The organism is Rhodococcus oxybenzonivorans, from assembly GCF_003130705.1.
In the GTDB taxonomy this organism is placed as follows: Bacteria; Actinomycetota; Actinomycetes; order Mycobacteriales; family Mycobacteriaceae; genus Rhodococcus_F; species Rhodococcus_F oxybenzonivorans.
Genome location: NZ_CP021354.1, coordinates 5,735,259 through 5,792,929, shown reverse-complemented (window position 1 = coordinate 5,792,929; position 57,671 = coordinate 5,735,259). Strand labels below are relative to the sequence as shown.

The 57,671-nt window shown below is 65.2% G+C and carries 49 protein-coding genes (2 of these 49 cut by a window edge); 40 read left to right on the top strand and 9 right to left on the bottom strand.

Annotation, left to right across the window (positions count from 1 at the left end; translation table 11 throughout):
* Together CBI38_RS26755 and CBI38_RS26750 are read right to left on the bottom strand one after the other, a co-directional pair.
* A protein-coding gene (locus CBI38_RS26755) for an MBL fold metallo-hydrolase (protein WP_109333673.1) crosses the window boundary here: on the bottom strand, positions 1-257 show its 5' portion. Its footprint begins 799 nt before the window's first position; only the first 257 of its 1,056 coding nucleotides appear in the window; it begins with the start codon at positions 255-257; its stop codon lies beyond the left edge, outside the window.
* Entirely contained in the window at positions 254-1,822 is a 1,569-nt protein-coding gene (locus tag CBI38_RS26750) for a long-chain-fatty-acid--CoA ligase (protein ID WP_109333671.1), read from the bottom strand. Before CBI38_RS26750 ends, CBI38_RS26755 begins: the two co-directional genes overlap by 4 nt.
* Before the next feature lie 623 nt (positions 1,823-2,445).
* Between CBI38_RS26750 and CBI38_RS26745 the strand changes: the two genes are divergently transcribed.
* The 14 genes from CBI38_RS26745 (at position 2,446) to CBI38_RS26680 (ending at position 15,673) form a co-directional block, all read left to right on the top strand.
* On the top strand, positions 2,446-3,318 hold the full coding sequence (locus CBI38_RS26745) for an SDR family NAD(P)-dependent oxidoreductase (protein WP_109333669.1): 873 nt from the start codon (positions 2,446-2,448) through the stop codon (positions 3,316-3,318).
* Positions 3,319-3,332: 14 nt separating this feature from the next.
* Positions 3,333-3,566, top strand: a complete 234-nt coding sequence (locus tag CBI38_RS26740; protein ID WP_109335387.1) for a ferredoxin — start codon at positions 3,333-3,335, stop codon at positions 3,564-3,566.
* Between the two features lie 6 nt (positions 3,567-3,572).
* Positions 3,573-4,802: a cytochrome P450 gene (locus CBI38_RS26735; protein ID WP_109333667.1), complete on the top strand. Its 1,230-nt coding sequence runs from the start codon at positions 3,573-3,575 to the stop codon at positions 4,800-4,802.
* Between the two features lie 171 nt (positions 4,803-4,973).
* On the top strand, positions 4,974-5,576 hold the full coding sequence (locus CBI38_RS26730; protein WP_109333665.1) for a TetR/AcrR family transcriptional regulator: 603 nt from the start codon (positions 4,974-4,976) through the stop codon (positions 5,574-5,576).
* Positions 5,577-6,037: 461 nt separating this feature from the next.
* The gene (locus tag CBI38_RS26725; protein WP_109333663.1) at positions 6,038-7,099 is read left to right on the top strand and encodes an ABC transporter ATP-binding protein; all 1,062 of its coding nucleotides are present in this window, start codon (positions 6,038-6,040) and stop codon (positions 7,097-7,099) included.
* Between the two features lie 83 nt (positions 7,100-7,182).
* Positions 7,183-7,989 carry an ABC transporter permease gene (locus CBI38_RS26720; protein WP_109335386.1) on the top strand — a complete coding sequence of 269 codons (807 nt, stop codon included), beginning with the start codon at positions 7,183-7,185 and terminating at the stop codon, positions 7,987-7,989.
* Positions 7,990-8,038: 49 nt separating this feature from the next.
* The gene (locus CBI38_RS26715; protein ID WP_109335385.1) at positions 8,039-8,866 is read left to right on the top strand and encodes an MlaE family ABC transporter permease; all 828 of its coding nucleotides are present in this window, start codon (positions 8,039-8,041) and stop codon (positions 8,864-8,866) included.
* A 4-nt stretch (positions 8,867-8,870) separates the two neighbouring features.
* Entirely contained in the window at positions 8,871-9,959 is a 1,089-nt protein-coding gene (locus CBI38_RS26710) for an MlaD family protein (RefSeq protein WP_109333661.1), read from the top strand.
* Positions 9,956-10,969, top strand: a complete 1,014-nt coding sequence (locus CBI38_RS26705) for an MlaD family protein (RefSeq protein ID WP_109333659.1) — start codon at positions 9,956-9,958, stop codon at positions 10,967-10,969. The genes CBI38_RS26710 and CBI38_RS26705 overlap by 4 nt, the downstream gene beginning before the upstream one ends.
* Entirely contained in the window at positions 10,966-11,982 is a 1,017-nt protein-coding gene (locus tag CBI38_RS26700) for an MlaD family protein (protein ID WP_335743605.1), read from the top strand. The genes CBI38_RS26705 and CBI38_RS26700 overlap by 4 nt, the downstream gene beginning before the upstream one ends.
* 1 nt (position 11,983) lies before the next feature.
* Positions 11,984-13,015 (top strand): MlaD family protein, encoded by a 1,032-nt coding sequence (locus CBI38_RS26695; RefSeq protein ID WP_109333655.1) that lies wholly within the window; start codon positions 11,984-11,986, stop codon positions 13,013-13,015.
* Position 13,016: 1 nt separating this feature from the next.
* Complete coding sequence (locus tag CBI38_RS26690; RefSeq protein WP_109333653.1) at positions 13,017-14,024, top strand: MlaD family protein; 1,008 nt, start codon at positions 13,017-13,019, stop codon at positions 14,022-14,024.
* Positions 14,021-14,980, top strand: coding sequence for an MlaD family protein (locus CBI38_RS26685; protein ID WP_109333651.1), 960 nt, complete (start codon positions 14,021-14,023; stop codon positions 14,978-14,980). The genes CBI38_RS26690 and CBI38_RS26685 overlap by 4 nt, the downstream gene beginning before the upstream one ends.
* Positions 14,981-15,049: 69 nt before the next feature.
* On the top strand, positions 15,050-15,673 hold the full coding sequence (locus CBI38_RS26680; RefSeq protein ID WP_109333649.1) for a hypothetical protein: 624 nt from the start codon (positions 15,050-15,052) through the stop codon (positions 15,671-15,673).
* A gap of 45 nt (positions 15,674-15,718) precedes the next feature.
* On the opposite strand, the gene CBI38_RS26675 is transcribed toward CBI38_RS26680, so the two are convergent.
* Positions 15,719-16,321 (bottom strand): TetR/AcrR family transcriptional regulator, encoded by a 603-nt coding sequence (locus CBI38_RS26675; protein ID WP_109333647.1) that lies wholly within the window; start codon positions 16,319-16,321, stop codon positions 15,719-15,721.
* 71 nt (positions 16,322-16,392) lie between these two features.
* Between CBI38_RS26675 and CBI38_RS26670 the strand changes: the two genes are divergently transcribed.
* The 10 genes from CBI38_RS26670 (at position 16,393) to CBI38_RS26625 (ending at position 31,707) form a co-directional block, all read left to right on the top strand.
* The gene (locus CBI38_RS26670) at positions 16,393-17,574 is read left to right on the top strand and encodes an aromatic ring-hydroxylating oxygenase subunit alpha (protein WP_109333645.1); all 1,182 of its coding nucleotides are present in this window, start codon (positions 16,393-16,395) and stop codon (positions 17,572-17,574) included.
* A complete protein-coding gene (locus tag CBI38_RS26665) occupies positions 17,571-18,332 on the top strand; it encodes an enoyl-CoA hydratase/isomerase family protein (RefSeq protein WP_109333643.1) in 762 nt (253 codons plus the stop codon). Before CBI38_RS26670 ends, CBI38_RS26665 begins: the two co-directional genes overlap by 4 nt.
* A 41-nt stretch (positions 18,333-18,373) precedes the next feature.
* Positions 18,374-19,048 (top strand): PaaI family thioesterase, encoded by a 675-nt coding sequence (locus tag CBI38_RS26660; RefSeq protein WP_109335384.1) that lies wholly within the window; start codon positions 18,374-18,376, stop codon positions 19,046-19,048.
* Positions 19,045-20,280, top strand: coding sequence for a CaiB/BaiF CoA transferase family protein (locus CBI38_RS26655; RefSeq protein ID WP_109333641.1), 1,236 nt, complete (start codon positions 19,045-19,047; stop codon positions 20,278-20,280). The genes CBI38_RS26660 and CBI38_RS26655 overlap by 4 nt, the downstream gene beginning before the upstream one ends.
* 235 nt (positions 20,281-20,515) lie before the next feature.
* Positions 20,516-22,057 carry a class I adenylate-forming enzyme family protein gene (locus tag CBI38_RS26650; RefSeq protein ID WP_109333639.1) on the top strand — a complete coding sequence of 514 codons (1,542 nt, stop codon included), beginning with the start codon at positions 20,516-20,518 and terminating at the stop codon, positions 22,055-22,057.
* A 64-nt stretch (positions 22,058-22,121) separates the two neighbouring features.
* Entirely contained in the window at positions 22,122-23,528 is a 1,407-nt protein-coding gene (locus CBI38_RS26645) for an MFS transporter (RefSeq protein WP_109335383.1), read from the top strand.
* Between the two features lie 4 nt (positions 23,529-23,532).
* A complete protein-coding gene (locus tag CBI38_RS26640) occupies positions 23,533-25,662 on the top strand; it encodes a molybdopterin-containing oxidoreductase family protein (protein ID WP_109333637.1) in 2,130 nt (709 codons plus the stop codon).
* Positions 25,662-27,899 carry a molybdopterin-dependent oxidoreductase gene (locus tag CBI38_RS26635; protein WP_109333635.1) on the top strand — a complete coding sequence of 746 codons (2,238 nt, stop codon included), beginning with the start codon at positions 25,662-25,664 and terminating at the stop codon, positions 27,897-27,899. The genes CBI38_RS26640 and CBI38_RS26635 overlap by 1 nt, the downstream gene beginning before the upstream one ends.
* Positions 27,899-29,527 (top strand): FAD-dependent oxidoreductase, encoded by a 1,629-nt coding sequence (locus CBI38_RS26630; RefSeq protein WP_109333633.1) that lies wholly within the window; start codon positions 27,899-27,901, stop codon positions 29,525-29,527. Before CBI38_RS26635 ends, CBI38_RS26630 begins: the two co-directional genes overlap by 1 nt.
* Positions 29,524-31,707, top strand: a complete 2,184-nt coding sequence (locus tag CBI38_RS26625) for a molybdopterin-containing oxidoreductase family protein (protein ID WP_109333631.1) — start codon at positions 29,524-29,526, stop codon at positions 31,705-31,707. The genes CBI38_RS26630 and CBI38_RS26625 overlap by 4 nt, the downstream gene beginning before the upstream one ends.
* Here CBI38_RS26625 and CBI38_RS26620 read toward each other — a convergent pair.
* The 3 genes from CBI38_RS26620 to CBI38_RS26610 all read right to left on the bottom strand — a co-directional run bounded on the left by CBI38_RS26620 (position 31,683) and on the right by CBI38_RS26610 (position 34,917).
* Positions 31,683-32,339, bottom strand: a complete 657-nt coding sequence (locus CBI38_RS26620; protein ID WP_109333629.1) for an esterase/lipase family protein — start codon at positions 32,337-32,339, stop codon at positions 31,683-31,685. The genes CBI38_RS26625 and CBI38_RS26620 overlap by 25 nt on opposite strands.
* A gap of 203 nt (positions 32,340-32,542) precedes the next feature.
* Positions 32,543-33,694: an acyl-CoA dehydrogenase family protein gene (locus tag CBI38_RS26615; RefSeq protein WP_109333627.1), complete on the bottom strand. Its 1,152-nt coding sequence runs from the start codon at positions 33,692-33,694 to the stop codon at positions 32,543-32,545.
* Positions 33,695-33,747: 53 nt separating this feature from the next.
* Positions 33,748-34,917: an aromatic ring-hydroxylating oxygenase subunit alpha gene (locus CBI38_RS26610; RefSeq protein ID WP_109333625.1), complete on the bottom strand. Its 1,170-nt coding sequence runs from the start codon at positions 34,915-34,917 to the stop codon at positions 33,748-33,750.
* Between the two features lie 269 nt (positions 34,918-35,186).
* Between CBI38_RS26610 and CBI38_RS26605 the strand changes: the two genes are divergently transcribed.
* The 4 genes from CBI38_RS26605 to CBI38_RS26590 all read left to right on the top strand — a co-directional run bounded on the left by CBI38_RS26605 (position 35,187) and on the right by CBI38_RS26590 (position 40,504).
* Positions 35,187-36,473, top strand: coding sequence for a 3-hydroxyacyl-CoA dehydrogenase family protein (locus CBI38_RS26605; protein ID WP_109333623.1), 1,287 nt, complete (start codon positions 35,187-35,189; stop codon positions 36,471-36,473).
* Complete coding sequence (locus CBI38_RS26600) at positions 36,470-38,089, top strand: FAD-dependent oxidoreductase (RefSeq protein ID WP_109333621.1); 1,620 nt, start codon at positions 36,470-36,472, stop codon at positions 38,087-38,089. Before CBI38_RS26605 ends, CBI38_RS26600 begins: the two co-directional genes overlap by 4 nt.
* Before the next feature lie 143 nt (positions 38,090-38,232).
* On the top strand, positions 38,233-39,756 hold the full coding sequence (locus CBI38_RS26595) for a class I adenylate-forming enzyme family protein (protein WP_109333619.1): 1,524 nt from the start codon (positions 38,233-38,235) through the stop codon (positions 39,754-39,756).
* Between the two features lie 7 nt (positions 39,757-39,763).
* Entirely contained in the window at positions 39,764-40,504 is a 741-nt protein-coding gene (locus CBI38_RS26590; RefSeq protein ID WP_109333617.1) for an SDR family oxidoreductase, read from the top strand.
* A 138-nt stretch (positions 40,505-40,642) separates the two neighbouring features.
* On the opposite strand, the gene CBI38_RS26585 is transcribed toward CBI38_RS26590, so the two are convergent.
* Entirely contained in the window at positions 40,643-42,004 is a 1,362-nt protein-coding gene (locus tag CBI38_RS26585; protein ID WP_109333615.1) for an MFS transporter, read from the bottom strand.
* Positions 42,005-42,089: 85 nt separating this feature from the next.
* The gene (locus CBI38_RS26580) at positions 42,090-42,920 is read right to left on the bottom strand and encodes an SDR family oxidoreductase (protein WP_109333613.1); all 831 of its coding nucleotides are present in this window, start codon (positions 42,918-42,920) and stop codon (positions 42,090-42,092) included.
* A 100-nt stretch (positions 42,921-43,020) separates the two neighbouring features.
* Here CBI38_RS26580 and CBI38_RS26575 point away from each other — a divergent pair, with 100 nt between their 5' ends.
* The 8 genes from CBI38_RS26575 to CBI38_RS26540 all read left to right on the top strand — a co-directional run bounded on the left by CBI38_RS26575 (position 43,021) and on the right by CBI38_RS26540 (position 52,421).
* On the top strand, positions 43,021-43,836 hold the full coding sequence (locus tag CBI38_RS26575; protein ID WP_109333611.1) for an enoyl-CoA hydratase/isomerase family protein: 816 nt from the start codon (positions 43,021-43,023) through the stop codon (positions 43,834-43,836).
* 49 nt (positions 43,837-43,885) lie between these two features.
* The gene (locus CBI38_RS26570) at positions 43,886-44,923 is read left to right on the top strand and encodes an LLM class F420-dependent oxidoreductase (protein ID WP_109333609.1); all 1,038 of its coding nucleotides are present in this window, start codon (positions 43,886-43,888) and stop codon (positions 44,921-44,923) included.
* Positions 44,920-46,419: an acetyl-CoA acetyltransferase gene (locus tag CBI38_RS26565; protein ID WP_109333607.1), complete on the top strand. Its 1,500-nt coding sequence runs from the start codon at positions 44,920-44,922 to the stop codon at positions 46,417-46,419. The genes CBI38_RS26570 and CBI38_RS26565 overlap by 4 nt, the downstream gene beginning before the upstream one ends.
* An 85-nt stretch (positions 46,420-46,504) precedes the next feature.
* Positions 46,505-46,822: a hypothetical protein gene (locus CBI38_RS26560; protein ID WP_109333605.1), complete on the top strand. Its 318-nt coding sequence runs from the start codon at positions 46,505-46,507 to the stop codon at positions 46,820-46,822.
* Positions 46,819-47,271 (top strand): Zn-ribbon domain-containing OB-fold protein, encoded by a 453-nt coding sequence (locus tag CBI38_RS26555; RefSeq protein WP_109333603.1) that lies wholly within the window; start codon positions 46,819-46,821, stop codon positions 47,269-47,271. Before CBI38_RS26560 ends, CBI38_RS26555 begins: the two co-directional genes overlap by 4 nt.
* A complete protein-coding gene (locus tag CBI38_RS26550) occupies positions 47,268-48,461 on the top strand; it encodes a thiolase C-terminal domain-containing protein (protein WP_109333601.1) in 1,194 nt (397 codons plus the stop codon). The genes CBI38_RS26555 and CBI38_RS26550 overlap by 4 nt, the downstream gene beginning before the upstream one ends.
* A gap of 23 nt (positions 48,462-48,484) precedes the next feature.
* Positions 48,485-49,957 (top strand): aldehyde dehydrogenase, encoded by a 1,473-nt coding sequence (locus CBI38_RS26545; protein WP_109335382.1) that lies wholly within the window; start codon positions 48,485-48,487, stop codon positions 49,955-49,957.
* 34 nt (positions 49,958-49,991) lie between these two features.
* Positions 49,992-52,421 carry a CaiB/BaiF CoA transferase family protein gene (locus tag CBI38_RS26540; RefSeq protein ID WP_109333599.1) on the top strand — a complete coding sequence of 810 codons (2,430 nt, stop codon included), beginning with the start codon at positions 49,992-49,994 and terminating at the stop codon, positions 52,419-52,421.
* 79 nt (positions 52,422-52,500) lie between these two features.
* Here CBI38_RS26540 and CBI38_RS26535 read toward each other — a convergent pair whose 3' ends face one another.
* Positions 52,501-53,739, bottom strand: coding sequence for a cytochrome P450 (locus CBI38_RS26535; protein WP_109333597.1), 1,239 nt, complete (start codon positions 53,737-53,739; stop codon positions 52,501-52,503).
* Between the two features lie 401 nt (positions 53,740-54,140).
* Between CBI38_RS26535 and CBI38_RS26530 the strand changes: the two genes are divergently transcribed.
* The 4 genes from CBI38_RS26530 to CBI38_RS26515 all read left to right on the top strand — a co-directional run.
* The gene (locus tag CBI38_RS26530) at positions 54,141-55,523 is read left to right on the top strand and encodes an MFS transporter (RefSeq protein WP_204164827.1); all 1,383 of its coding nucleotides are present in this window, start codon (positions 54,141-54,143) and stop codon (positions 55,521-55,523) included.
* 172 nt (positions 55,524-55,695) lie between these two features.
* A complete protein-coding gene (locus CBI38_RS26525) occupies positions 55,696-56,172 on the top strand; it encodes a cupin domain-containing protein (RefSeq protein WP_109333593.1) in 477 nt (158 codons plus the stop codon).
* A 34-nt stretch (positions 56,173-56,206) separates the two neighbouring features.
* Positions 56,207-57,397, top strand: a complete 1,191-nt coding sequence (locus CBI38_RS26520) for an LLM class flavin-dependent oxidoreductase (RefSeq protein WP_230989978.1) — start codon at positions 56,207-56,209, stop codon at positions 57,395-57,397.
* Between the two features lie 50 nt (positions 57,398-57,447).
* Positions 57,448-57,671 carry the start of a mycofactocin-coupled SDR family oxidoreductase gene (locus CBI38_RS26515; RefSeq protein ID WP_109333589.1) on the top strand. It continues 598 nt past the right edge of the window, so the window shows 224 of its 822 coding nt (coding positions 1-224); its start codon is at positions 57,448-57,450; the stop codon falls past the right edge of the window.

The window sequence follows — 57,671 nt, the reverse complement described above, 5'->3', positions numbered from 1 at the left end:
ACGTCGGTGACGTGGTGCCCCGTCTGTGCGATACCGTCGCAGAGAGCCAGCCATGACTCCTCGGAGTCCCAGCCGACGTCGATCAGCGCGAGTCCGTCGGGGAGCGCCAGTGCGTAGATCAGCACGTAGCGCAACGGGTTTCGGGGCATCGGCACCGGAATCGACCACAACCCCGGGCGCACGCTCTCGACCGGTGGCAGCACCCCGCGGGCCCACGCCTCGCGCTGAACGGTGCCGACCTCTTCGGTGACGATCACGACGGCACCCCCTCCGCCGCACTGAGGTTTTCGCGTAACGCGCGCTTGAGGACCTTGCCGCCGGCGTTGCGTGGCAGCGCCGTCACGAATCGAATGTGCCGCGGTTTCTTGTACGACGCGAGCCGCCCGGCGCTGAAGTCGAGAAGTTCGGCGACGGTCGGGTCGGCGCCGTCGGCCACCCGGATCACGGCGGTGACGGCTTCACCCCACGTCCGGTCGGGAACACCGATCACGGCGACCTCCGCCACCGCGGGATGCTCGGCCAGCACCGACTCCACCTCGATCGGATACACGTTCTCACCCCCGGTGATGATCATGTCTTTCACCCGGTCGGTGACGAACAGATATCCGTCGGCGTCGAGATGCCCGATGTCGCCGGTGCGCAAGAAACCGTCGGGAGCGAAGAGTCGCGCTGTCTCGTCCGGTCGGTGCCAATAACCTGCGACGTTGTTGCGCGAGCGGCAGACGATTTCGCCGGACACCCCGGCAGGGAGATCGGCGCCGGTGGCGATGTCCCGGATCGCCAGCTCTACGCCCGGCATCGGCGTGCCGGCGGAGCGCAGCAGGTAGGCACGGTCACCGGCCGGATCGTGGTCCTCGGCGGTGAGTGCCGTGACCGATCCCGTCGTCTCCGTCATCCCGTACCGCTGCACGAAGGCGCAGCCGAACCGGTCGAGGGCGCGGCGCAACAGGGTGGGAGTGATCGGCGCCGAACCATAGGCGATCAGTTGGAGACTGGACAGGTCGCGCTCGCCGAGCCCCGGTAGGTCCAGCAGCATCTGGATCGCCGAGGGAACCAGGAACGCATGGGTGATGCGGTGCCGTTCGACGAGTTCGGCGACGTGGCCCGCGTCGAAGGCGTCGAGGAGAACCACGTGCACTCCCGCGGACAGGCTGGTGCTCAGCCACCCTGCCCCGGCGATGTGGAACAACGGCAGGGCGTCGAGGGCCACCGAGTCGGTGCGCCACCGGTAGATCCGCAGCGCCTCGGGCTCGTTGTGGAGATTGCGGTGCGTCGCGACCACGCCTTTGGGTGCGCCGGTGGTGCCCGACGTATACAGCTGAAGCAACTCCGCGTCCGGATCGTCGCCCAGTCCCGGGTCGGTGTCGCTGCCCGAAGCGGCGAGCCGATCCCACGTCCACACCCCCGGCAGGATTCTCTCCGACACGTCGTCGACGAGTACGACGACCAGACCGGGAAGCGCTTCGCGTACTGCTTCGGCCGTCTTCGCGAACTCGGCCTCGACGATCAGCACCTCGAGCGCCGCGTCGACGGCGATCGCCGCAGCCTCGGCGGCGGGCAGGCGCCAGTTCAGCGGCACGAACACGAGCCCGGACTTGGCGGCGGCGACGAAGCACTCCGCACCCTCGAGGCGCATCCGCAGCAACGCCCCGACACGTGCACCGGAACCGGATGCCAACGACGACAGCGCTGACGCGATACGAGTCGTCCGCCGGTCGAACTCCGCGAACGTGAGGGTGGTGTTTCCCCACGTCACCGCCGGCGCGTCGGGGCGTTCGGCGGCATGGTGCCGGACGCGTTGGGGAAGATGCAGCCCATTCACAAATGCTCTCCTCGAAGACTGGGGGACCCGACGCCCGGTACCACGTCCCGCCAGTCGACCACCCCGCCGAGCCGGTGACAAAGACGCGTGACCGTACGGACACTTAGCGATCGCCTATGGATGCGGAAAGTCCGAGCCGGTGTGAGGCTTGACACATAGCGACGCTGACATCTAACGTAATTTGTATCACTGTTAAACGCAGTGCGCGTTCCACTGATCCGGTCTTCAGGCGATAGGGGCTCACGTTGGTCACCTGAGTAACGCAATTCGGCAACGATGCGAGTCGCGTCTCGGCGCGTGTCCGATCGGCGTGCTGGGGCAGAACCGGCTCGAGGCAGTCGGCCCTGACCCGGAGTGCTCGCCTGTGTAAATGCCTTGGAAACAACAGTTTTCACTGTGTTGGGGCACCGTCCAGACCTTCAACCGCCGAAGAAAAGTGATTGACGTCTCACAGCCTAACGGTATAAGGTTTACGCGGATCGGAGATGCAGCCGCACTCGATCCTCTCGACCGGCGACAGCCCGCCGTCGAGGGTCGGGACAGTCTCGTCTCCCGATGTCGCCGGACGATGTCCCACACTGCGAGTCTCCGGCATCCTGACGAACCATCACAGAGGAGTTCACATGAAGCTTCAGGACAAAGTCGCCGTCATCACCGGAGGAGGATCCGGCCTCGGACGCCAGGGAGCGCAGCTGTTCGCCTCGGAAGGGGCGAAGGTGGCGGTCGTCGACATCGACGGCGACCGGGCTGAGCAGACGGCGAAATTGGTTGAGCAGCAGGGCGGAACCGCGATCGCCATCACCGCGGACGTGAGCGACGAGGCCGCGGTCTATCGCAGTGTCGAGACGACCGTCGATCGCTTCGGCAAGCTCGACATCATGTGGGCCAACGCCGGAGTGATCTCCCGTGGGGGTGTCCCGTCGGTGGCGGGGGGTGAGCACGTCGAGTTTCAGGACCTCACGGATGCCGACTGGCAGCAGGTTCTCGGAGTGAACCTCAGTGGCGTCGTGTACTCCTGCAAGGCCGCGGTGCCGGCCATGCGAGCCAATGGCGGAGGCGCGATCCTGGCAACGTCGTCGGCCGCTTCGTTCGCCGCCTATCACAGTATCGCCATGTATTCGGCGACGAAAGCCGGTGTGAACGGCTTGGTTCGCGGGCTCAGTCTTGATCTCGGACGCTACGGGATTCGTGTCAATGCCCTCGCCCCCACACACGGGATGTCTCCGAACTTCCTCATGGGCCCGGGGGCTCCGGTGATCGGTCAGTCCTACGAAGAGACCGCAGGGCCATGGGATTCCGGCGTCTCGCCGATTCCTCTCAAGCTCCAGCGTCCGCCCTCACTCGTCGACAACGCGAAGGTCGCACTCTTCCTCGTCTCGGACGACTCCGCCTACATTTCGGGTCTGACGCTGCCCGCGACTGACGGCGGAACCCTGTCCCGGGTGGCAATGATGTTCGAAGAGGACGCCCCGAATCCGACTCTCTCCGACGCCTGATGGAGCGTCAGACCATGACCATTCATGCGCAGAAGAGTGCGCCGTCGTTGAAAGTCGACCGATCCGCCTGTGCGGGCCACGGCCTCTGCTACGGAGCGGCGCCCGACTTAGTCGACAGTGACGACCAGGGTTATCCCGTCGTCGTTGCCGAACCGGTTCCACAGGAGCTACGAGACCAACTGGGTGCCCTCGTCGAGATGTGCCCCGAACGCGCGCTGAGCGTCGAATTTCCGACTTCGAAAGGCTGAGAAGCAGTGACCACAACCCATTTACCCGAACAGCTCATCGTGGACTTCGATGTCTACGACCAGTCCTTGGCCATGCCCGAGGATGTGTTCCAGGAACGCGCCGCCGCGCTGAGGGCACTCGGCCCGGTCGTGTACTCGAATGCGCACGGTGGGCACTGGATCGTGACACGTTACGAGGAAATCCACCAGATCCTGCGTGATCCCGAAACCTTCTCGAGCTACCCGAACAACCTGGTGAACGCGGGCCAGGGAAAGTTCATTCCGATCGAGCTCGACCCGCCGGAGCACACGTACTACCGGCAGGCACTGCAACCGCTGTTCAGTCCCAAGCGGATGAAAGAACTCGAGCCACGGATCCGAGACGTCATCAATGAGCTCATCGACGACTTCGCGGCACGCGGGGAGGCCGAGTTCATCTCGGAGTTCGCCCATGAATTACCGACTCGGGTGTTCCTCGCCCTCATGGGCTGGCCGCTCGAAGACGCCGAGATGTTCACCAAGACGACAGACGTTGCCCTGCAGGGCATTCCCGGTGGAACGGAAGCTGAATCCGCGAAGGCCCGCGAGGATGCGGCCAACCAGATCTTCGGATACTTCGGTGCCATCGTGGCCGGCGTGCGTTCGGGTGAGATCACCTCGGACAGCCTGACCGCACAGATCATCAACACCCCGATCGAGATGGAGGACGGGGTACGGCTGCTCACCGACGAAGAGCTGTACCGCATGTTCTTCCTCCTACTCATCGCGGGTCTGCACACTGTCCAGGGGTCACTCGCCTGGGGCATCATCCACCTGGCGAACAATCCGGGCCAGCGTCAGGAAATCGTGGACGATCCCGACACGATCCCGGGCGCGGTCGAAGAGATCCTGAGAATCGAAGCCGCGGTCATCGCCGGCAGGCGGGCAACTCGCGACGTCGAGATCGGCGGAGTCACGATCGCGGAGGGGGACCAGCTCATCGTGCTGCTCTGCTCGGCGAACCGTGACGGCGGCGAGTTCGAGGATCCGGACGAGCTGAGGATCGACCGCTCACCGAATCGGCACCTGTCCTTCGGTGCCGGGCCGCACCGGTGCATCGGCTCGCACCTGGCACGAATCGAGCTCGAGCTGGCCATGGAGGAGATCCATAGGAGGCTGCCCGACTACCGCCTTGTTCCGGAGGACCCGCCGATCCTGCATGCGACCCAGGTTCGCGGTTGCATCCGGCTTCCGATCACCTTCACCCCTTCGTCCTGAGGCGACAGAGGCAGTTGTCCGTGGTCACGAGGGCCTACGGACAACTGCCCACTCCTTTGGTGTAATGAACAGGCGCAGTCGGCACCGGCGATGGAACATCTGACGTGTATTGTCATTTGTATCGCGGCTGATCGGGGTGGCCGGTCGGAAATGACGGTGTCTGGAGCGAGGATGGCAAGAAGGAAGAGCGCCGGGGTGCTGAGTCAGGACGCCGATGTCGCACGATCTCAGATACTCGTAGCCGCCCAGACGATGATTCTTCGTTTCGGGATCTCGAAGACCACGATGGAAGACATCGCCAAGGAGGCGGGGGTATCCCGCCCGACCGTCTACCGGTATTTCCAGGACCGCGAGACACTCACCACCGAGTTGATCAGGTGGCGTTCGCGTCAGACACTCGAGCGTGGCCGGAAATTCCTGATGGAGTGTGCGACGTTCGAGGATCGGCTGATCGAAGGCCTCATCTACCTGGTCTACGACGGCATCAATGATCCGATTGTGCGCATTCTCGTCAGCCCGGAGCACGTCGGCGGTGACTCTTGGCTCGAGACCATCCCGCTCGCCACAAGTCTGACCACGGAACTGTGGGGTCCGATCTTCGACCAGGCCAAAGAGAGCGGCGAGATGAGAGCGGAGATCGACACGGATGAGGCATGCTCATGGATCACTCTCGTGCAGCTGATGCTGGCGCCGAGGCTCGACAATTCGGACCCGAGCGATCCGTCCCACCGGCAGATGATGCGGAGATTCGTCCTTCCCGCCTTCCTGCCGTAATCCCCGGTTCGCGAACCTGGCTTACGCCCGTCCGTGCCGAAGTTGAAGCCGTGTCCCCGAAGGGGGCACGGCTTCGCTGTTCGTGCGGAGACCGTTCTACCTTGTAAATCTAATGTTCATAGCCTCGCTCTGCAATGAGATGCCGGCCCGAGGCAGCTCGAGTGAGTGAGATCGACTGCTCAGGAACGTATTTCACCATTCTCGTTCTTGCTCTTGCCTCGACGGCCAGCGGGCGTATAACGTATGACGCGGAACGTAATTTGTATCACAGCGTGAAGTTGTGAACCCGGCGCGACCGACCGCTGTGCGATGAAAAAGGCTGTCCGCGAACTTATTGATCATGTATCTGCCGATACGCCGTGCGATTCTGGCGTGTGCGAGGCAGGCCCCATGGTCTGGCCGGAAGCAGCATGTGCTCTGCAATATCCGATCCGGTGTTGAGGCCTGAATACACGGAGGTAATGGTGGGTGTCGAGGTATCCGTCGAGGGACTGACCAAGTCGTTCGGCTCGCAGAGGATCTGGCAGGACGTCACGTTGACCCTTCCCTCTGGTGAGGTCAGTGCGCTGCTCGGGCCGTCGGGTACGGGTAAGTCGGTGTTTCTCAAGTCGTTGATCGGTCTGCTCCGCCCAGAGCAGGGCTCGATCGTGATCGACGGCACCAACATTCTCGAGTGCTCGTCCAAGGAGCTCTACGAGATCCGGAAGCTGTTCGGTGTGCTGTTCCAGGACGGTGCCCTGTTCGGGTCGATGAACCTGTTCGACAATGTGGCGTTCCCGCTGCGCGAGCACACGAAGAAGTCCGAGTCCGACATCCGCAAGATCGTGATGGAGAAGATGGAACTCGTCGGCCTGCTCGGGGCCGAGGAGAAGCTGCCCGGTGAGATCTCCGGTGGTATGCGCAAACGTGCCGGCCTGGCCCGCGCCCTGGTACTGGATCCGCAGATCATTCTCGTGGACGAGCCGGACTCGGGTCTGGACCCGGTGCGCACCACCTACATCTCGCAGACGTTGATCGACATCAACGCCGAGATCGACGCGACCATTCTGATCGTCTCGCACAACATCAATCTCGCGCGGACGGTGCCGGACAACATCGGCATGCTGTTCCGTCGGCATTTGGTGATGTTCGGTCCGCGGGAGGTGCTGCTCACCAGTGAGGAGCCGGTGGTCAAGCAGTTCCTGAACGGCACGATGATCGGTCCGATCGGGATGTCGGAGGAGAAGGACGAGGCGCAGATGGCGCAGGAGCAGGCGATGGTCGACGCCGGTCACCATGCCGGTGGTGTCGACGACGTCGAGGGGATCGTCCCGCAGATGAAGGCGACGCCGGGGATGCCGTTCCGGCAGGCCGTGGCCCGTCGGCAGGAACGCGTCCGCCACATCATGCACATGCTGCCCGAGAACGCCCAGATTGCCATCCACCAAAGCCTCGGAGCCTCCCGCCTCGACGAAGGGTATCTGACCGACGTCGACCAACTTACCTATGGAACAGCGATATTCGAGAGAGGAGTTGCACAGTGACGGGCGTAATTCCGCAGAGTTTCGTGGACCCAGCGCCGAAAAGTCCCACTGCATCGGAGAAGCGACGGCGACCGCGTTTGTCTATCCAAGCGGTGGCGACATACCTGAAGGAAACACCGATTCGAAGTCTCGCCACGCTGGGCCGCTCGGCCGAACTCGCCGCGAACATCCTGAGACACACCGTATCCGACACGATCGCGCTGCGCTTGCCCCTCGAGGAGGTGACCACTCAGATGTGGAAGCTCCTCAAGGTCACCGCACTTCCCGCGCTGCTGATGGCGGTGCCGATAGGTGCCGAGGTATCGGTCCAAGTCGGTGGAATCATGAACCAGGTCGGTGCCAATTCGCTGGCAGGCGCCGCCAGTGGACTGGGCGTCGTGGGGCAGGGGGCGCCGATGGCGGCGGGACTCCTGATGAGCGGCGCCGCGGCATCGGCTATCGCCTCCGATCTCGGTGCACGCGCGATCCGCGAAGAAATCGAAGCGATCCGGGTCATGGGAATCGACCCGGTCCAGCGGTTGGTCGTTCCGCGGTTCATCGCGATGATCGCCATCGCACCGATGCTGTGCATCGTGATCGTCGCGGCGGGTGTGTCCGCCGGGCTGGTGATCTCGGCGAATGTCAACGATGTGGTGCCCGGCAGTTTCTGGCAGTCGTTCGGCTCCTTCGCGACACCGACCGATCTGGCCTTCTCCGTGCTCAAGTCGGTAATCTTCGCAGCGCTCGTGGTGTTGATCGCAAGCCTCAGAGGTCTCGAAGCGAAGGGCGGTCCGAAAGGAGTCGCCAACGCGGTCAATGCCTCGGTGGTACTCAGTGTCTTCTGTATCTTCATGACGAATCTCATGATCAGTCAGCTGCAGATGATGTTCTTCCCGGCTCGGTTGGCGTGACGTGAACACACATTCCACGCATCGCGCAGGTTCCGCCGGTGGGGTCCTACTGCAACCGATTCGCTCGCTGGGTCGCGCTGCCACCTCGGGTATCGAGGAGGTCGGGCAGGTCACGGTTTTCGTCGTCAAGACCGTCGCGCTGTTGCCGAAAACAGTGAGGCATTATCGCAAGCAGACCATGATCACCATGAACAACATGGCGTGGGGCAACGGATCTCTCGTTGTCGACGGTGGCGTGGTGAGTCTCATGTTCTTTCTCGGGTTGGCCGTCGGGGCCGTGGTGGCGATTCAGGCATTCATGGCCTTCGATCTCCTGGGTTTCGGAGCATTGACCGGCATCATCGGGTCGTTCGGGAATGTCAGGGTCATCGCCCCGATCATCACGGGAATCGGATTCGCCGCTCAGGCCGGCTGCCGAATGACTGCGGAGATCGGCTCGATGCGCATCTCCGAAGAGATCGACGCCACCGAATCGATGGGTTTGCAGGCTATTCCGTTCGTGGTCGGGACACGGTTGATCGGGAGCATGCTCATCGTGATTCCCGGCTATTTGATGGCACTGGTGGTCAGTTTCATCACCGGAGGGCTGATTATCAAGACTTTTCATCGACAGCCCTCGGGGACCTACGATCACTACTTCAGTCAGTTTCTCAGTGTCCCCGACCTCGTGGCTTCGCTGCTCAAAGCCGTCGTCTTCTGTGCCGTCGTCACCATGATCCACTGCTACTACGGATACTTCGCCGGTGGCGGGCCCGCAGGTGTGGGTGCGGCGTCCGGACGGGCGATTCGAGCAAGCCTCGTTGCGATCGTCGTCCTGAATTTTTTGATGACTGTCGCTATCTGGGGTCTGAGTCCCGAGCTGGTGTTCAAAGGATGAGGAAATGAATAGAGCGAGGAGTCAGGACTTCCTGAGGGGGGTGCCCGGACGCCAGGCCCGAGTGCTGCACGCGGCGGGGCTGGGGGTCGTCGCGACGACCTGCGCAGTGATCATCGCTGCCGTCTGGGTGCATCCGGGCAGCGATGAGCCGGATGGGTTGCCGATCAGCATCGACGTCCCCTACGTGGGACCGGGTGTCGACTCCGGCACGAAGGTGATCTTGCGCGGCGGCGAGGTCGGCGTCGTCACCGGCCTCGAACGCACGGGCGCCGATTCCGTTCGCATGGATCTTCACCTCGACCCGGATCAGATCGGCGGTCTGACCGATGCATTCGACGTCGACTTCCGGCCGCAGAACTACTTCGGTTCTACAGCCGTCAATCTGGTCGCAATGCCCGGCGGATCCGGCCTGGAGGCGCATCGCGAGCTGGACCGCACGCCCACAGGGGATTACACGATGTCGACCATGATCGAGAAGGGTTCATTGACCGTCGACGGCACGCTCACAGAGTCGATAATCGCCGGCATGGACGAGGTCGTCCGATATACCGACGGTCTGACACCCATGTTTGATGCCGGGCTGCTGCTCGCCGACCGCATCGCGCACACTCAGCGGGCGCTGCCCAGCGACCTGCTCGGGCATTTCAACGACATACTCGAGGTGTTTCCGGCGTTCAATCGCCAGGCGATCGATTCGCTCACCCACATCTACAACAGCACCTACAACCGACGGCCGGACGGCTCGGTCGGGGTGGACGACCCGTTCATGGACGAAACCGACGCCGGTCTGACCCTTGCGGCCGGACAGCTCTTCGGGCAGGCGGGACAGCTGCTGAAATCTCACGGTGACGAACTGACACCTGTCACCGGAGTGGTCGCAGAACTCGCCGGGGTGATACCGCACCTTCACGGCGGTGGGATGCGCCCCGAGCGGCTGCGCGAGGCGCTCGGACGCCTGGACTCGGTGTTCGAGGACAGCGGCGACGGACAGCGACTCAACCTGCGAATCGTCCTGGACGACATGCCGGCACTGGCGGCGCCGTTGGCATACCCTGATGCCGCGGCGCTGTCAGGGGACGGAGCCGGCCGATGAGTAGCCGAACCAGATACATGGTCACCGTCGTCAAGCTCGCTGTCGCAGCCGTGGTGTCGGTCCTGCTCTTCATCATCGTCATCAGTGCGATGAAGAGCCCGGTGACAGGCGAGACACGCAGCTATACAGCCCAATTCACCGACGTCTCCGGACTGGGTGCACACGGGGACATCCGGACCAAGGGTGTGAGAATCGGCAAGGTGGAATCGGTCGAGCTGATCCGGGAGGGCGGGCGCAGTCTCGCGGAAGTGCACTTCACGATGGAGGAGCAGTATCAACTCACCTCCGACACGATCCTTGCGGTGAAGTATCAAAACCTCACGGGTGTTCGCTACATCGACGCCCAATTTCCCGACAGTCCAGGAGAAGTAGTCGATCAACTGCCTGCCGACAAGACGCGGCCGTCGTACGACATCACCGAGTTGTTCAACGGACTGCAACCGGTGCTGTCCACCATGAACACAGACGACATCAACAGGTTCACGGAAAACGCGATCTCCCTACTACAAGGAGACGGGAACGGACTGTCACCGATGCTCGAGGACGCGCAGAAGCTCGCCGAACTCGCCCACGACCGCGAACAGGTCATCTCGACCCTCACTGGCAACCTTGCACGAATCTCGGACAGCATGGGAGGCCGCTCGCCCGAAGTCATCGAGTTCCTGCGCTCGGTGAGTTTCCCCATTGCGAAGGCGATGACGGTCATCGAGGAGTTCCCTAAAACGGCTGCATTCGGCCCGGAGTTCCTGACACCCATCAAGCGGTTGATCGATGCCCTCGGTCTGCAACCGGGACTGGACGTCGAGAAATTGCTCTCCGACGCATTTGCGTCGGTACCGGACACAGCGGAAGCGTTGCGACTCCTGCCGGTCACCTTCGCCGGACTACAGGTGCCGCAGGCCGCCGTGGCCGGCCCGGGCGGCCTCCGGTGTACGAACGGAGTGGCCCAGCTTCCCACCGAGGTCGAGGTCCTGCTCAGGGGAAGCGAGGTCGTCGTATGCAACCCATGACGTCACGCCATCCCCGACGCCTGGGGCGGGCGATGAACGCTGCGCGGTCGCTGATCGGCCGGGAGGTCGCATTCGGCGCAGGCGTCGTCCTACTGGTTGTGGTTGCGCTCACCACAACCGCCGTACTTTATGCCCATCCCGCAGGGCAACAATCCTTCTCCTTCCGCACTGACGACGCCTCCTCGATCGACCTGGGCCAGGACGTCCGAGTAGCCGGCATCGGCGTCGGAACTGTCACGGACGTATCGATCGAACCGGAGTCCGTACTGGTGACAGCGGAGATCGACGACGAGGTGCCGGTCGGCTCCGACTCCCGAGTCGAGGTGCGCATGCTCACCCCGGTCGGCGGATACGCGATCACCCTCGTCCCGCTCGGTGATCGACCGCTCGGTGACGCCGCGTTACCCGTCGAGCAAGTCAGCGTTCCGTATTCGATCGGCGATGTGCTCCAGGCTGCGCCGCACACGACCGACAACATTGTGGGCGGCACCGTCGATGCGAACCTCGACGAGGTCGCTCGGGCCCTGCAGGAGAACCCGACATCTCTCGCCTCGATGATCTCGGGACTGACCAGCATCGCCCGCGTGATGGATCACCAACGTGCACAGGTCCGCACGATTGCCGACCTTGCCGCGGAGTATCTCCGGAGCTTCGAGGCCGATCGGGACATGGTGTTCGAATTGATACGCGAGATCGACGTGGTCCTGTCGACGTACAACACCACGCACGCCGGTTTCAACGAGGCATACCGCCTGCTCGGCAACGTTCTGATGACGATTCAGCCCTTCGAGTCGTTCTATCTCGACCACAAGACGGAGGTACTCGCAGCGGTGAACCATGCGAAGGCTGTGATCGACGAGTTCCGGACATCGATGAACCCCGCCCTCGACAATCTTCAGTCGTTGCGCGCTCAGCTCGCCGAATGGCTGACACCCGAAGGACTCGCCGCGATCAAGGGCGGCACACTTCTGACGTCGGACTTCTGTGTGCCCGTTCCCGGACGGACGTGCTGAGATGACCGACAACTTCGGATCGAGGGTCAAGACGCTGGCTGTAATCTGTGCGGCCGCCGTTGTCGGCGGCGTCGGTGTGGCAGTGGCGACGACGGGAGAACCGGCAGACCGGACGACTTTCTGTGCGTTCATGCCGGACGCCGTCGGCCTCTACGCCGGCAACCCTGTCACCCAGATGGGTTACGAGGTCGGCCGTGTCGAAAGTATCGAACCGCAGGGTGACCACGTGCAGGTCACCTTTTCGCTCGCGAGCGGCCGGACCTATCCGCACGATGTCAGAGCGGTCACCCGCTCGAAGTCGTTGCTGGCTGATCGGAGCCTCGAATTGGTCGGCAACTACGCATCCGGCCCGATGCTCGAGCCGGAACAGTGTATTTCGCTCGAGCACAGCCACACTCCGAAGAGCATCTCCGAAATTGCCGGCTCGGCCGCCGATTTCATCGATGCGATCGCACCGGACGACGGGCAGGAGAGCATTCGGGCGACAGTGCTCGGTCTCGACGAAGCGCTCCGCGGACAGGGGGAGAACGCCGCAGACATGATGAGGCATGCGGCCGCGGCCGCGGCCGATCCGGACAAGCTCATCGCCGACATCGGCTCGTCGATCGCGAACATGGCTCCACTGACGGATGAAGCGCTACGTCGGTGGAGTTCGATTCGATCGATCGTGGAGCAGATGCCCGCAGTCGTGGCCGCGGGTATCGATCTGTGGCCCGGAGTCATCGAGGTCTGCGAGGGAATAGGTTGGCTGGTAGCAACTTTGGACGATATTCAGCGAAACTACGGGGCTGACATCTGGCCGTTCGTGCATGGACCGGCGACCGACGCCCTGAAGCTGGCCGCCACGCGATCGAACGACATCGCAGGCCTGATCTCGACGATACCGTCGGTCACCCCGTTCCTCGCACAGCAGACAACGCGCGACGGCGCGCTCACCATTGGCTATCAGCCACCGACCGTGGCACTGACTACCGCCGGAACCGAGGTGCCGATCACTCGGCTACTCGACCAAGTCCTGGCGGGAAGGAACTGAGATGAACCGGTCGAGAAGAGCGCGTCAGCTTCTGGGTGTGGTATCCGTGAGTGCGGTGGTGCTGACAGTGCCGGCATGTTCCCTGGGACCGGACGATCTGCCGTCGGTCCGCGGCGGCGTAGGGGAAACGTACGATCTGTCGCTCGAGTTCACCAGCGTGATGAATCTGCCTGCCGGCGCCGACGTCGTGATGGACGGACTTCGGGTCGGGGAGGTTCGTTCCCTCCAGGTATCCGAATCGACTGTGACGGTGTCGGCGGGAATCAGCAGCGGCACAGACATTCCCGCCGATGCGAGGGCGATCGTCCGTCAAGACACTTTGCTGGGCGACACGTACATCGCCGTCACCGATGACGGAGAGAAGAACTCGACCGGGTATCTGCCCGCCGGTGGCACGATCCCTGTCGAGCGCACCATCTCGCCACCGCAATTGGAGGACACCATCGCCGTGTTGGCGAACTTCGTCAACGGCGGCAGTATCCAGCGGATCGAGGACGTGATGGCCCGGGTGAACTCCGTGGTGCCGCCGCTCCCGGCCGTGCGCGACGTGGCGTCCGTGGCGGCGCTGGACATGGACGACCTCGCTACGCGGACGCAGGAGATCGATCGGATGTTGACGGGGCTCAACGAGACCGCACTGTCATTCGACGACCGCACCGACGCCCTGTCCGCCATGTTCGACAGTTCCAGCGTGCACTACTGGCGGCGACTCGCGATCTCGGTCGTGTCCCACATCGGCCAGATCCTGCCGTCGGTCGGCAGCGTCTACGAAGGCGGACTGTGGATGGTTCCCATGCTGAACTCCCTGGCCGACACGGGAGACGTGGCTCGGGGAGTCTGGGACGAGGCGCCGGATACGACCGTCGTGTTGTCGCGCTTTCTGCGTAACAGACTGGTGCCGTTCGTCCAGAAACCGTCCGTCGAGATCGAAGGTATCGAATCTGCCGGGGGAGACCAGATCGTGGCCGACGCAGAGAACCTGCTGCGCATGCTGGGAGCGGTGAAATGACTGTCAAGACGCCGTTGTCGATCCTCGGCATGGTGGTGATCGCCGTGTTGTCGTTTCTCTACATGGACCGGGCGGGTTTGCATGTAGGCCGGTTCGAGGAGGCACGCACTGCCACGCTGGACGTGCCGGACACCAACGGACTCGTGGTCGGCTCACGTGTCTTGCTTCGGGGGGTGGCGATCGGGCACATCAGCGACATGACGGCCTCTGCAGATCACATCGAAGTCTCATGGAATTATGAGAGTGATCGGTCGATCCCCGCCGACAGCGAGTTCCGTGTCGACAATCTGTCGGCCCTGGGCGAACCGTATCTCGCTGTGCTGCCCTCTTCCGACGCGGGACCGTACCTCCGGGACGGAGACACCGTCCCTGCGACGCAGGTGGTGGTACCGACGACGTTCAAGGAATTGTCGGAGCGCCTGACCAGGCTGCTCGAACAGGTGGAGCCCGCGCGGGTACAGGCGATCTTCGACACGATCGATGTGGCATTGCCCGACGACTTCGCGGTCCTGAACAATCTCACGCGTGCCGGCGAGTTGCTCGCAGCGACGCTCACCCAGCAGTCCGACAATCTCACGACGCTGTTCGACACGCTGCAACCGTTGCTGATGGAGAGCACTACCGTCCCGGAGGGATTGCGGGGTGCGACACCGATCGTCGCCGAATTCGGAAGCGGGTTCCACGACGTGCTCGGCGGAATCCGGTTCGCCACCGAGAAGGGCCCGCTGCGCGACGGGATCGCTTACGGAGCAAGTCCTTTCATCGGGGAGCTGCAGACCTTCCTCGACCACACCGCCCCGGATCTTCAGGTGATCGGAGTAAATCTTCTCCCCTCGGTCCAGGCAGGAGCGGCCGCGATGCGGACCGTCGACGTGGGGCGGTTACTCGACAATGTGATGGCGTCCACCACATCCGGAGATGCTATGACAGTCCATTTCAGCCCGCCCGGACCGTAAACACGACCGGACACGAGACACAACCGATCGTTCACCCTGGCGATCGGGCAGCCCACCGAAAGGCGAACGATGCAGAAAACCCTCGAGCTCACGAAATCCGATACCACTGCCCCCGAGAGCGACCATTCGCGCCGTGAGGGTTCGGCGGACGTGCGTACCGGACCCAGGAACGTCCCCCTACGCTCCGTGGTTATCGGGGGACTGATCACGATTCTCGTAGTCGCACTCGCGCTGCTCGGGTGGCAACTTCGGAACACGACGAACGAGCTCGGACAACTCCACGATGCTGCGGCGAATAGGCATGAGGCAGAACGGATCGCCCTCGACTACGCCACCGGGGCCGCCGAAATGGATTTCCGCGACCTGCCCGCATGGCGAACACGGCTGACGGCAGGTACCGCCCCGGAACTGTCGAATCGCCTTTCCCAGGCGGCGATCTCGATGGAGCAGATCATTGCTCCGCTCCAATGGACGTCGAGCGCACAACCTATCTCGGCGAAGGCCGAACCGGGACCGGACGGAACCTATTCGGTGGATTGCTTCGTCAGCGTCCTGACGAAGAACAGCCAGGCGCCCGACGGGATCCAGTCGACGGCAACCTACAAGATGACCATCGACAGGGAAAACGAGTGGAAGATCACCGAAATCAGTGGAATCGGCACGGCTCTCGACGGTGACGAGGCGCCGCGGTAGCCCGAACATCGGGGCCCACTGCCGGCGGCAGCGTAGATCGCGTACTCAGTCGCCGGCAGGCAGAAGTGAGGGGATCAGGAAGGTGCGGATCTTCTCGCGGAATCGTTCCAGTGAGCCGGTGCCGCCGTTGAGTTGGCTGATACACATGATTTCGAGTTCCGAGATCCATTCGCAGAGCAGTGTCAGGTCGATGTCGGCGCGGATGTCGCCTGCCTCCTGCGCTTCACGCAGTATCGGCTCCCACAGTTCACTCGTCAGTTCGACGGCCTTGCCCGACGTGGTCAGCAGTGAGTTCGCCAGGGTCATTTCGGACGGGGAGACGAGAAGGTGAACCATGGGGTCGCGCAGACCGCTCTCCACGTTCTGACAGATGCCCTCGACGAGTCGCTCCTCGATCGTGGGCCACTTGGCGATGAAGGCGCGAGCAGGCGTCATATTCATGCGCGCACGCCGCGCGACCGACTCGATGATCAGACTTTCTCGGTCCGAAAAATACCGGTAGACGGTCGCGCGGGACATGTCCGCCGCGCGCGCGACGTCCTCCATGGTCGTCTTCGTTATTCCGAAGCGTTCGAAGCACGACTCCGCCGCGGTGAGGATTGTCGTGCGGACGTCGGTCGCGGGGTCGTTTCCAGTCCTTGCAGCCACCAGGGAACAGTACCGCCACAATTCTGGGTGAGACGCTAGACAACGAATGTCTCATGTGCCACCCTCGGTGTATGGAGCGAGAAGACAAGATCACACTCACCGAGCGGCTGATCGCGCATGTCGACAACAACAGCACCGACTACGCGGACGACCTGCTTCGAGTGCCGTTCTCGGTGTTCACCGACCCGGAGCTCGCCGAACGTGAACGCAAGGTGGTCCGGCGCCTGCCGCACATCGTCGCCCACGTCGACGAGCTGAAGAAGGCGGGCGACTTCGTCACCACCGAGCTGATCGGCACACCGTTACTGGTGGTGAAGCAGACGGACGGCAGCGTCAAGGCCTTCTCCAACGTCTGCCGGCATCGTGGTTCGAAGGTGGAGTTCGACGAATCGGGTTGTAAGCGCATCTTCAGCTGCCCGTATCACAACTGGGCGTACGGCCGCGGCGGAGATCTGCGGGGAATGCCGCACGCCGAAGGCTTCGACGGCATGGACCGCTCGCAGTACGGGCTCGTCGAGTTCCCCTGCGAGGTGCGGCACGGCCTGGTCTGGGTGGTTCCGACAGTCGGCGCCGATCTCGACATCGCCGGAATCCTCGGCGCCAAGCACGACGCGGAGGTGACGGCGACCGGAATGGCCGAGTCGTTCCAGGTGCGGAAGGAAACCTGGAAACTCGACATGAACTGGAAGATCGCCGTCGACGGGGTCCAGGACTCGTACCACCTCTGCCAGTTGCACACCAAGACCGTGTGCAATTACCTCGAGGGCAACATCACGGCATACGACCTTGTCGACCGCTCATGGCGAATCGTCGTGGCCCGCAAGTCGATCACCGAGGTTCGGGGTGCAGATCCGGACTCCTTCGACGTCCGCGACTACTCATTGGCGAACTACACGATCTACCCCGGCACGATGCTCGTGACGGAGCCCAACCACTTCGAGATCTGGACGATCGTGCCCGACACCGAAGATCCCAACGTGTCGTACTGCACCATTCGGCTCCTCTCGCCGAAGGAGCCCGAGACCCCGCGCGAGAAGCGGATCCTCGACAAGAACTGGGAGCTCCTCATGGAGACACTGCACGCCGAGGATTGGTTCGTCACGAAGACGATCACGGCCAATGCGGCGCACGGCCAGGTCGACGAGCTGATCTACGGACGGAACGAGCTGCCCGGTCAGGTTTTCCACAAGATGATCACCCGGGATGCCGAGGAGGTCGCTCGCGAGGAAGCGGCGGTCGGCGGTGTGAGGTGACGTCGGGCGACCTGCGTCGTTCGTCGCCGGCTCCCGGCGTGCTGCAGCTCGACCTCGCTCGCCCGGACGTGCACAACGCGATCTCGCTCGGGCTGCAACGCGAACTCGATGCCGCGCTCGCCGAGGCGGCGGGCGACCCGGCGGTTCGGGTCGTGGTGCTGGCGGGAGAGGGTCCGGCGGCGTTCTCCGCCGGATACGACCTGAAGGAACTCCGGGCGATGACTCCCGACGCCGGCACCCTGAGCATGCTCGAACGGGACGAGCTGTTGTGGAGGTACTTCACGTTCCCCAAACCCACCATCGCCGCTGTACACGGAATGTCCTACGGCGGGGGGACCCTGCTGGCGGTGTGTTCGGATCTGCGGGTGGGTGGCCCCGACACCCGCATCACCGTCAGCGCCGCGAAGTACGGCGGCGCCAATCTGACCTGGGTGCTCGACACGCTGATCGGCGCGGGACAAACCCGCGATCTGCTGATGACCTCACGAGCAGTGTCCGGCCAGGAGGCCTTCCGAATGGGGCTCGTATCCCGGTACGCGGCCGACGGCGACGTCCTCGGTACCGCGCTCGAGGCGGCCGAACAGATTGCGGCGCAGCCCCCGGAATCGATGCGCGAGATCAAGTCGCTGCTGCTCGAGGGGCCGGGGCAGGGTCTGCGGAGCCGGTACGACCGGGAGAACGCCGTGTCGCGCATGACGCTGCGACCGCGTCCGGTCGAGGAGATGTTCAGCTCGTACTTCGAAAGTCGGGCCCGATGACCCGCAGTTCGCCATTCCTCTCCACGGGAAGCGAGGTCCGGATGGACGCCACCGTCGCGGCGCACGACGACATCTGGAATCCGACTTGGGCAGACCCATTCGAACCGACCACCGACGGCGACGACGAATTCGCGGAGTTGACCGAGGCCCTGCGAGCCGTGCAGGAGGCTGTCACCCGCAGCCGGCCGAACCCTGATGCGGCGGGTCGCGCTGCGCGGACGCTGCGTGACCTCGCGGCGCGGCTCGCGGAGTTCGAGGTCGATGAAGACGAGCAGATTTCCGGCCGACGCTGGGATCTTCCCGGGCGAGGTCACACGCTCTCGCCTCCCCTCCACATCGACGAGGTGACAGAGACGCGGGCGCGTGGACACGTCACCGTCGGTAGATTCCATTCCGGGCGATATGCGATGAACGGTGGCGTGACGCCGCTGATCTTCGACGAGATTCTCGCGCGCCTCGCCAACAGTTCCGGCAGACCGTGGGCGCGCACGGCGTACCTGCGCGTCGACTACCGAGCTCCCGCCCCGCTCGGCGTCGAATTGCGAGTGGAGGCCGAGTTCGCCGGCCAGCATGGCCGCAAGCGCTTCATGCGCGGTGCGATGTATCACGGAGACGTCCTCGTAGCCGAAGTCGACGGACTCTGGATCGAGCTGAAACCCGATCAGACACACAATGTCTCGCTGACCGCCGGTCGGGGAGCGGAGGAGAGTTCATGAGTGGTTACTCGCTGTTGGACGGCGTTCGGATTCTCGAGGTCGCGCAGCTGGCGCCGGCATCGCTCGGCGGGCATCTCGCCGATCTGGGTGCCGACGTGATCAAGATTGAATCCGGCCCACTCGGGGACCCTGTGCGCGTGGGTGGCAGCCGTGCCGTCGGAGGCGAGGACGGTCCGGCGTTCATGCACTTGCGATGGAATCGCGGAAAGCGAAGCGTCGCGCTCGATCTGCGCACCCCCGAGGGCAAGCAGGCATTCCTCGACCTTGCGCGTTCGTGCGACGCGGTGATCGAGGGCATGCGAGGCGGGTATCTCGACTGGCTCGGTATCGGCTACGAGCAACTGCGACAGATGAATCCGGAGATCGTGCTGTGCACGGTGTCGGGCATGGGCACCGATGGCCCGTACCGCGGTCTCGGCACGGGTGGCCCGGTGTTCGACGCGTACGCCGGGCTCCGCGAGGTTTCCACTCCCGCGCAGCCGCCGACCGAGGGCATGGCGGGATCGACCGCGCCTCCGATCGCGATGTACGCGCTCGGCGCATACGGGGCGATGGGATTGCTCGCCGCATTGCACAAGGCCGGTGCCACCGGCGAGGGATGCCATGTCGAGGTGGCGGGCATCGATGTCGCCGCCGCGTGGATGCCGGACCTCGTGGATGCGGCGTTGAACGAGGATCGCTCGATTCCCCGTCCGACCTGGTTGCCGGACGGGCGACTGCCCGACTGGCCACGGCTCGAGGCCTACCGCACCAGCGACGGTGAGGCGATCCTGTTCGGGTCGCACGTGGAGAAGTTCTGGCACAACTTTCTGGTCGCGGTCGGGCGCGAGGACCTGATCGGGGTCGATCTCACCAGCACGGACGACGGCGCCCCTGCTCGCGCGGATCTGGTGTGGCGGGCGCTGACGGAAATCTTCGCGCAACGCACCCGCGCCGAGTGGGTGCAGCTGTTCCTGGACCACGGCATCGCCGGTGGCCCGGTCAACAGCGTCGCCGACATGCTCGCGGACCCGCACTTCCGGGCGCGGGAGAACACCTACCGGGTCGACTACCCGGGGGTTGGTGAGCTCGAGTTCATTGCCAGCCCGGTCCGCGTCGCAGGGGAGAAATTCGCTCCCGCCCTCCCGCCGGTCGTGGGCGCGGATACCACGGAGGTGCTGCGGGCGGTCGCGCAGTACGACGATCGGCGCATCGCCGCGGCGACGACGGACCCGGCGCGAGCACCCCGCTAGATGGCTTTCGCCGGTTGCATCCGGCGCATACCCCCGAAAACTGCACCCACGCGAAACCTACTGTGTGGGTGTAGTTTTCGTGACCACCACAGGGTCGATGTCGAGCCGCGAGAACCCCCAAATCGGACATTGCGTACCATGCCTACAACTGTTAGGTTTACGACACGCAGTGAGGGTGATCACACCCATCGACGCCGCGGCCGGGACGACCGGCTGACGACAACGAGGAGCACAGATGAATCTCGCGGACCTGACCCGGTTCTGGGGAAAAACGCGTTCGCAGCAGCAGGCGATCGTGTTCGGGGACACGTCGCAGACCTGGGCAGAGGTCGACGCGATCACCGATGCGCTTGCTCGCGGACTGGCGGCCCGCGGCGTCCGCAAGGGCGATCGTGTCGCCGTGATGATGCTCAACCGCCCCGAACTCGCGCATGTCATCCTCGCGACGCTGAAGCTCGGCGCCATCAGCGTCCCGCTCAATTTCCGGCTCACCGCCAAGGAGCTGGCGCCGATGGTGGTCGACTCCGCGCCGCGCGTGGTGATCGTCGAGGACGACTTCGCGTCGCTCCTCGAGGTCGCCGCCGAGGAAGCGGAGTTCGAGACCTACGCGATCGGGGGCACCGGCCACCAGCCGTACGAGCGGCTGATCGACCCCGGGACCGCGCCCGTCGTCGCCATCGACGCCGACGACCCCGGCTTCATCTGTTACACGTCGGGGACCACCGGGGTGCAGAAGGGCGCCCTGATCACCCACCGCAACGCGATGACCCCGGGCATCTCGCAGTCGATCACGTTCGGCTTCTCGTCCCGGGACCGGGTTCTGTGCTCGGCCCCGCTGGTGTACACCGGCTCGATCCTGTCGATCTTCATGCAGCTCGTCGTCGTGCCCGGCGCGACGATGGTCCTGCTCCGCGAGTACGACCCCGAGATCGCCCTCGACACCTTCGAACGCGAGCAGATCACGGCCACCACCACCGTTCCGGTGATCTGGGAACGGATGACGATGCTGCCCGACTTCGGCACCCGCACGCTCGCGAAGTTCACCTTCGCCGGCACGGGCGGTGCGCCGGTCAGCCTGGACCTCCTCGACTTCTACCGCTCGCACGGCATCCCACTCACCCAGTGCTACGGCCTGACCGAGGCGTCCGGCATGGTGTCGACCCTTGCCTACGAGGACGCCGTGTCGCGCCCTGGTTTCGCCGGGCTGCCGCTGGTCGGCACCCACGTCCGGATCGGCGATCCGGGAGTCGACACCCCGGCAGGGGAGGTCGGCGAGATCCTGGTCCGCGGCGAGCACGTGCTGCGGGAGTACTGGAACAAGCCCGAGGCCACCCAGGCGGCCCTCGCAGACGGGTGGCTGCGCACCGGCGACCTCGGCATGCAGGATGAGGGCGGATTCCTGAAGATCGTCGATCGCAGCAAGGACATGCTGATTTCAGGGGGTCTCAACGTCTATCCCGCGGAGATCGAGAAGGCATTGCACGGCATCGAGGGACTGGTCGACCTCGCGGTCATCGGCGTCAAGGACGACCGCTGGGGCGAAGTGCCGATGGTGGTGTTCCACAGTGAGCGTCCCGCCGAGGAGATCGTCGCCGACATCGCCGAGGTCGCCGGCGAGAACCTGGCGAAGTTCAAGCGTCCCAAGCACGCCGTCGCGCTGGGCGAGCCCCTGCCGCGCACCTTCTCCGGCAAGCTCGCCAAGCCCAACCTGCGCCAACGCTTTCCCGAGGTGCCCGGCGACGCACTCGCGGTCGAGGGCACCATCACACCGGTCTGAGGCGTTTCCGCTCAGCTCGAGGCTTCATCCCCCGCGGTTCCCCCTTCCGAGAGGAATGCACGTCGTGGCCCCAACTCGTGAAATAAACATTTCCCAACTCATCGACACCGCACCGGTGTCGGCCCTCCAGAAACGCGCCATCGGGCTGTGCCTGGCGCTCGCGATCCTCGACGGCATGGATGCCCAGTTGATCGGATTCGCGATTCCCGCGCTCTCCGAGGACTGGGGACTGTCCAAGGCGTCGTTCGGACTGCTCCTGGCTCTCAGCAGCGGCGCGATGGTCGTGGGCAGCCTGCTGTTCGGCCCCGTCGCCGACCGGTGGGGCCGGCGCCGGGTAATCCTGCTGTGCACGGTGCTGTTCGCAGTGTTCACGCTCGCGTCCGCATTTGCGCCGTCCATAGGCGTACTGATCGTGCTGCGCATCCTCGCCGGAATCGGACTCGGTGGTGTCACCCCGAACCTGATCGCCCTGACCAGTGAATACAGCCCCGCGCGCAGCCGCTCCACCCTGGTCACCATCGTTGTCGCGGGCATGTCACTCGGCGGCTTCCTCGGCGGACTCGCCGCCGCACAACTGATCCCGGCATACGGCTGGCAGTCGATCTTCGTGGCCGGCGGCGTTCTCCCGCTGATCGTGGCGGCACTGGCGTGGGCCGGACTCCCGGAGTCGGGCAAGTTCCTCGCAGCCCGCGGCGACCACGCCGGCGCCGCGAAGATCCTCTCGGCGATCGCCCCGCAGGCGGGCGTCACCGGATCGGTGACGTTCACCGTGGATACCGCCGTGGCCACCAAATCGCCCATCCGGGAACTCTTCGCCGGAGGCCGGGCGCTCGACACGGTGCTGCTGTGGGTCGTGTTCGTCATCAACTTCCTGGTGATCTACTTCCTGTTCGGATGGATGCCGTCGTTGTTCAGCCAGGCCGGGCAGAGCCCGTCGAACGCGATCCTCGCCGCGGCGCTGTTCAACCTCGGCGGGATGGCCGGAGCGCTGTCCATCGGGTGGATCACCGACCGGGTCGGCACCGCGTGGGCTCGATCCAGAGGGTCGGACGCCGCCTACGCGGTGGTGATGGCCGGATACACGCTCGGGGCCCTGTTCATCGGTGCCGTCGCGATGTTCCTGGCAAACTCCACGCTGTTGCTGATCACGATCTGCATCGTGGGATTCGGGATGTCCGGTAGCTCGGCGGGCATCATCGCGATTGCCGCGTCGATCTATCCGGTAGCGGCACGCTCGACCGGCATCGGCTGGGCCATGGGAATCGGGCGCATCGGGTCCATTGCCGGGCCCACCCTGGGCGCCGCCCTGATCGCGGCCGGAATGGATGCCCGCACGATCTTCCTGCTGATGATCGTGCCGACCGCCGGCGCCGTCCTCACCCTCGGTGCACTGTTCGTGCGGGAACGACTGCGCGGACGCACCGAGGCGGGGGTCGCGGAACCGGCGGCCGCACCGGCCGAGGCGCACTGAACCGATGCCACCCGTCACGTCCCGGCGTACCTCGTTCTGCAGGCTGTGTGCCTCCTCGTGCGGGGTTCTGCTCGACATCGAAGACGGGCGGATCACACGGGTGCTCGGCGACGCCCACCATCCGATCTCCGGTGGATACACCTGCCCGAAAGGGCGTCGCGGTGGTGACCTCGTGCACGGGCCGGATCGGTTGACCACCTCGATGAGGCGTACCGCCACCGGCACCCATGAGCCGGTGCCGGTGGCGCAGGCGACTGCCGACATCGCGGGCCGGCTGCGCGCCATCGTGGACCGGCACGGACCGGATGCGGTCGCGCTGTTCATGGGGACGCAGCAGAACTTCGCTGCACTCACCCCGCCGATGGCCCGCGCCTGGTTCCGGGGCACCGGCTCACACAAGCTGTTCTCGACGATGACCATCGACCAGTCCGCGAAATGGGTTGTCGCGGAACGGATGGGCACATACCTCGGCGGCCGGCAACGCTTCGAAGATGCAGACGTATGGTTGCTGGCAGGCACCAACCCCGTCGTCTCCGGCAACGGCGGCGACGGGGACGGCGCGGTGGTGCAGAACCCCTCGGTCACCCTGCGGGCGGCGCGGGAGCGGGGCCTGAAGCTGATCGTCGTCGACCCGCGGCGCACCGAGACCGCCGCCCTGGCCGACATCCACCTGGCGCCCCGGCCGGGGACGGACGCGGTTCTCTTCGCCGGCCTTCTCCACGTCGTCCTCACCGAACACCTCCACGACGCCGACTTCTGCGGCCGGTACACCGCCGACCTGACCGCGTTACTCGATGCCGTGTCCGACGTGACTCCCACTGTCGTGCAGGGCGTCTGTGGTGTTCCTGCCGATCGGATCCGCGAAGCGGCACGGGTATTCGCGGGCGGGAGCCGTGGGATGGCGACCAGCGGCACCGGGCTGTGCATGGGCCCGCATTCGAACCTCGCTGAGCACCTCGTCGCCGCTCTGAACGTGGTGTGCGGCAGGTACCTGCGCGAGGGGGAGCAGGCAGACGACCGCGCCGTCCTGGCCCGGCACCAGCCGGCGCGGGCAGAGGTCGCACCGCCCACCCGGGCGTACGAGCACGGATTTCGCAGCCGAATCGGTGGGGTGCGGGCGATTCGCGGCGAGCTGCCGTCCGGCATCCTCGCGGACGAGATCCTCGAACCCGGCCCCGACCGGGTTCGGGCGCTGATCGTCTCCGGTGGCAATCCGGCGGCGGCGCTGCCCGACCGCGGGAAAGCGTTGCGCGCATTGCGATCACTGGACCTGCTGGTGTGCGTAGACCCTCGGATGTCGGACACCGCGCGGCTCGCCGACTACGTCATCGCCCCGACTACCATGTACGAGCGCGCCGACCACACCGTGATCATGGAGCCGTTCTTTCCACGCCCATTCGCGCAATACACTCCCGCGATTGTGACAGCGCCGCCCGGCGTCGTCGACGACTGGCGGTTCTTCCTCGACCTTGCCGCCGCCTCCGGGCAGCCGGTCAAGTTCGCCGGCCGCATCCTCGATCCCGCCGCGCCGCCGACCTCCGAACAGTTGCTGGCGATGATGACCGAGCGCGGACGCGTGCCGTTCGCCAACCTGGTCGCCGCTCCGCACGGACATCTCGCCGGGCGCAGCGGTGCCGTCGTCGGTCGGGCCACCGAGGAGGGTGCCGGACACCGCCTGACACTGATGCCCGAGGACGTGCGCGACGAACTACACGCAGCGCTGATGGACAAGGCCGTCACGACGCAGTTCCCGTTTCTTCTGACGGTGCGACGGATCCGCGAGGCCGTCAACTCCACCGGCACTCGTGTCCCGGGGCTCGTTCCCGGCGGCGCCAACCCCGCGAGCCTGCACCCCGCCGACCTCGCCGCCCTGGGTATCGGCGACGGGCAGGCGGTGACCGTGCGATCGGCGTCCGGACGCCTGCGGGCGACCGCACGGGCAGATGTCACCCTGGCCCGGGGCAGCGTGTCGATGACGCACTGTTTCGGCAGCGTCGACCCGCGCGAGGACGTCGGAGTGAACGTGAACGCGCTGACCGGAACCGGTGAGGGTGTCCAGTCGATCAACGCGATGCCCACCATGACCGCGGTTCCCGTCGCGGTCGAGCCCACCGCAATCGAACAGGACGCGTGATGAGCACCGCAGAACCGATCGTCGGGCACCGAATCTGCCCACTGTGCGAGTCGACCTGCGGGCTACTCGTCGAGCTCGACGGCCGCACCATCGTGCGGGTCGCACCGAACCCCGACGACGTACTGAGCGGCGGGCACAGCTGCGCGAAAGGCCTCGGCCTCGGCCGCATCGAGAACGACCCCGACCGGATCCGGACACCGCTGTTGCGCACCTCGGACGGCGGATTCCGCGAGGCCACCTGGGACGAAGCGTTCGGTGAGATCGAGAGGCGACTGCCGGAGTTCGTCACCGGCGATCCGGGCAGCTGCGCGATCTACCACGGTAATCCGGCTGCCCACCACCTGGATTCGACGTTCTACCTCGGTGAGTTGATCGGCGCGGTCGGCACCCGGAACATCTACTCGCCTGCGAGCGTCGACACCTGGCCGAAGAACCTCGCGCACATGCTGCTGTACGGTACCGGCCTCGGCATGAGCCTGCCCGACCTCGACCGCACCGACTACCTGCTGATCCTCGGTTCGAACCCGATGGTGTCCAACGGCAGTACCGTCACCGCGCCCGGCATCCACCACCGCCTGCAGGCGCTGCGCGAGCGGGGCGGCACCCTCGTCGTGGTGGACCCGGTGCGGACCCGCACCGCCGAGGTCGCGGATCTGCACGTGCCGATCCGGCCCGGGACCGACGCCCTGTTTTTGCTCGGGGTGCTGTCCGTGATCGCGTCCGAGGGACTGTCCAGACCCGAGCGGGTGCCGGACGTGGTGGACGGCCTCGACGCCGCCTTCGCGATGGCGGCGGAATTCGAGCCCGATGCCGTTGCCGCGGCGTGCGGGATCGACGCCGATGTGATTCGCTCGGTGGCTCGTGGGTTCGCGGGTGCTCCTGCGGCGGTAGCACATTCGCGGATCGGCACCTGCATGCAGGAGTTCGGCACCCTCGCGAACTGGCTCGTCGAGGTACTCACCATCGTCACCGGCAACCTGGACCGGCCCGGAGGGGCGATGTTCGCCTTGCCGCCCGCGGGTGGACAGAACACCTGGCCGGTGACCAGGCCGCCGAAGCTGATGTTCGACCGGTGGCGTTCGCGGGTGCGGGGACTGCCGGAGGCGATGGGGGAGTTGCCCGCGGTGTGTTTCGCGGAGGAGATCCTCACTCCCGGGCCTGGCCGCACCCGGGCGCTGATCACCCTCGCGGGGAACCCGGCCCGCTCCCTGCCCAACAGCGGGGCGATCGAGGAGGCGCTCGGTGCCCTCGAATTCATGGTGTCGGTGGACTGCTACCTCAACGAGACCACCCGCCACGCCGACGTGATCCTGCCTCCACCACCGGTGACGACCCGGGGCCACCACGATGTCACGCTCGCGCACTTCCAAATCCGGAACGTCGCGCGGTACACCCCACCCCTGCTCGACCTCGCCGACGGCGAGATGGCGGAGTGGCAGATCCTGCTGCGGCTGGCAGCGATCGCCAAGGGAACCCCGCACCGTCCGGTCGGCGAGATCGACGACGAGGTGGCAGCCGTCGCGGCCCGGCGCGCCGCGAAACTCGTCGGCTGCGAAACGAGACGGGCGATGGACGCCGTGGCCGACCGCCGCGGCCCGCAGCGACTGCTGGACTTGCGTTTGCGCAGCGGACCCTACGGTGACCGGTTCGGGCTCGACCCGGACGGGCTGACTCTCACACTGCTGGAGGACAACCCGGACGGCATCGACTACGGGCCGCTGGCGCCGCGTGTCCCGGAGGTGCTGCGCACACCGGACGGGCGGATCGACCTGATGCCGGACATCATCGTCTCCGATCTGCCGCGGCTGCGAGCGAGCGTCACGAGGGCAGCCCCGGATCTGCTGCTGATCAACCGGCGCCAGCGTCGCGGCATGAACTCATGGCTGCACAACGCGTTGCCCCAGCCGGACGCCGGCCAGTGCGCCCTACTGGTCAGCCCACCCGACGCGGCCGAGCGGGGTCTGGTGAACGGCGACCGGGTGTCGGTCACGTCCAAGGTCACCACTGTGACGGCCGAACTGCGGATCGACGACACGCTGCGTCCCGGTGTGGCGAGCATGCCGCACGGGTGGGGCCACGACGGACCGGGCCTGCGGACGTCCCGGTCGGCCTCGGTGCCCGGCAGCAATTACAACGCCCTGGTGGACGACACCACCGACCTCGAGGCGCTCACGGCGTCCCCGATCTTCAACGGCGTCCCGGTCACGGTGACGCGCACGAGCGAGGAGCATCCCTGATGGCGTACGTGGTCACCCAGAACTGCTGCAACGACGCGACCTGTGTCGCGGTCTGCCCGGTCGACTGCATCCACCCGACTCCCGCGGAGCGGGACTACCAGCGCACCGAGATGCTGTACATCGACCCGGGCGCCTGCATCGACTGCGGCGCCTGCTCCGACGTGTGCCCCGTGGACGCGATCGTCCCCGGCGACGCACCCGCCCCCGACATCGACCAGTACCGGGAAATCAATGCCGAGTACTTCCAGCGCAATCCACGCAGCATTGGGCCGGGCGCGCACGTGCAGCCGCTTCCGCTCGCCCTCGCGACCGCCGGCGTCGCCGACCCCCCGGCGCTGCGAGTGGCGATCGTCGGATCCGGACCGTCCGCGTTCTACGCCGCCGAGGAGCTGCTTGCCCGCCGCGACATCGCCGCCGAGGTCACCATGTTCGAACGACTGCCCGTGGCCGGCGGACTCGTGCGGTTCGGCGTCGCGCCCGACCACTGGCACACGAAGACGGTGGAGCGGGTCTTCGACCGCACCGCGCGTCGTGACGGCTTCACGTTCCATCTCGGCGTCGAGGTCGGGAAGGATGTGACGATCGACGAGGTGCTGGCCCATCACCACGCGGTGATCCACGCGTCCGGCGCGGCGGGCGACCGGCGCCTCGGCATCCCCGGCGAGGACCTACCGGGCAGCCATGCCGCCAGGGAGTTCGTCGCCTGGTACAACGGCCATCCCGATCACGCCGACCGCGCTTTCGACCTGACCGCATCCCGCGCCGTCGTGGTCGGCAACGGCAACGTCGCACTCGACGTCGCCCGCATCCTCGTCTCCGACGTGGAGACCCTGCGCCGCACCGATATCGCCGATCACGCCCTGAGCGCACTGGCCGACAGCCGGATCGAGGAGGTGGTGATGCTCGGCCGACGGGGACCCGAGTACGCGGCCTGCACCACTCCGGAACTGCTCGCGCTCGGCTCTCTGCAGGGGATCGACGTCCTCGTCGACGGCCCGGTCACGGCAGGCCCGGATGCGCCGACCAAGCTGCGGATCCTGGCCGACTACTCCCGGCGGGAGCCGACTCCGGGGAACAAGCGCATCGTGCTCCGCTTCGGCACCACCCCGCAGGAGGTGACGGGTGACGGGCGTACCGCGGGACTGATCGTGACCGGCACCGACGCGGGCACCGAGGACCGGATCGAGTGTGGTCTGGTCCTGCGGGCGGTCGGGTACCGCGGACTGCCCATCGCCGGCCTCCCGTTCGACGAGGCCGCCGGAACCGTCGCCCACGTGTCGGGCCGGGTCACACTGCCCGACACGGGGAAGGCTGTGGCCGGCCACTACGTGGCGGGCTGGATCAAGCGCGGCGCGACCGGGGTGATCGGCACCAATCGCTACTGCGCGGCGGAGACCGTCGAGGCCCTCCTCGCCGATCACCGTGCGGGACTGCTTCCCGCACCGTCCGGGGCGTCCGCGGACCTGGCGGCGCTGGTACGCGAACGCCGACCCGACGCGCTCGGCGGTGCGGACTGGAGCGCGATCGACCGCTTCGAGCGCGAGCGCGGCCGCGAGGCAGGCCGGCCCCGCATCAAGATCGTCGACGCCGGGCAGGCGGCTGTCGTTGCGGGAGCGGCAGTCCGATGACCCCGAAGGACACGACCCAGGTGCACACGTTCTGCCGCATCTGCGAGCCGGGATGCGGCCTGCTCGCCGACGTCCGGGACGGCGAGGTGGTCCGGTTGCAGCCGGACCGGGATCATCCTGTACACCAAGGGTTCTCCTGCCACAAGGGGGTGCACTACCTGCAGGTCCACTCCGATCCGGACCGGCTCGACCGGCCGCTGAAGAGGACCAATCCGCGGAGCGAAGAACGCGGCGACTTCGAACCCGTCGACTGGGATGTCGCGGCGCGCGAGATCGCCGGCAGGCTCCGGGAAATACGGCAGAAGTACGGCCGCAACGCCCTCGCCGTCTATCAGGGCAACCCGTCGGCGTTCAACGGCGCCTATTACGCGAACGCCGCCACGCTCGCCCGCGGCTTCGACACCCGGATGCGCTTCAGTGCGGGAACGCAGGACACGTCGGCCAAATATGCGGCGAGCGAGGCGATCTACGGCGCGTCGATGGCGCATCCGATTCCCGACCTGCTGCACACGGACTACTTCCTGTGTCTCGGCAGCAACCCACAGGTTTCGCACATGACGCTGATCCACATCTCGGATCCGATGGCCAAGATCCGCGCCGTGAACAAGCGCGGCGGAACCGTGCTGTTCGTCAATCCGCGCCGCATCGAGTCGTCGTCACCGGAGACCGGTGAGGTGCTGCTGATCAAGCCGGACACCGACTTCTACTTCCTCGCCGGAGTTCTGCACGAGATCGTGTTCCGGATCGGGTACGACCGGGACGTCGTGGAACGTCACGCGCGACGCGTCGACGAACTGCTCGACTTCGTCCGGCAGTATCCCGTCGACCGGATCGCCGCGGTCACCGGTATCGACGCCGACACGATCCGGCAGGTCGCCACCGACTTCTGCGCGGCGCCGAGCGCGAGCATCTACATGGCGACCGGCGTGAACCAGGGCCGGCAGGGCACCCTGGCCTATTGGATGCTCACCATGGTGAGCCTGTTCTCCGGCAACCTCGGCAGACGCGGCGGCAACATCTACTCCCGCGGTGTCGCCGATGTCGTGCAGGGCTCGAAGCGCAAGCGGGAGGATCCCTTCTACGACGGTCCCTTCGGTGAGATGCGCACGGTCAGCGGCGACCTGCCCGCCGCGCTCCTCCCGGAGTTCATCGAGAACCCCGACGACCCGATTCGCGCACTGATCGTAGTGTCGGGCAACCCGCTGCTGTCGGTCGGCGGGGACGGCCGCCTGCGCCGTGCGTTCGAGCAGTTGGACCTGATCGTGACCGTCGATCTGTATCGCACGGTTACCGGCGAGATGGCGGACTATGTACTGCCCGCGACGGACTGGCTGGAACGGGAGGACATCAACTTCCTCAACACGATGGGCGTCGCGATGGAGCCCTATGTGCAGTACACGCCTGCCGTCGTGCCGGCGAAGGGGGAGCGTCGCGACGACTGGTGGATTCTGTCCCGCATCCAGCAGGAGATGGGCGTCCCGACCCTGCTGGACGACCCGGACCCGAATCCGTTCGCCGCGGTCGACGCGATGATGCGAGACTCGGGTCTGAGTATCGACCTTCTCGCGACGATGCCCTGCCAGACCGCGGTGCTGCCGGAGGCCGATCCCGCGCACGTGTTCAGCATCGCAGTCCAGCACGACGACGGACTGATCGACTGCTGCCCCGCACTGTTCCAGCGCTCGTACGAGACCGCCGAACGCATCCTCGCGGAGCTGGCCGCAGAACCCGCCGACCAGCTCAAGCTGATCACCCGGCGCACCCACTACATGGTCAACAGCTGGCTACACAACCTCCCGGTGTTCAAACAGGGTGTCCACCAGAGCAATCCGCTGTGGATGAGCCCGGACGACACGCGGTGCCGCGGCCTCGTAGAGGGCGACGACGTCACTGTGCGCAACCGCCACGGCGAGGTCGAGGCGGTTCTGGTCTGCGACGACACCCTTCGGCCGGGTGTCGTGGCGATGACGCACGGCTGGGGGCAGGGCACGGCCCGAGGGCTGGGCGTGGCGAGGCGCAACCCCGGTGTGAACGTCAACCGGCTCGCGCCCACCGGCACGGACGGTTACGACCCGCTCAGCAACCAGTCACAGCTCACCGGCATCAACGTCGAGGTGATCCGAAGCATGGGACCCCCTCGGGGAAGGACCGACGTTCAGGGCAGTGGCGCAACGGCATGACAGCCGGGCGTGACGGCCGTCGCCGGATCCAGCAGATTCCTGACGATACGCAGCGTGGTGTCGTCATAGACCATGGTCCCGTGATTGGTCAGATTCTCGGCGCAGAAATCTTGGACCACGACGTTGGAGACGTTCGGTCCGGGTGGTAGCTGAGACTCGCTCAGTTGCACGACAAGATCGGACCGGGAACTGACAGTGGCGTATTCGACCTCCGGTCGGGTCATTCCGTCGACGCCGGTTTCTGCGACGAACGCCGAACCTGCGGTGCCGTCGTCGACCGCGGGAATTGCGCGACCGACGAGATCTTTGGCCTGAGGGTGTCCGGCGAGGAGATTGAGCATCCCGTACGCGCTGATGCCGTTGGTGGCGGCGGCGACACCGATCATCGTGCCGACCTTCGACGCTCCACCCAGCCGGTTGATGTAGTACAACGGTACGAGCCCGCCCTGGGAGTGCCCGACGATGTCGACCCTGTCCGCGTCAGTGGCAGCGAGAATTTCGTCGACGTAGTCACCGACCTGTTGCGCGGACACGCGCATGTCCCCGATCTGATGGAACGGTCCGGTGTTCGTGCCACCGTAGTTCAGACCGAAGACGCAGTAGCCGTCCGCCTTCAGCTGTGGAGAGTGCATCGCCCAGTTGGCGTACAGCCAGGAGGCTGCACACTGCCACCCCGCGCGCGATTACACCCATCTCGCACTCCTCTTCCGCGACTGCGGACAATTGGCTTTTACCTATGGAGTCTAGGTTCTTGGCAGCCGTCAAGGGTGAGAACGGCGAAAAGGGCGCGGCCGAGAATCGTCAGCCGCGCCCTTTTCTTCTGCCCTTTATTCGCTCAGGCCTTCATCAGATCGCGATGGATGATTTCCTTCATGATCTCGTTGGTACCGCCGTAGATCCGTTGGATTCGGGCGTCGATGTACGCCTTCGCGACGGGGTACTCCATCATGTAGCCGTAGCCGCCGTGGAATTGGACACCGGCATCGATCACCCGGCCTTGCAGTTCGGTAGCCCAGAGCTTGGCCTTCGCTGCGTCGACGGCGGTGAGGGTGCCGGCGTTGTGTTCACGCACGCACCGGTCGATATACGCACGCGACACCTCGACGGCCGTCTGAAGTTCGGCGAGCGTGAAACCCATGCCCTGAAAATCGCCGATACGCTTGCCGAAGGCGGTGCGTTCCTTGACGTAGTCGAGTGTCCAGCCGAGAACTGCCTCGGCCGAGACCTGCGCGGCGATGCCGATGCCGAGTCGTTCGAGGGGAAGGCTCTGCATCAGATACGCGAAGCCGGAGCCCACCTCACCGAGCAAATTCTCCTTCGGGATACGTACGTCCTCGAAGAACAACTCGGCCGTGTCCTGCGCGTGCAGGCCGAGCTTGTCCAGTTTGCGGCCTCGGCTGAATCCCGGCGTTCCGTCCTCGACGACGAAGAGGCTGAAGCCGCGGGAGCCGGCAGAGGGATCTGTCTTCGCGAAGACGATCACGATGTCGGCGAGGATGCCGCTGGTGATGAAGGTCTTGGACCCGTTGATCACCCAGGTGTTGCCGTCGGCGACGGCGGTGGTCTGGATGGCGCGCAGGTCGCTGCCGGCGGCAGGCTCACTCATGGCGATCGCACCGATGGTCTCACCGGTGACGAATCCCGGCAACCACCGTCGGCGCTGTTCTTCGTCGGCGTGACGGAGAAGGTAGTTCAGGACGATGTCGTCGTTCGTGGAGAACCCGGACTGCAGGGCCGATGCGCCGACGCGGGCGATCTCCTGCTGGATCACGAACCGGAAGCGGTAGTCGAGTTCACCGGGCCCGCCGTACGCCTCGGGGACGGGTAGCCCGAGCAGGCCCTGGCGACCCGCTGCCAGCCAGGTCTCACGATCGATCAGGCGATCCGCATCCCATTTCTCGAGTTGGGGGACCACGTGCTTGTCGACGAATCCACGGACGGATTCGCGGAACAACTCGTGGTCCCGGTCGAAGAGATCGCTCTGCATGTTTTCCTCCTGATGCGGGACGCCCGTCAGGCGACCTGCACATCGTGTGTTTGTCAGTTCGTTGCCAGCAGTTTCTGGGTCTCACGCCGGAACACCTGGTTGGCAACCTCGTTCTGGCCCAGTACCATCCGTCCGGCGTTGGCGCTCGTCATGCCGTGCTGGGAGTCCCGTAGGAGTGGGAAGTCTTCGGCGTGAAGAACTGCGAGCAGAATCTCCCAGTTCTTGTTCCACAGGCGAGTCCACTTCTCCTCGGTCATCTCGGTGTCCGCCACTGGTGGCACGATCAGACGCATCTCCATGCGGCAGCGCTGCGGATCGGTGGGGTGGGGCCGGAAGGTGAGGAGCTGGAAGTGATCCGGCTGCCGCAGCAGGGTGCTGTTGGGAAGCAGGAAATGGGTTTCCGTGATGTCCTTGGCCAGGCTCCGGTCGCCGGGGTCTTCCTCGATCCACCGATCGATCGACTTGCGCGGGGCGATGAAGCGGCAGTGCCTGCCGAAGTCCTCGAACGCCATCACGTTGGTGTGGATGTGCTTGGCTGCAGTGTTGGGGTGGGCGTACTGGATGTGGTATCCGTCGAGGAAAGCGTCCTGCATGATCTTCCAGTTGACCGGCTCGTCGAATCCCTCGGACTGGACGGCGATCTTGGAGTCGAGGCCGTATCCGGACAGAATTGCATCCATCTCTTTCCCGAGCCAACCGGCCACGTCGATCTCGGCGTTCGCCTCGTCGACGACCCAGATGAAGCCGTGGCGCTCCTCGGTCGGCAATTCGACGAGGCCCATGCTCGAGGTGTCGGGCTCCCCGAAGGTGTTGTCACGGGTGATCGTCCGCAGGGTGCCGTCCGTGTCGTACGACCACCGGTGGTACGGACAGGAGAAGAGCCGGCAGCGGCCCTTCTCCTCCTTCTCCAGGAGGGCGCCCCGGTGCCGGCACAGGTTGACGAACGTCTTGACGCCACCGTCGCGCTGGCGGACGACAATGATGTTGTTCCGCGGCATCTGCAGGGTGAAGAAGTCGCCGGAGCGAGGAATCTCGGAGCCATGCGCGACGATCGAGGGAACCCGCCCGAAGATGAGGTCACGCTCTCGCTTGGCTATGGCCGGATCGGTGAATTCCTCCGGCTGAAACCAGGTGATGTGGTCGAACGCGTCCGTCGTGTCGTTGCGCAGGTGATCCAGGGCCCGGCGAATACGTTGCTCGCGGGGTGCTCCGACCTCGGTCATTGCATCTCCTCCAGTCTCGTGGGCGCCCGGCTACCGTGTGGGCACCGGCTTGCGAACTTGTGTACTGCGAATCAACGCCTCTAAATCTAACTGACGTAGTTTTACCTGTAAACCCCGGCGCCGTGGTCGCGGCAGGAGTCGGGTCTTGCGCCGGGAATCTACTGAGATTAGATTATCCCCACTGCGGTCGGTGTGATCGAATTCACTTGGCGACGGGATGTCGACGATGGCCGGGCAGCCGAATGCAATCGAACGGGAGGTACCTGCCGATGCACCCTGACACGTCGGTCAGAACCGTACGAGCACGGACCGAGTGTGCGCCGTCGAGTGAGAAGTCCGACAGCCTGGCGGGCACCACGATCGGCGTCGTCGGAGCCGGGATGATGGGCGCTGCCATCGCCTACACCTGCGCGCGGGCAGGAGCCGACGTCGTACTGTGGGCGCGAACGCTGGAGAATGCGCGCCGAGGCAAGTCGTACGCCGACCGGCGGGAAGCGCATGCGAGAAAAGCGGGGACCTCGAACAGGTCGACGTCGCAGTCCTTGCTCGCGCGCATCACGCCCACCGAGTGCGCCAGAGATCTGTCGGCGTCCGCGCTGGTAATCGAGGCCGTCGCAGAGAACGTCGCCGTCAAACAACAGGTGCTGCAGATGGTCGAGGCAGTCACCGAGGCTCCTACGGTGCTTGCGTCGACGACGTCGACCCTGCCGATCGCCATTCTCTCCGCGAAGCTACAACGCCCGCAGTGCTTCCTCGGGATGCACTTCTTCTCGCCCGCCGACCGGATGTCGTTGGTGGAGACGATCGTCGGATCACGTACCTCGCAGGCCACCGTCGCGGCATCACTGGCGTACGCGCGGATGCTCGGAAAGGTACCGATCGTGGTGGGCGATAGTCGGGGATTCTTCACCAGCCGTGTGATGGAGCGCTATCTCGACGAGGCATTGGTCGCGGTCGGGGAGGGAATCGATCCGGGCCTTGTCGAGCGCGCAGCGACCGCCGCCGGATATCCGGTGCCGCCGCTCCACTTGCTCGACGAGATCACCTTGACGCTCAACCGCGCGGTGCAGTGCGAGAACCGTCTAGCTGTCGAGGCGGACGGCGGGACGTGGCGGGGGAGCGAAGCAGACAGCGTCCGCGACCGGATGATCGACCAATGCGGTCGCGGGGGCAGGTCGGACGGTCAGGGTTTCTACGAGTACGACTCGGATGGCAAGCGCTCGAGATTGTGGCCCGCCCTCCGTGAGGTGTTCGGGCCCGCACGGCATATTCCACTGAACGATATGCGCGACCGGTTGTTGTTCGTCGAGGTTCTCGAGGCGCTGCGCTGTCTCGGCGAAGGTGTCGTGGGATCCGAGTCCGACGCCGACACGGGATCTGTTCTCGGCATCGGGTTCCCAGCGCACACGGGTGGGGTTCTGTCGTTCCGGCGTTCCTATCCGGGTGGCGAGGACGGGTTCACCGCTCGTGCCCGCGAGCTTGCAGGCCGTTACGGCGACCGCTTCCTCCCACCGGAGCAAAGTTCGGAACCATACGATCAACCGGAGTGCCCATGACCTACGTAGTTACCCAAGCCTGCTGCAACGACGCGACGTGTGTCGCGGTGTGTCCGGTGAACTGCATTCACCCGACTCCCGACGAAGCGCAGTACCAGCGCACCGAGATGCTCTACATCGATCCGGCCGCCTGCATCGACTGCGGGGCCTGCGCCGACGTGTGTCCGGTCGACGCGATCGTTCCCGACAGCGACCTCACCCCGGAAGCCGAGATCTACAAGGATCTCAATGCCGCGTACTTCCTGGGCAACCCGACCGTGTCCGGCCCGAGCGAAGTGCCGGCCGAACCTGTCGTCACGGCGCCCCGGCCCGGTCCGCTGAAGGTGGCGATTGTCGGGTCCGGTCCCTCCGCCTTCTATGCGGCCGAAGAGTTGCTGACTCGGCGAGACGTCGACGTCGACGTCTCCATGTTCGAGCGGCTCCCGGTGGCCGGTGGGCTCGTCCGGTTCGGGGTGGCTCCGGATCACCAGACCACGAAGGCCGTCGAGCGGGTCTTTTCCCGTACTGCCGGCCGCAACGGTTTCCGCGCCTTCCTCGGCGTGGAGATCGGTCGGGATATCAGTGTCGACGAGCTGCTCGATCATCACCACGCGGTGATCTACGCGAGCGGTGCGTCCGACGACCGCAAGCTCGGCATCCCGGGCGAAGATCTGCCGGGGAGTTTTGCTGCACGCGAATTCGTCGCCTGGTACAACGGACATCCGGACTCCGCGGGTCGCACCTTCGATCTGTCGGGGCGTCGTGCCGTGGTGATCGGCAACGGCAATGTGGCGCTGGACGTAGCACGGATCCTGGCGTGCGATCCCGACCGGCTCGTCCCGGGTGATATCGCCGAACATGCGTTGGACGCACTTCGGCACAGCACCATCGAAGAAGTCGTGGTTCTCGGACGACGAGGGCCGGAGCACGCAGCGTTCACGACACCCGAGCTCATCGCGCTGGGAGCGTTACACGAGGTCGAGGTGAGCGTTCACGGCGGATTCGACGCTTCCGACGATGCCTCGATCAAGTTGCGGACGCTGGCCGACTACGCACGCCGCTCCCCTCGACCGGGTCGGCGGAAGATCACCCTGAGGTTCCACGGGACGCCCGTCGAGATTCTCGGTGACAGTCACGTCGAAGGTCTACGGATCGCGTCCACCCGGATGGACGGAAGCGAAGAGGATCTCGAGGCAACTTTGGTGCTGCGTTCGGTCGGCTACCGCGGCGCTCCCGTGCCGGGGTTGCCGTTCGACTCCCAACACGGCACGGTCCCCAACGTTGCAGGCCGCGTTGTCGATCCGGTGGACGAGCGTCCGGTGCCGGGGGTGTATGTCGCCGGGTGGATCAAGCGGGGTCCGACCGGGGTGATCGGCACCAATCGATACTGCGCCGCCGAGACCGTCGACGCGCTCGTAGCCGACCATCAACGTGCGCTTCTTCCGCAGCCGAGCCGACCAGGTGACGAGTTGGCGGAGGTCGTGCACTCCCGGTGTCCGGAGTCGTTCGGTTTCGACGGCTGGAAGCGGATCGACCGGTACGAACGTGTCGAAGGGCGACGCCGGGGCCGGGCCCGGCAGAAGCTGGTGGAGGTCGGTGCGATGCTCGCGGTGGCCCGTGGGGCAGAGACCAGCTAGTACTTGCCACAGTAAACAACGACCTTTAGATTTAACAGGCGGATGTGACGTACGGCTCTCTCCGGGAGGCCGAAGACACAGCACGGTGCGCCGTGCTCGCCGCCGAGCACCCCCGCGATCGATGACAACTCTTGGAGGCTTACATGAGCGGCACTGTGGTAGACGCTTTGACCTACTGGTCCCGGTCGAAGCCGGATCTGACCGCGATCGACTTCGACGGCGACGCCGTCACCTACGCAGAGCTGGCCGCATGGGCCGACGGGGTCGCCCACGACCTCGAATCGCGCGGTGTCGTGCCCGGTGATCGGGTGAGCTTCCTCGGTGCCAACAGCCTCGAGTGGGCGGTGGCCTCGCTCGCTGCCATGAAGGTCGGTGCCATCGCGGTCGGTTTCAACCAGCGCATGCTCGCCGGCGAGCTCATCACCCTCGTCGAGGACTGTGAACCCACCGTCGTCTACTGCGAGGAGGCGCTGCTGCCGCGCCTCGAAGAAGTCCAGCAGGCACGCAACACCTTTTCGATCGCAGTGTTCGAGAAGGATGTGCGTCCGCTGCGGGGCAGCGATCATGCGAAATACCGCACTCCGGTGGTCGACCTCGACACTCCCACCGCCATCGTGTTCACCAGCGGCACCACCGGCAAGCCGAAAGGCGTCATTTTCACCCACGCCACCGTCGCCGGCGAAATGCACGAATGGCACTTGATGGAACCGATTCAGCCGAACAACCTGCGCCCGGTGCTGGTGCTGCCCCTGTTCACCGCTGCCGGCATCATCTGGGGTATCTCGCGCGTCGTCCTTCACGGCGGAACCCTGTTCCTGCAGCCGGGATTCGATCCGGCGAAAACGCTGCGCATATTGGCCGAGGACAAGGCCAACACCCTGACGGGGCCGCCGATCCTTTTCGAGCAAATCGCGAAAGCGCCCGGGTTCACCGACGCGGACTTGAGCCACATGGTCACCGCACACGTCGGTGGCGCACGCGTACCCGTCGACCTGCTGCACAAATGGCAAGCCCAGGGAGTGTCGCTGCGACAGATCTACGGTCAGACCGAGATCGGCGGATCCGCGACCGCGATGCCGCGCGAGGAGGCAGCCGAGCATCCCGACAAGTGCGGCTGGGGTGGCATCTTCACCAAGATTCGCGTTGTCGATGCCGAGGGTAATGACCTTCCCCCCAACGAAACCGGGCAGATTCTGTTGCGCGGCCCGGGCATGATGCCGGGATACTGGCGCAACGAGGACGCGACCCGGTCGGCTCTGATCGATGGCTGGCTCCAAACCGGTGACCTCGGCAAGCTCGACGAGAACGGTTATCTCACGTTCGTCGATCGCCTCAAGGACATGATCATCTCCGGTGGTCTGAACATCTCACCCGCCGAGATCGAGGCCGTTATCAATCAGATTCCCGGGGTCGAGGAGGTCGCGGTGATCAGCGTTCCCGACGCCAAGTTCGGGGAGACCCCGGCCGCGCTGGTCCGGACCACCATCGAGATGAAGGAATCCGAAGTGGTCGGTTTCTGCAACGAGCGTCTCGCCGACTACAAGGTGCCGCGGTACATCGTCTTCATGGACGAACCCCTGCCCCGGATGCCCAGCGGGAAGATCGCCAAGCGCCAGCTGCGCGACGCCTTCGCGGACGTGCCCGACAACTACGACAAGGTTCGGTGATCGAGCCGTGGACTCACCCAAGGTCGCTCTGGTCACCGGTGGTGGCCGCGGAATCGGCGCGGCCATCTCGCGCCGACTTGCCGCCGACGGATTCGCTGTTGCGGTGAATTACTCGCGGAGTGCGCGCGATGCCGAGGAAGTGGCCGCAAAGATAGTCGCCGACGGTGGACGTGCTGTGGCGATCCGAGCCGACATTTCACAGGCCGCCGAGGCCGAGCGGCTCATCGCCGACACCACCGTCCAATTGGGCGCCCCTACCGTGGTGGTCAACAACGCGGGCATGAACAAGGCCGGTGCGGCCCGGAAGCAGAGCCCGGAAGATTTCGACGAAGTGATCGCAGTCAACCTCAATGGTGCGTTCTACTGCACCCACTTCGCGTTACCAGCGATGTATGAATCCGGTTGGGGCCGAGTCATCTTCGTCAACAGCCCGTCAGGCGGACGGCGCCCGTCCCCCGGGATGAGCGCCTACTCCGCGGCCAAGGCCGGGCTGGTGGGAATGGCCAAGTCGATGGCACTCGAGGTTGCCCGTCGCGGGATCACGGTCAACTGTGTGATGCCGGGCTTCGTCGCTACCGACATCGTGGCGTCGGGGGGCGAGGCGGGGGTCGAAGCCCTGACCAAGCACTGGCCCTCCATTCCGCCCGAGTCGATCGCCTCCACCATCTCGTTCCTGGTGAGCGACAACGCCGCCGACGTCTCCGGCGAGGAGATCGGTGTGTGGCGAGGTGGCCCCGTCGGGGTGTGACCGTCGAATACAGCTGAGACCGCCCACCGGCAGAGCCAGTCCGGTGGGCGGTTTCCTGCTGTCTGGCCATTCGCTCCCGGAATGCGAAACGGGCTCCGATCCGGTGGATCGGAGCCCGTGCCTCGAGCGGTGCTGTCGCTAGGCAGTGACCGGCGTTCTGTCGTCGTCCCGCTTCACCGCGGACGACGAGCGGGAACGAGACAGGACGGTTGCCCCGAATCCGAGCAGCGAAACCACACAGATCAGGAGGCTTAGCCATACCGTGGTGTCGTCGAATGCCAAGGCTACCGCGATGACCGGAACGAACGCCGCGCCGAGAGCGTTGCCGGCCTCACGGCCGAGACCGAGGCCACTGTAGGCGTGCTGCGTGTGGAACAGCTCGATGACGTAGGCGCCCATCGGACCGAAAATGGCGGCGACTCCGATGCCGTTGCCTGCCGCCATGACCACCCAGTACAGCAGCGGGGGTGTTCCGACGCCCGACAACAGCGAGATGCCGACCCAAGCGAACACGGCGCTGTACAGGAATCCGAACATGATCACCGGTGCTCGGCCGACCCGGTCCGACAGGGAACCGAACATCGGGATCAGAATGGCATTCGCGAGCTGCGCGGCGATCAGGCCGATCAGGACCTCGGTGCCGCCGAAGCCCAGCTGATTCTTGCCGAAGGTGCCCATGAACACAATGTAGAAGTAGCCGATGCCGGTCTGACCGATGGTCATCACGAGCACGGTCAGAAGTGCGCGCGGCTGCTGCCGGATCACATCGAAGATCGGCGTTTTCGAAACCGTGTCGCTTTCCTCGATCGCCCGGAATGCGGGTGTTTCGGGCAGGCTGCGGCGTAACCACAGGCCGTAGGCGAGGATGACGACGCTGCACAGGAACGGGATACGCCAGCCCCAGGCGAGGAAACTTTCCGGGGACATCAGGGATGACACCGTCAGCAGAGACAGCGTGCCGAGCACGCCGCCGAGCGCCGCACCCATGCCGGGCAAGGAGCCCATCAATCCCTTCTTCTTCGCGGGCGAGAATTCGACGGCGACCAGAGCCGCGCCGCCGTACTCACCGCTGGCGCCGATGCCCTGCAGGATTCGGAGGAACACCAACAGAGCCGGTGCGAGCCAGCCGATCTGGGCGTAACTCGGCAGCAGGCCGACGAGCAGCGTAGCGACACCCATCAGGACGAGGGTGAAGACGAGAATTCGTTTTCGGCCGATGCGGTCGCCGAGGCTGCCGAGGATCACCCCGCCCACCGGACGGACCAAGAATCCGACCGCGAAAGTGCCGACCGCCTGCAGCGTCCCCAATAGGGGGCTCGAGCCGGTGAAGAACACGGAGGCGAAGACCACCGACGCGGCCGAGGCGTAGAGGCTGAAGTCGTAATATTCGAGCAGGGTGCCGACGAAGGCGGCGCGACTTGCGCGTCGTGAGTCCGCGCGGGAGGGTCCGGAGTCTGCATCCACGGAGATTTCCGCTGCTGTGGTCGTACGTTCGGTCATGCGAAACCTCGCGTTGTGAGTGCTGGGCGAAGTGCCCGAATCATGAGTGACGCAGGCCACATTAACCTATTAACTTTAGAATTGTCTATTGGAGCAACGTCGACGCAGCCTTCGCCTCTTCCCGGTAGTTGGACGGCCACTTCTTGCCCAGTGTCAACCCACCGTCGACCCCGAGGGACTGTCCGGTGACGAACGTGGAGTCGTCGGAGGCGAGGTAGGCGGCGGCTTGTGCGAGGTCTTCCGGCTCACCGGCGCGGGGAATGGGCTGGAAGTTCGTCAGGCTGCGCCGCACGGCATCGACGCTGCGGTCGAGCGCGTCGTCCTCGAGGCCGGCGCCGTGGCCGACGATGCGGGTGGCGACACCTCCGGGGATCAGTGCGTTGACTCGGATCCGGTATTCGGCCAGCTCCACGGCGGCGGTTCGGGTCAGTTGCAGCACTGCGGCTTTCGCGGCGCTGTACGGGTGCGGTCCGAATCCGGTACGGACGCCTGCCACGCTCGACACATTGATGATGCTGCCCGACCCCTGATCGCGCATCACGCGCGCGGCATGCTTGGTCCCGAGGAACGCACTGCGAGCGAGCATCGCGAACCCGTTCTCCCACTCGTCGAGCGATGTGTCCTCGAGGAAGGTCCACGCGCCCACCCGGCCGGCGTTGTTGACCATGCAGTCGAGCCGGCCGAACCGATCGACGGCCAGTGCGACCGCGGCCTCGACGTCGGCCTCGGTGCGTACATCGGTGTGCAGGTAGGCGCCACGGTCGCCGAGGCCGGCGGCGACGGCCTGGCCCCGCGGGTCGTCGATGTCGGCCACGACGACGCGGGCTCCGCGTTCGGCGAACGTGCGGGCCGTGGCTGCGCCGATTCCGCTCGCGGCTCCTGTCACCACGGCGACCTTGCCGTCGAGGTTCGTCATCGTGGACTCCTTCGGTTGTGTTCCGGGCTCGGTTCCTTGAGCTTTTAATCTAAAACCATTAGTCTGCGTCTGTCGAGTACCTCGTCCCTGGGAGAGCACTATGTCCGACGCGAAACTGATCTTGATCGAGCGGCCGCGGCCGGGCATTCTGCTGATCCGGCTCAATCGCCCGGACGAGCTCAATGCCATGAATGTCGACCTCATCGAGGAGTTGCACGAGGTGCTCGCCCAGGTGCGCGATGATTCGCTCACCCGCGCGATCGTGCTCACCGGTGAAGGCCGTGCCTTCTGTGCCGGTCTCGATCTTCGCGGATACGGCACACCGCCGGGCGCAACCGAGGGTGAGGGCCGGGCCCAACTCGGACTGCGGGTGCAGAAGCACATCGCCGGCCTCGTCGACGCATTCCGCAGCACCCGCGCGCCGATCATCGCGGCCGTCAACGGTGCGGCAGCCGGGGGCGGCATGTCGCTGGCCCTCATGGCGGACATTCGCATCATGTCCGAGTCGGCGGTACTGCACGCCGCGTTCATCCGCCGCGGCCTGTCGAACTGCGACATCGGAATGAGCTGGCTCCTGCCCCGCATGATCGGCTTCTCCCGGGCGGCGCAGATCATGCTCACCGGCCGGTCCATCGACGCCGCCGAGGCCGAACGCATCGGTCTCGCCTCGTCCGTCGAACCCGCAGACACGGTGCTCGAGGTGGCACTGGACACCGCCGAGGCCATCGCGCAGAACAGTCCGTTCGGGGTCTGGATGACCAAGGAAGTCATGTGGTCGAACCTGGAGGTTCCCAGCATGCGCGCCGCCATCGACCTCGAAAACCGCACCCAGATCCTCAGCTCGTTGACGCGCGATCACAGGGAGGCCGTCGTTTCGTTCCTCGAAAAGCGCGCGCCCGAGTTCCAGAACCACTGACCACATTCCGACCGATTCGACGGCACACAGAGAAGCAGTGAGTAAAAGTATGAGAGTGGGAATCGCCGCAGGGTATTGGGGATCGGGCCCGCCGCGCAATGTCGAAAGAATGCTCGCCGAGGCCGAGGCCCTCGGCGTCGACAGCTTCTGGACCGCCGAGACGTACGGCTCCGACGCACTGACACCGCTCGCGTGGTGGGGAGCGCAGACCTCGACGATCAAGCTCGGTACTTCGGTGTGCCAGATGTCGGCGCGCACTCCGACGGCGCTGGCAATGGCCGCGCTGACTCTCGATCATCTCAGCGGTGGTCGCGTGATCATCGGCATCGGTGCGTCCGGACCGCAGGTCGTCGAGGGCTGGTACGGGCAGCCCTACCCGCGGCCTCTCGAACGCACCCGCGAGTACATCGAGATCATGCGGCAGGTGTGGGCGCGCGAGAAGCCGGTGACCTACTCGGGGCGGCACTACCAGCTTCCCGTCCAGGACGGTTCCGGCTTGGGCAAGCCACTGAAGTCGATCGTCCATCCCCTGCGGGAAGATGTCCCTGTCTACATGGGCGCCGAAGGTCCGAAAAATGTGGCGTTGGCCGCCGAGATCGCCGATGGCTGGACGCCGCTGTGGTTCTCGCCCAAGAGCGACGAGTTCTACCGCAAGGCACTGGCCGAAGGCTTCGCACGGGATGGAGCTCGCCGCACCGCCGAGGACTTCGAGATCGCGAACGTGTGCTGGCTCGTCGAGAACGACGACGTGGAAAAAGCCGCCTCCCGGCTCAAGCCGACGGTCGCGTTGTATGCCGGCGGCATGGGCGCCAAGGGCGCCAATTTCCACAACGACGTGTTCGCGCGCATGGGTTGGGGCGAGGTCTGCGCCGAAATCCAGGAGCTGTACCTGAGCGGTCGGCCCGACCTTGCGGCCCAGGCCGTCCCCACCGCGATGGTCGAGGATGTTGCGCTGATCGGTCCCGCGGACAAGATCATCGAAGAGATCGAAACCAAGTGGAAGAACACGTGTCTGACCACTCTCATTCTCGGTGGGTGGCCCAAGCCGGAGAACCGTGAGCGCATCCTCGCGGCGGTGCAGTCGTGACCCTGCAGTCGAAAACAAGTCTGGACCCGAGAACCCCGGTCCTGGTTGGTACCGGCCAGACCAGCGAACGCGAGGGCGGCGTGGAGCCCGTCGATCTGATGGTGCGCGCGGCGCGTGCAGCCGCTGCCGACGCGGGATCGACGCGCCTGCTCGAACTCGTCGATTCCGTCCGGGTGGTCGGGCTGCTGTCGTGGCGTTACCGCGATCCGGGCGCGCTCGTGGGTGCGCGGATCGGCGCGACCGTGCAACACACCGGCTACTCCGGTAACGGCGGAAGCACGCCGCAGGTGCTCGTCAACGGGGCTGCCGAGGACATCGCCGCCGGGCGAGCCGATGTCGTGCTCATCGGCGGCGCCGAATCGTGGCGGACCCGCACCAAGTTGCGGGCACAGAAGCTGCGCCCCGACTGGACGGTGCAGGACGAGTCGGTGCCCGCCGCTGACATCCTGGTCACCGACGTGCCGATGGCGGCAGAGAGTGAACGCCGCATCGGTCTGGATCGGCCCTCGTATGTCTATCCGCTGTTCGAGCAGGCGCTGCGAGTATCGGCGGGACGTTCACTCGAGGAGCATCGGGAGGTCGTCGGTGGGTTGTGGTCGCGGTTCAGCAAGATCGCGGCGACGAATCCGAACGCGTGGGTGCAGCGCGAATACACCGCTGCGGAGATCTCGACGCCGTCGCCCGACAACCGGATGATCTCCACGCCCTATACCAAGCTGCTCAATTCGAACAACATGGTCGATCAGAGCGCGGTGCTGCTGATGTGCTCGGTCGAGACCGCGACACGACTTGGTATCCCGCAGGAGAATTGGGTGTTTCCGCAGTCCGGCACCGAGTCGCACGATACGTACGCGATCGCCGAACGTGAGGCACTCGACGGCTCCCCGGCAATACGCATCGCGGGGGCGAGGGCCCTCGATCTCGCCGGTATCGGACTGGACGAGGTTGCGTACGTCGACGTGTACTCGTGCTTCCCCTCGGCGGTGCAGGTCGCGGCGAAGGAGTTGGGGCTCGCGCTCGATGATCCCGGCCGGCCGCTGACGGTGACCGGTGGGTTGACGTTCGGCGGTGGGCCGTGGAACAACTATGTCAGCCACTCGATTGCGACGATGGCGACGCGGTTGCGCGAATCTCCGGGATCGTACGGTTTGGTGACCGCCAACAGTGGTTACCTCACCAAGCACGCCATGGGCGTGTACCGGACCGAACCTCCCGTCGGCGGGTTCAAGCGTCTGGACGTGCAGGCCGAGGTCGATGCGCAGCGCACGACGAGAGCGCTGTTGTCCTACGCGGGCAGGGCGTCGGCGGAATCGTGGACTGTGGTGTACGGCCGCGACGGCTCCCCGGAGCGCGGTTTCCTCGCGGCCCGCACCGCGACGGGGGAGCGGACCCTCGCGGTCACCACGGACGCCGAGGATCTCGTCACCCTCACCGAGGTCGATATTGCCGGTCAGCACGTCTCGGTCTCGGAAGAGGGGCACTTCCGCTTCGCGTGATCTTGACGCCCTTTTAACTAATGTCATAAGGTTAATGCATTGACGGACACGGCATGCTCGTGTCACGAAATCGAGGAGTTTCCAGATGTCTGTCGAAGACTTTCGCGCACTGTACGAACAGCATGTCGGCCGCGTTGTGGCCGGAAACATGAAGGGCGCTCTCGCCGACATGGTGAAAGAGAACATTCCGCAGGTTTTCGACGGAGTCGACACCCCCCGCGAGGCCGCGCAAGGCTTCGAGATCAAGGATGTGCGCGCCGAGGGCAACCGAATGGTCGGCGAAACCGTCTATGACATGGGTGACCGGTCGATCGGGCTGCGCTCGATCTGGGAATGGCACGACGGACGCTGGCTCGCGGCGGCGCTCGAGAACTTCCCTACCGGCTCGGAGGCACACGCATGACAGCAACAGAGCCCGTCGTGGAACCGTGGGGCCCCACACCCGACGGACTCGATGGACCGTACTGGGACGGGCTGCGCGTCGATGAGCTGCGCCTTCAGCGCTGCAACGAATGCAGCACCTGGATCTGGGGCCCGCAGGCCATCTGCGGTCATTGCCACAGCTTCGACCTCGGATGGGAAACCGTCGAACCGTCCGGCACCGTCTACAGCTGGAACCGCAGCTGGTACCCCTACATGGACGAATACGCCGACCGGCTGCCGTACGTGACGGTGTTGGTGGAACTGCCGCAGGCCGACGGCCGGCGGGTGCTGGGCATACTCGCCGACGACGTCGAAACGAACCCCGAGATCGGCGACCGGGTCGTCGGAGTCTTCGAACACTCCGAGGGCGCCCCCTGGCCGTTGCTGCGCTGGCGTCGCGCCGCGACCGCAGAAGGAGAAAAGGGATGAGCGCCAACATCATGCGCGGCGCGGCGGCAGTCGTCGGCGTCGCCGAACAGCATTACAAGCGCGGTGAAGCCCCGCACAGCGAGAAGCGCATGACTCTCGAAGTCATCCTCCAAGCGTGTGCCGACGCGGGTATCAGCCCCCGCGAGATCGACGGCTTCGTCTCCTACGCGGGTGGCGCCAACGACGGTGCCATCGTCGGCGGCGCATTGCTGATCGACGAACTCCGTTGGTCGAACATGATGTGGGGCGGTGGCGGCGGCAGCGTCGCAGCCGCCATCACGAATGCGGCCACTGCGATCGCCACCGGCCAGGCAGACTGCGTCGTGGTGTATCGCGCGATGTCGCAGGCCGATACAGGCCGGCTCGGATACGCGAAGTACCACTACGGCAGTCACTTTCTCGCCCACGGCATCGGCTCGCCCGCACAGATCTGCGCGATGCGCACTCAACGGATGCTCGAGCACGGCGGAGTGCCGCGCACGGCCATGCGTTCTCTCGTCCTCGCGTCGTATCAGCACGCGCAGAGCAACCCCACCGCTCAGGGCTACGGACGGCCCCTCGACGAGGAGGCCTACGAGAACTCACGGTTGATCGCCGAGCCGTTCCACCTGTTCGACTGCTCCAGGGAAAGCGATGGCGCGGTCGCGCTGGTACTCGTCTCGGCCGAGCGAGCCAAGACCCTGCGTTCCGACCCGGCGTATCTCCTCGCGGGCGCGCAAGGTGCACCGGGCGGATACTCGGAACTGATCGACAACGATCTCGGCGAGCAGTACATGAGCGCGGGATTCGGCCCGGCCAACAACGGCAAGCCCGGTGTCGCCGAAAGGCTCTGGTCGGCAGCGGGTCTCGGTCCGGACGACGTGGACGTGGTTCAGGTGTACGAAAACTTCAGTGGCCCTGCCGTGGCGGCGCTGATCGATCACGGTTTGTGCCCGCCGGGCGAGGCTGCCGGCACATTCATGACCGTCGAGAACCTCACCGCGCCGAACGGCAAGCTTCCCCTCAACACCAGCGGTGGCAACCTCGCCGATTCGTTCATCAACGGCCTGAACCTGGCGGTCGAGGCGGTCAGGCAGATCCGCGGCACCTCGACCAACCCGGTGGACGGCGCGAAGACGTCGCTGTTCATCGGCGGCCCGATGGCACCGCTGGTGAGTTCGGTGCTGTTCGGCCACGAAGAGACCCTGTGACCGCCCTTTCCGAAAGGCATGACATGAACGACCGTGACACGACACGCGGTGACAACGCCACGGACAGGAATGAGCTGTTCATCGGTGGCCGTTGGGTGGCACCGAAGTCTGGAGGCACCGTCGATGTCATCGAGGCAGCCACCGAGAAGGTACTGGGCACCTCCGCGATGGCGTCCGAAGCCGACATCGATGCGGCCGTCGCGGCCGCACGCACCGCACTGAGTGGTCAGTGGAGCGCGCTGACCAACGTCGAGCGGGCCGATCTGCTCGACAAGTTAGCTGCCGCCCTCAAGTCACGTGGTCGGGACACGTCCCGCCTGGTGAGCCGGGAGAACGGTATGCCGATCGCCCTTTCGGGCGCTGTCAACGGTTTCGGCCCCGCAGCCATGATTTCGTACTACGCAGCCCTGATTCGCGATGCGCCCAACGAGGATGTGCGGCCGAGCGCCTTCGGTGGCCGCACCGTCGTGCGTCGCGAGCCGGTGGGTGTGGTCGCGGCCATCACGCCGTGGAACTACCCGCAACCGCTTGCCGCGATGAAACTCGCTCCTGCCCTGGCGGCGGGATGCACGGTGGTGCTCAAGCCCGCCCCCGAGACGGCGCTCGACGCGTTCGTGTTCGCCGAGGCTGCGGTCGAGGCCGGTCTCCCCGACGGCGTGGTCAACGTTGTGCCGGCCGGCCGGGACGCCGGCGCCTATCTGGTTTCCCATCCGGGAGTCGACAAGGTGGCGTTCACCGGATCCACCGCGGCCGGTCGCGCCATCGGTGAAGTGTGTGGCCGGTTGCTGCGTCCGGTCACTCTCGAACTCGGCGGCAAGTCCGCGGCGATCGTCACCGAGCGCGCCGATCTCGACGTGTTCGTTGAGAATTTGCTCGAAGTGTCGCTGGTGAACAACGGTCAGACCTGCCACGCGAGCACCCGGATCCTCGCCTCCCGCTCCCGGTATGGCGAGGTCGTCGACGCCGTCACCGAGACCGTGCGGGCACTGACCGTCGGCGATCCGCTCGACAAGGCCACCGAGATCGGCCCGCTCGTCTCGGCCGCGCAGCGTGACCGCGTCCTCGGCTACATCGAGGCAGGCCGTGCCGAGGGCTATCGCATCAGCACGGGCGGCGGCACACCCGCCGCGCAGCCGCAGGGGTGGTTCGTCGAGCCGACCGTGTTTGCCGGCGTCGACAACTCCGCGCGCATCGCGCAGGAAGAGATCTTTGGCCCGGTGCTGACCATCACCGCGTACGACGGTGAAGATGAGGCCGTCGCCATCGCCAACGACTCCGAATACGGCCTCGGTGGCACGGTCTGGACCACGGACGAACAGCACGGTCTGGATCTGGCGGCTCGAATTCACAGCGGCACTGTGGGAGTGAACTACTACGCCCTCGACCTCGACGCGCCGTTCGGTGGCGTCAAGTCGTCGGGGCTGGGCCGCGAGCTCGGCCCGGAGGGACTGGCACCGTACTTCACCTCGAAGTCGGTGTACTTCGGAACTCGCTGACCATAGTCCGCGACGAGCACACACTTTGGAGCGCATGATGGCACTACCTCTGCAGGGTGTCCGGGTATTGGAGCTGACGGACGGATTCGGGGACACGGCGGGGCGGTTTCTCGCCGACCTCGGCGCCGAGGTCGTCCGCGTCGAACTTCCGGGAGGATCGGCCTCGCGCACGGCCCAGCCGATACGGGACGGTGTGAGCATCCCGTTCGCGCTGCGCAACTCCAACAAGCGCGGCATCGTGCTCGACCTCGACACGGACGACGACCGGGAACGGCTGCGCTTGCTGGCACAGCGCTCGGACATTCTCCTCGAGTCGTTCCCGCCGGGCTTTCTGGCCACCCGTGGGGTGGGCGCCGCAGACCTGTGCCGCGTCAATCCCGCGCTCGTGGCCGTGTCGATCAGCGGTTTCGGTCAGAGCGGTCCGTATCGCGACTGGGCGGCGACCGAGCAGGTCCTCTACGCGCTGAGCGGTGTGCTCTCGCGCTCCGGTGAGCCGGGAGAGGCCCCGCTGCTGCCGCCGAACGGGCTGATCGACGAATCGGTGGGTGTTCATACGGCATGGTCCGCGCTGCTCGCCTACTACGACCGCTTGCATACCGGCCACGGGCAGTTCGTCGATATCTCCGCGTTCGAGGTCATCGCGCACGGTTTCGACCCCGGATTCGGTGTGCAGGGCTCCGCTGCCGCGGGTCGATCCGAGGACTTCCCCCGGGGCCGGCCTGATGCGGCCAACTTCTACCCGGTGTATCGGTGCGGCGACGGGCAGGTGCGAATCTGCCTGCTCGCGAAGCGTCAGTGGCAAGCGATGTACGAATGGTTGGGTCGGCCGGAAGAATTCGCGGATCCGAAGTACGACACCATTCCCGCCCGATTCGCCGCATCCGAGCGGCTCAATCCGCTCATCGAGCAGCTGTTCAGCACGTACACCCGTGACGACCTCGTCGCGGAAGGTGCTGCCCGCGGAATTCCGATCGGCGGCCTCAACACGGTGGCCGAGGTATTGACCACCGAGCACTTCGCTGCGTCCGGTACGTTCGTCGACGCCGAAATCGCTTTCGGTCTCACCGCTCGGGTCCCGTCCGGTTACGCGAAGATCAACGGCGAACGCGCCGGATTGCGCTTCCGTGCACCGCAGCTCGGGGAGCACAACGATCTGGTTCTCCGGTCCGCCGGGGTCGACGCCTGCGTTTCTATACCCGCACCGCAGCGCGAGCCGGGTGCACGTCCGTTCGAGGGGCTTCGGGTCCTCGATATGGGTGTCGTGGTGTTCGGCGCCGAGCTCGGGCGCCAGTTCGCGGACAACGGTGCCGATGTCATCAAGATCGAGAACTCTCAGTTCCCCGACGGGCTGCGCCAATCCAAGCGCGGCGCTGCGCTCGCGGCATCCGTCGCCTGGGGCCATCGCAATCGTCGCAGCCTCGGGATCAACCTGCGCAGCCCCGAAGGTATCCGCATCTTCAAGCGACTGGCCGAGGAAGCGGACATCGTGCTCGCCAATTTCAAGCCCGGCACCCTTGCTTCGATGGGTCTGTCATATGACGAGCTCGCCGCGATCAATCCGCGCATCATCGTGTCGGAGAGCAGCGCCTTCGGCAGTGTCGGCCCGTGGAACAAGCGACTGGGCTACGGGCCGTTGGTTCGGGCAGCCTGCGGCGTCTCGGCGCTCTGGCGATACTCCGATGCTTCCGACGGACTGTGTGACGGCTCGACCGTCTACCCCGACCACATCGCCGGACAGGTCACCGCAACCACCATTCTCGCCACGTTGATCCACCGGCTGCAGACTGGACGCGGTGCCGCCATCGAAGTCGCCCAGGCCGACACCGCGATCGTCCAACTCGGGAACCAGCTCGTCGCCGAACACCTCGCGCCGGGCTCGATCAACGCACCTGGCAATTCCGATCCATACTCGGCGCCCTCCGGGGTGTACCCGTGTGCGGGTGACGACGAGTGGTGTGTCGTCACCGTCCGCGACGACGCCGACTGGGTCGCACTGTGCGGCGTGCTCCGACGCCCCGACCTCGTCGACGATCCGCGGTTCGCCACCCCCGAGTTCAGAATTGCGCACCGGGCCGAGGCCGACGAGGTGCTGGCGCAGTGGCTGCTGCTGCACACGCCGACCGAAGCGATGGAGACGTTGCAGGCCGTCGGGATACCGACCGGCGCGATGATCCGGCTGCCGGACCTGTTGACCGATCCGCACCTGACCGCGCGGGGTGCCTACACCGAGCTCGAACACGAGCTGCTTCCGGCGCCGCTTCCGACGGCGAAGCAGGTGGCGCACTTCGCGGCCTTGCCGGACTGGCCGCTGCGGCAAGCACCCCTGGCAGGTGCGCAGACACGGGCAATCTGCGAGGAAGTGCTCGGACTGAGCACAGTCGAGATCGATTCGCTCGTGCACGACGGTGTGCTGCAACCGCCCGCGGACGATCCAGCGCTGTCACCGGTCTCCTCCACGGTGTGACACAGCAGAAAAGGTCCCCGGATTTCTCCGGGGACCTTCTACCGTTCGGACTGCGTTCCCGCGACCGGGTCGCCGGAGATCAGTGCGGCGACGGCGTGAACGTGATCGGTAGCTTCTCGCATCCGCGAACCTGGGACGAATGGAAGACCGCGGGGTTGTCCGGAACCAGCGCGTAGTCGGGAATCCTCCTGTGGATCTCCTCCATCGCGAGTCGCAGCTCGAGCCGCGCGAGATGGGAGCCGAGGCAGCGGTGCGGCCCGGCGCCGAACCCGATGTGTCGGTTGGGGTGCCGTTCAATCTGTAGCTCTTCAGGGCTGTCGAACTCGTCGTCGTCGCGGTTGGCGGACGTCATGACGACCAACAGTTGATCGCCGGCCTTGATGGAGACACCACCGATCTCGGCATCCCGGGTCGCGCGACGCCCGCTGCTCGTGGCAGTTTCGATCCGCAGGATCTCCTCCACTGCCGACGGAATCAGCGTCGGGTCGTCGATGATCGCCTCGCGCTGCTCGGGATTGTGCGACAGGTGAATCAGCCCCCAGGCGAGAGCACCCTGGACGGTGTGCAGTCCCGCGACGAGCAGCAGGAAGAACATCCGGCTCAGTTCCTCGTCGGTGAGTGGCCGAGGCGTTCCGTCGACGTCGAGCGGGGTGTTGATGATCTGCGCGGTGAGGCTCTCGGAACTGTCTTCACCGGATCGAACTCGCGCGACGACCTTCCCGAAGTACTCGTAAATCTCTCCGGCCGCCTTCGCGCGCGCCTCGGCCGATTCCACCTCGCTCGCCCCGGGGATGCCCTGCAGGGTGATGTCGGTCCACTCCGTGAACTGTGGCGCGTCGCTCAGCGGCCATCCCATGAGCGCAAGGAAGATTCGAGTCGGCAGCTCGTGTGCGAACTCCGAGATGAACTCGCATTCGCCTTTGTGGGCGAATTGGTCGATCAACTCGGTGATTATTTTCCGGATCTCGGGCTCGAGCGCCTTCATCTGCTTGGGGCTGAACAGCGGCTGCAGTGCCTGCCGGTAGTAGCTGTGTTCCGGCGGATCGAGTTCGAGCGGAAGGAACTTGCCCTGCGCGGCATTGAGCAGATTGTTCGGAAAGCTCGAGAACGTCTCCGGATCCTGGAGTACCTGAAGCGCTTCTTTGTACCGCGTGACCACCCAATGGCCCCCGTGATGCGGGGAGTAGAGGACCGGCCCTTGCTTGCGCAGCGCGGCCACGCGCTCCTGGAACACGTCGGAGGGCACGGCCAGGGACGGGTCGTACACATCGAAGTCGGTGATCAGATGTTCGGGAAGATCGAGCTGTGTCGAGGTCATCGGGATCCTTCGCGTAGGGGAGCGGCCCGAAAAGCGCCCGCGGATGGCCATTGCCCGGAAAGGCCGGGACGAGTGCTGTCGCCGCGGGGTGAGGGCTGGGGTGAGTAGGCGAATCGCCTTGCGATGAAGGTAGATCAGCGATTACCCGCGGTCAACCGTGAGTTCCTGAAAAGCCCGATCCGCAATTCCGGAAAAGTGCGCGTTGCTTGACGAGTTAACCGATAGCATTTAGATTAAGCGCATGTGATCCGCAGCACTGCGATCCATGGGTAGTCGTGTATCACGGCTCGGTATCCGTCGGCCTGATCATGTCTCGATGGGCCGAAAGCATTGTGGGAAAACTTTCATGTCGAAGATCCGGAACGGGTCGATCGACCCCATCTCACAGAAGGATCACTGAATTGACTTCATCTGTCAGGATCACGGAGATAATCGACCGTGCTCCCGTGTCTCGATTCCAGTGGCGGGCGATAGTCATCTGCTTGGCACTGGCATTCGCTGACGGTTTCAACGTGCTGTCGATCGGCTATGCCATTCCGAGCCTTGCGGATTCATACGGTGTGTCGCCGGCCGATTTCTCGATTGTGGTGATGGCTGCACTGGTCGGCGAGATTCTCTCGAACTTTCTGATCGCTCCACTGGCGGATCGATACGGGCGCAAGCGGATCATGGGCCTCGGGATCCTCGTCTTCGGCCTCGCTGCCATTCCCTCGTTCTTCGCTACATCGGTCCTGGCGCTCGCAGTGTGTCGTTTCGTTGCAGGGCTCGGGATCGGTGCTGCCGTGCCGAACGGGTTCGCGTTGGGTAACGAATACTCGCCGTCCCGATTGAAGGCGACTACTGTCACCGTGCTGAGTTCCGGCACGGCGGTCGGCGGGCTCGTCGTCGGAGTGATCGCTTCACGGATCGTGCCCGTGCACGGCGGGGAGGCGCTCCTCCTGGTCGCGGGAATCGTTCCTCTCATCATTCTTGTCGGCACATGGCGTTGGCTGCCCGAGTCCGTCGAATTCCTGGCCAAGCTGGGCCGCACCACGAAGGTTGCGACCATTCTGGACAAGATCGACACCCGCACGCCGCACAGTGCCTACACCGAGTATCTCCTGCCCCCTCAGCCGGTCGGCGCGCGTGTTGCCGCGCTCTTTGTGAAGGGCAGGGCGACCCTCACCGTCCTCATCTGGTCGATGATGTTCTTTGCGCTCTTCGGTAGCTATTTCGTCCTCAGCTGGCTGGCCACGATTCTCACCGACAACGGGGTGCAGGATAGTGCTGCACTACTCGCGACATCGTTGGCGACCCTGGGTGGCATCGTCGGCGCACTGGTGTTGGGCGTTGCCATGGACAGAACCCGGATCGGAGTCGCCGCTGCAGTTCTCGGTCCCCTCGCCACCATAGCGTCGGTGTCGCTGCTGGCATGGATCTTGACGGGTGGTGGGTCGACCGCCGCTGTGGGCGCCCTGTGCTTCACCCTCGGCTTCGGCGCGATCGGGCTGGCGGCGGCTCTGACGTCGGTCGCAGCGCAGGCATATCCCACAGCGGTACGTGCGACGGGGATCGGCTGGGCCTTCGGAGTCAGCCGGATGGGTGGCCTGTTCGCGCCGGCGCTGGGTGGGGCTTTGCTCGCCACGAGTATGGCGAGCGCGACAGTTCTCCTGTTGTCTGCGATCCCAGCGGCCATTGCAGGGCTGCTGGTGGTGTGCTTCGCGGTCACTCTGCGTCGCAGGAAGGGGTCTGGGGGACCGGTTGATGCCGAATCCTCCTCCGCGAGCGTCCTGGTATCGGGCTGACTGCAACGAAGGCCTGTCCGGGCTTGTCGATCCAACCGAAAGGCATTAGATTAAAAGGATGTGATCCACGGCACGGGCGATTCAACTTCCGTGGACTTGAACGATGTGAAGTCTTTGCCGGGCGGGAAGGTCGAAAGTTGACCGGTCTCGGTATCATTCCGAAGGGCATTACATGAGCTTTCGCCGCGTTATCGCTGCAGAACAGAACGGTACAGCCGTGCTGGTCGCCGACGAGACGATCGAGAGAATCGACGCCGCAGGCCTCGACCCGATCTGGCGTTCCGATGCCATTCCAGAGGTACCCAACGCGGGCCACGTGCCCGAAACGGTCGGATTTCCCGCTCCCGGTGGCGTCTGGGTGATCGGCTGGGTGCTCGAGCCCGGACGGGTCGGCGACAGTGACAACGGAATCGTCGAAATGGACGACGATGCGCCCGGATTCCACCGCACGGATTCCGTGGACGTGCACGTGCTTCTCGAGGGCTCGCTCGTCCTCGAACTCGACAGCGGAGCGGAAATCGAACTGAACGCCGGCGACACGGTGGTCGTCAACGGCAACAAGCATCGGTGGCACAACCGTGGAGACGAGACGGCACGCGCCATCGTCACCATCTGCGGCGCCGCACGCAACGACCGACAGGAGATATGAAATGGAGCCGAAAGCTGGCAATAACGGGTCGGCCGTGAAGAATGCAACGGCCTCGAGGAAGGCACCCCTGCGGTGTGGAGTGTTCCTTCCGCCGTACCACAACCCTCGGCGTAACCCCACGATGGCGATCGAACAGGACCTCCGCCATGTCGAGGACCTCGATCGGCTCGGATTCCATCAGGTGTGGTTCGGGGAGCATCACAGTGGTGGGTACGAGGTCGGGCCCTCGCCCGAGTTGATGATTGCCGCAGCCGCGCAGCGCACGTCGCGTATCGAGCTGTGCAGTGGCGTCATATCCCTTCCCTACCACCATCCCTTGATGGTGGCCGATCGCATCACCTTCCTGGACCACATGACCCGTGGCCGCATACGTATCGGAGTCGGGCCGGGTGCGCTCGTGGCCGATTCGCAGATGATGGGCATGGACTACAACGTGTTGCGGCCGCGGATGGAAGAATCCCTCGACGCCATCCTGGAATTGCTCAACACACCGGGACCCGTCGACCGGAAGACTGAATGGTTCTCTCTCGAGGACGCGCGAGTCCAACTCGGCCCCTACTCGTACCCGGGGGTACCGATTACTGTGGCGGCCGCGATGTCGCCGTCGGGCCCGAAGCTGGCCGGCAAGTACGGGCTCGGCCTGCTGTCTATCGGGGGGACGAGCGCCAAGTCGGTCGAGTTGCTCTCCCAGACCTGGGATATCACCACCCACGAGGCGAATGTGTACGGGCAGAGCGTCGATCGGAACGATTGGGCGATCGTCGGCAACATCCATATCGCCGACACCTTCGAGCAAGCCGTCGAAGACACCCGGTACGGGCTGCGCGACTTCATGGACTACCGCCACGTCGTCACCCCGATGAAAATGATCGAACCGGGTGAAGAAGTCGCGCACGAGGAACTGGTCCGGCGTGTCAACGAGTCCGGATACGGCTGCATCGGCGATGCGAACGATGCCATCGACTACATCCAGAAGATCATCGACCGCACTGGTGGATTCGGCACCTTCCTCGCGACAGCACACGACTGGGCAGACATCGAGGCAACCTCGCGCATGTACCGCATCCTCATGCGCGACGTCATGCCCCGATTTACAGGCACCTGCGAACCACTGCTGAACTCCTACCACTGGACACAGGCACGCAAGGAAGGCTTCAGCGAGCGCTTCGCGACCGGCATCAGCCAGGCGACACAAGACTACGAACGCGCGAAGAGCGCAGGCTAGTACGTCCGGGCAATTCCTACATCACTACCCACTTCACATCAGGAGAATCGATGACCTCTCTCGACGGACTCGACGGAAAAGTTGCAGTCATCACCGGCGGTGCACGAGGACAGGGCCGCTCACATGCGCTCACACTTGCCGGTGCGGGGGCCAAGATCGTGGTCTGCGACATCGCGGCACCGATCGACGAGGTTCAGTATGCACTCGCGACATCGGATGATCTCGAGGAGACGATCCAGCTCGTCAAGGAAGCCGGTGGCGAAATCGCCGGCAT

Bases quoted from the DNA above. Each gene is read 5' to 3' on its own strand.
- CBI38_RS26745 (WP_109333669.1), top strand. From the start codon at position 2,446: ATGAAGCTTCAGGACAAAGTCGCCGTCATCACCGGAGGAGGATCCGGC.
- CBI38_RS26740 (WP_109335387.1), top strand. From the start codon at position 3,333: ATGACCATTCATGCGCAGAAGAGTGCGCCGTCGTTGAAAGTCGACCGA.
- CBI38_RS26730 (WP_109333665.1), top strand. From the start codon at position 4,974: ATGGCAAGAAGGAAGAGCGCCGGGGTGCTGAGTCAGGACGCCGATGTC.
- CBI38_RS26725 (WP_109333663.1), top strand. From the start codon at position 6,038: ATGGTGGGTGTCGAGGTATCCGTCGAGGGACTGACCAAGTCGTTCGGC.
- CBI38_RS26710 (WP_109333661.1), top strand. From the start codon at position 8,871: ATGAATAGAGCGAGGAGTCAGGACTTCCTGAGGGGGGTGCCCGGACGC.
- CBI38_RS26705 (WP_109333659.1), top strand. From the start codon at position 9,956: ATGAGTAGCCGAACCAGATACATGGTCACCGTCGTCAAGCTCGCTGTC.
- CBI38_RS26700 (WP_335743605.1), top strand. From the start codon at position 10,966: ATGACGTCACGCCATCCCCGACGCCTGGGGCGGGCGATGAACGCTGCG.
- CBI38_RS26695 (WP_109333655.1), top strand. From the start codon at position 11,984: ATGACCGACAACTTCGGATCGAGGGTCAAGACGCTGGCTGTAATCTGT.
- CBI38_RS26690 (WP_109333653.1), top strand. From the start codon at position 13,017: ATGAACCGGTCGAGAAGAGCGCGTCAGCTTCTGGGTGTGGTATCCGTG.
- CBI38_RS26685 (WP_109333651.1), top strand. From the start codon at position 14,021: ATGACTGTCAAGACGCCGTTGTCGATCCTCGGCATGGTGGTGATCGCC.
- CBI38_RS26680 (WP_109333649.1), top strand. From the start codon at position 15,050: ATGCAGAAAACCCTCGAGCTCACGAAATCCGATACCACTGCCCCCGAG.
- CBI38_RS26670 (WP_109333645.1), top strand. From the start codon at position 16,393: ATGGAGCGAGAAGACAAGATCACACTCACCGAGCGGCTGATCGCGCAT.
- CBI38_RS26660 (WP_109335384.1), top strand. From the start codon at position 18,374: ATGGACGCCACCGTCGCGGCGCACGACGACATCTGGAATCCGACTTGG.
- CBI38_RS26655 (WP_109333641.1), top strand. From the start codon at position 19,045: ATGAGTGGTTACTCGCTGTTGGACGGCGTTCGGATTCTCGAGGTCGCG.
- CBI38_RS26650 (WP_109333639.1), top strand. From the start codon at position 20,516: ATGAATCTCGCGGACCTGACCCGGTTCTGGGGAAAAACGCGTTCGCAG.
- CBI38_RS26640 (WP_109333637.1), top strand. From the start codon at position 23,533: ATGCCACCCGTCACGTCCCGGCGTACCTCGTTCTGCAGGCTGTGTGCC.
- CBI38_RS26635 (WP_109333635.1), top strand. From the start codon at position 25,662: ATGAGCACCGCAGAACCGATCGTCGGGCACCGAATCTGCCCACTGTGC.
- CBI38_RS26630 (WP_109333633.1), top strand. From the start codon at position 27,899: ATGGCGTACGTGGTCACCCAGAACTGCTGCAACGACGCGACCTGTGTC.
- CBI38_RS26625 (WP_109333631.1), top strand. From the start codon at position 29,524: ATGACCCCGAAGGACACGACCCAGGTGCACACGTTCTGCCGCATCTGC.
- CBI38_RS26620 (WP_109333629.1), bottom strand. From the start codon at position 32,339: ATGCACTCTCCACAGCTGAAGGCGGACGGCTACTGCGTCTTCGGTCTG.
- CBI38_RS26615 (WP_109333627.1), bottom strand. From the start codon at position 33,694: ATGCAGAGCGATCTCTTCGACCGGGACCACGAGTTGTTCCGCGAATCC.
- CBI38_RS26610 (WP_109333625.1), bottom strand. From the start codon at position 34,917: ATGACCGAGGTCGGAGCACCCCGCGAGCAACGTATTCGCCGGGCCCTG.
- CBI38_RS26605 (WP_109333623.1), top strand. From the start codon at position 35,187: ATGCACCCTGACACGTCGGTCAGAACCGTACGAGCACGGACCGAGTGT.
- CBI38_RS26600 (WP_109333621.1), top strand. From the start codon at position 36,470: ATGACCTACGTAGTTACCCAAGCCTGCTGCAACGACGCGACGTGTGTC.
- CBI38_RS26595 (WP_109333619.1), top strand. From the start codon at position 38,233: ATGAGCGGCACTGTGGTAGACGCTTTGACCTACTGGTCCCGGTCGAAG.
- CBI38_RS26585 (WP_109333615.1), bottom strand. From the start codon at position 42,004: ATGACCGAACGTACGACCACAGCAGCGGAAATCTCCGTGGATGCAGAC.
- CBI38_RS26580 (WP_109333613.1), bottom strand. From the start codon at position 42,920: ATGACGAACCTCGACGGCAAGGTCGCCGTGGTGACAGGAGCCGCGAGC.
- CBI38_RS26575 (WP_109333611.1), top strand. From the start codon at position 43,021: ATGTCCGACGCGAAACTGATCTTGATCGAGCGGCCGCGGCCGGGCATT.
- CBI38_RS26570 (WP_109333609.1), top strand. From the start codon at position 43,886: ATGAGAGTGGGAATCGCCGCAGGGTATTGGGGATCGGGCCCGCCGCGC.
- CBI38_RS26560 (WP_109333605.1), top strand. From the start codon at position 46,505: ATGTCTGTCGAAGACTTTCGCGCACTGTACGAACAGCATGTCGGCCGC.
- CBI38_RS26555 (WP_109333603.1), top strand. From the start codon at position 46,819: ATGACAGCAACAGAGCCCGTCGTGGAACCGTGGGGCCCCACACCCGAC.
- CBI38_RS26550 (WP_109333601.1), top strand. From the start codon at position 47,268: ATGAGCGCCAACATCATGCGCGGCGCGGCGGCAGTCGTCGGCGTCGCC.
- CBI38_RS26545 (WP_109335382.1), top strand. From the start codon at position 48,485: ATGAACGACCGTGACACGACACGCGGTGACAACGCCACGGACAGGAAT.
- CBI38_RS26540 (WP_109333599.1), top strand. From the start codon at position 49,992: ATGATGGCACTACCTCTGCAGGGTGTCCGGGTATTGGAGCTGACGGAC.
- CBI38_RS26535 (WP_109333597.1), bottom strand. From the start codon at position 53,739: ATGACCTCGACACAGCTCGATCTTCCCGAACATCTGATCACCGACTTC.
- CBI38_RS26525 (WP_109333593.1), top strand. From the start codon at position 55,696: ATGAGCTTTCGCCGCGTTATCGCTGCAGAACAGAACGGTACAGCCGTG.